We start from the raw sequence: 56,091 nt of genomic DNA on the forward strand, positions 1-56,091 counted from the left end.
GCTGTAGGTCAGCTCCTTGTCATGCAGAACCGCTCTGCCTCCTGTTGGGCGGCGTACGAAACCAATCCCTTCATTGGCCACGGCCTCCTGATCGACCTCGGCTGCTTTTTGGAAATAACCGATCGACAGGGTTGCTGGATTCCATCCATAAAAACGCACCGTAGGAGGGACGATTCCCTCGCTATGAGCGGTCAAAATCGCTTCATCTAAAGCCATATTTTCAGCAGGAGAACGATCTCCCGTATGTATAAATCGCCATGCCGTCATCGAAATATTCACCCTTTCTTTCCAACCATGCTTGTCAAAAGACAACCTCTATCATACCACATAACCGCCTTAAGTTACGATTCCTCTCCCTCTCCAAGCTCCCGCCCTGATCCCCTCATCTGTTTTACCATGGAAAAAGTTATGAAAGCGCCTCTTATGGACATACTAACACGTATTCGGCGTTTAGCGCCCGTGCTTCATACAAGCTTAGGTTCACGAAGTCAGTTTTCTTATGAAAACTCTTAGGAGGGCACAACGATGCGTCAACATGAACAGCAAGAGAACATTCGCCCCATTCATCATCGGTTGGACATGCACTTTGAGAGGGACTGGTTTACTGAGCTGGATCATCGTGTGCGCGGAGGAGGGCCGTGGGACGATTGGACTTTGTACCAGCTCGCCTACGAATCGGAAGAGTCGGGGCTTATTTCTACGTTTGATGAAATGCAGTGCCTTCCTCATCTGGGGCAGCTTGAGCCTATGGCTCATCAGATAGAGACAGCGAAGCGAGTACTTAATGAAATGCGCGGTCGAGCCATCTTGGCCGATGAGGTGGGACTCGGGAAAACGATTGAGGCTGGGTTGATTTTAAAAGAATACATGATCCGCGGGTTAGTCCGCAAAACCCTTATTCTGGTGCCGGCATCCCTTGTCCTGCAATGGGTTCGAGAATTAAACACCAAATTCGGCATACCTGCCATCGCCCATAAAAAAGCGTACATGTGGCAGCAAAGTGACATCATCGTGGCCTCCATGGATACCGCCAAACGCGATCCTCACCGGGAAATCGTGATGGGTCTGGAATACGACATGCTGATTGTCGATGAAGCTCATAAATTAAAAAATAAAAAAACGACCAACTACACCTTCGTCAATGAGCTGCGCAAAAAATATTGCCTGCTGCTCACCGCCACACCGGTTCAAAATGATTTGAAAGAGCTTTATAATCTCATCACCCTGCTCAAGCCCGGTCAACTCGGTGTTCACAGCTCCTTTAAGTCCAATTTTGTTGTCGGCAAAAGGATCCCGAAAAATGAGATTCAGCTGCAGCAGGAGCTGTCCAAGGTGATGATCCGAAATCGTCGTGGCGACGGCGGTGTTCATTACACCAAGCGGGTGGTGAAAAATATCCCGCTGACGCTTTCACCAGACGAGCAGGCGCTCTATGACGGCGTCACCAATTTCGTCCGAACGCGGTATGCAGAGAGCTCCGGCGATTTAAACAGCATGCTTTCGCTCATCACCCTCCAGCGCGAGGTCTGCTCCTCCAGGGATGCCGTCTTCATTACGCTCGTGAATTTGTTCAAAAAAACAGCGGAAGATTCGCCTGTACGCGCCAAAATATGGGAGCTTGTCGAGCTGATCCGCAGCATCAAATCGAATAGCAAAGCGGAAACCACCATGAAGCTCGTTCAAGAGATTAATGATAAAGTCATCATTTTCACGGAGTATCGCGCTTCCCAGGAGTATCTGCTCAACTACTTGAAAGAACATAAAATTACAGCGGTCCCCTATCGCGGCGGCATGAACCGTGGCAAAAAAGATTGGATGATGGATTTATTCCGCAATCGCGTACAAGTGCTTGTTGCCACGGAAGCTGGCGGCGAGGGAATTAATCTGCAATTTTGCCATAACATGATTAATTTTGACCTGCCGTGGAACCCGATGCGCGTGGAACAACGGATTGGCCGTGTGCATCGACTTGGCCAGACGCATGATGTGAACATCTATAATCTATCGACAAACAATACGATTGAAGAGCACATCCTCTCTTTGCTGCATGAGAAAATCAATATGTTTGAGATGGTTATCGGGCAGCTCGATACGATTTTGGAGAAAATCGAGAAGAAGGGATCTCTTGAAACCTCGTTATTCCGCATGGTGATGGAAGCAGGGTCACGCGAGGATATTCGCAGGAAAATCGACGAGCTGGGTCATTCTTTTACCGAAATCAAAGAAGAAATCGAACACAATCCCGTGTATGGAACTGAGTTTCAACATATCCTTGATGCCGTAGGCGGCGCGCAAAGCGGTGAGGTCAGACCATGAACAAACGAAACGTTCATACCTTTGTCATGCGGTTTCTTGAAGCTTATGATTGCACCATTCTAGAGAAAAGCCCATCTTACGTCACAGCCAAGCTGTCTCCGGAAGCAGATCGGGAAATGACGGGCCGACCTTATTATTGGAGCTTCGTCGAGCGAACCGGGACGCCTGCTGAAACCATGACCTATAAATTCGTATTCGATCCGGAACAAATGAGGCTCGATGCCAAGTCCAAGGCAGCACCGACGGCTGTGAAGAGTCCGCCTAATGCAGGCGCGCCAGCCGCACCGAACCAGGAACAAGCGCCTGACGGCTCCTCCGACAGCATTCTGGGGCGTTATTTCGGCTTCGTTCCGACGACAATCACAGCGCGTGTTCCGCAGGATGATGTCACTTTTGGCAGCAGACGATTGGAGCAAATGTTCTCTATCGTTCGGGAACGCGGGAAATTCGTGCATCTGTTTGAGGAGCCATTTCCTACGGGAGCCACCTATCACGCTGCGCTCGTGTATGATACGTGGTTTTGCATCAATTACAAGGTTGAACTCGCCTGCGACCGGAAACGAAGTGAAATCCACTCCCTTGCCATCCAATTGAACAACGGCGAGATTCGCGAGAATTTTCATAAGCATCTGTTGACCAAAGGTCTTTCTCCTAAGCTTCCGGCGAATAGTCATATTTTGCCGGATACGATATCGCTGACCAAAGCCGTGAACCTGCTGGAAACGACGCTTGAACGTAAAATAAGCGCCTATGACCATAGATGGGCGGACGAGGCGAATGAGCAGCACCGCAGCGAGATTGACCGTGTCGAATCCTACTACAACGGCCTTTTGCTAAACGCAGAGCCGGATAAAAGGGATGAAATCGAAACGCAATGCCGCAACCGCCTCAGAGAAATCGACTGGCAGCATAAGCCGCGCATCGCCGTTTCTGTCATCAATTGCGGATTGTTTCATTTAACCGCCGGGCGATCGCCTAGGAACTGACGATAGTCGCTAAAACCTCGCAAATTAACGCTGCAGGTTCTAACAATCTTTTTATAGCATAAGAATTACAATAGATTCATACAAATGAGAAGTTAGCGATAGGCAGGTGAACGCGGATGAAGCTGTGGACTGCATGGACAGCAACTTGCTTCATATGTATTGGCAGTCTCTTATTCATACCCTCCCAAAGCTCAGCGGGCGATAATCCAGATCGGACAAGCCTCGTGCAATCGGTAGGACAACCCGCAGCGATCAGCAGTCAATTAGCTGAAACTGCAAAGCCAGTGCCGGATCTGCGAAGCGAATCTACTTTAACAGCTACGGTTGATAAGTGGAGGATGGCGCTCGCTCGCGAAGAAGGATTCCACAACTGGCAATCAGCAGTTTGGAACAGTTACCCACTTGGTCCAGGGACACATGGCTGGGTCGTGATTCTCACGGATCATGGCGAGGAAGTCGGTTATATGATCGTACAGTCTGTAGAAAATGGCTCCTTCCGATTAATGGAATACGGGACAGGCAAGCATCCACTTTTCAGTTTGACCACGCTGTATCGTTCGTTGGTACAGCAAGAACTCATTCCGGCAACAATTACTTATTCAGATTTTATCGCCAATGAAACGATCGCCAAAGACCGCTTATATATGGACGGCTTAACCGCTGTTTGGAGAATCAAGCTTGACAATCAATTGTACTATGTGGATGCCAAGTCAGGCGAGGTACTCCCTATTAAAGAAGACCCGACCCCCAAGCTTGTGACCGATGATAGCACACGGATGACGACAACAGAATTAAAAGAAGCAAGCACCATCATGCATCCAGCCTTTGATCCTTATGAAAGGATGCCATGGATTGTCGGCTCACCGCTTCCTGTGGCTGGTCTGAGTGAACTCCAAAGCGCTCTTGCCTCCGATCAACATCTTACCTTTGTGACAGCGTTATACGATGGTCAGGTTACTCTGCCACTGGCCGTATTAGGCTATCAAGCATGGCAGGATGGGTTACCTTATCTGGTTCTGGATCACGAAGGACCAAGATACATTCAACTGCCTACCGCTTTGGAAATGGGGCATATTTATTAAAATGAAAAAGGACTCTCCGTCAAGTAGACGTTTCTACTTATCGGGCAGCCCTTTTTTTGTGACTTTTTATTTTTTGGGTTTAAACTGGTCAAATAACATCCGGGCTGCCAAGGGCAGCATGCCGAACCAACGTGTCTGCCAATGCTCCCGCTGTTCTTTATGCATCGCTTTTGCTTGTTGGCGAACATCTCTTGGCGTGTCTATAAACGTCACGACCTGCTGTGTTATGTACTTGACCAAGTCATCACTTTTGGCCATACGCCCACCTGCCTTTTTCTCCCTATTGTAACCAGAGAGCCCCGGACTTAAACGGTAAGGCAGGTGGAAGACATGGATTCAACTGACTCTTCCGCCGCTCTCCGAAATAATTTTATCCGCAAATGTCTTAATCGTGCTACAGCCGAGCAGCATCGGTTTGTTATCGCACTGCAGCAGCAAGGTCTGTGCGTTCATATCCCAAGCGTATTGGAAACCAACGTTCATGCCTACCACGGTAATCATGAATTTACCCGATGCAGCATTGGGAATGGTGAAGCCTTGTTTTTTGCCCACTTGTTGTAACGAACGAAACACCGAAGACGAAATCCCTCTATACGTCCAAGCATTGCAAGCCGCCATAGGTCAATCTCCTCTCTCCCCATATAGGATCACTAAATTGTATGAAGTGAGGGCTTAAATCGTGCTTGTTTCAAAAAAATCAGTCCGGCGCTGCTAGCCTTCAAACACGCTTCTAACCTCGTCCCTGCTGCATATATTAAAGTAACTAGAGAGAAAGGGGTGCATCGAATGTGGGAAGAGATGCTCCTAACTGAACAGCTCAACATCCACATGGATAAATCCAACCACATGCTGGAATTGAGGCTTCGTGACCACGAACAGGAAGATACATTCTCTACAGTTCAGCTAAGCCATGCTGAGCTCATTTTACTTCTCCATACCCTGCTGGAAGTGAATCGATGTTTTCGCGGGGATGTCCCATATTTTCAAAACTAAAAAAGCACCTTCGATTCCCGCTAGCGGGTGTCGAAAGTGCTTTTTTCCTAGCCATTTCTATCTCTTAGTCCCGGCTAACTCCAACAATGGAAGCCAAAAAGCGCAAGATGTACAAGAAGAGATTGATGAAATCCAAATAAATATTAAGTGCAGCGAGCGGAACCTCTTCGGCCGATACGCCATTGCGGTATTGAGCCACATCATACAGCACCCAACCGCTGAAAATCAGAATGCCGAGCATCGACCAAATCAAGTTCGTCATCGAACCAAAGTTAACAAACATGCCAATGACACTCATCAAGACAAGGCCAATCGTTCCAGCGAACAAAAAGCCGCCGAGGAAGCTGAAATCACGTTGTGAGCGGTGCGCATAGAAGGCTAGTCCGCCAAAAATCGCCGCTGTCGCGAAGAATGCGCCCGATACCACGTTAGCTCCGAGCATACCCCCGTAAGCCATAATAACCGGATATAGGGTTACACCGGAAATCGCCGTAAAGGCATAAAGAAAACCATATCCGATATTTTTGCCGCGAATCCGAATGACGATGGCTGCCACCAGCATGGCCACTTCTGCAATGACGAAAAGCATAATCATCGAAGGCGGAACGACCATAGCGCCAATCAGTGTCCCCAGAAAGGAAACCAAGAGGGAGATGGCAAATGTTTGAAGCACATGAGCAAAACTGCCTGAATGAGAAACCGTGACCGTTCTATCCATGAAACTGTCAACTCCTTTTGTTAGAAAACATGTACAATCTATACTATGCATTATACCTAAACTTCATGAAAACCGCTATACGCCTGGACATTAGGCACTATTTGAAGGCGGAGATCATCTTAAGGAATATACGTTTCAAATGCGCACGAAGTTTCGCAGGAAATCTCAGGATAAGTCGCGTCCCCCAGCCGTCATAAGTTCCGCCGACTTCTGCGGCCAGAACGAACAATTCTTTGGTAATCGCATTGACGGTCGGAACATCCAGCGTGTGTAATTTGCTCAGGTGAAGCACGTATGGCTCCACCTGACGTGTCGTATCAAATTCGGAGACAATGACCCTGTAGCCAAGTGCGCCCACTTTGCTTTTCATCGCATCCATCCGGGTTGAATCCGGAAAATGCAGCCAATGCTGAACTTCCCTAGCTTTCTCCAGATTGTCTCCCCGACACTTCAGCGCATAGGCGATCTTGGCATTGCGCATCCACTGCTCTTCCAAGGGTGAAGGCGCCATTTCTTCCAGGTAGAAGCTCCAGTCTGCGTCCAAATTCATCGAGAAATAATAACGGAAGTTAGGAAAATCCGCCAGTATCCGTTTCATTTCCCGCTCCCAATCCCAGTCATCCTTGGCGTAAAAGTACATTTCCATTTTATTATTTGAAGAAATGCGCCCGGCATAGAGGGCATATCCCTGATCTTTCATCCGCGAAATAAGCTTGTCTTCGAGCTCATAAAAGGCTTGCTGCGCCTTCTGCGTTGAGCTGTCCGAGAGGTCCCACAAGCTATACATATTAAATACAATTGTAATTCTTTGTCCATATCCTATGAAAGGAGCTTTCTGCTTCAAAGCAGTGTTCATAAAGACTAGAACCTGCTCCCGATCCCGGATGCGTTCGAACAAATTCCAATCTTCTTCCATAGGATGACCCCCTATTTCCTTTCAAGATAATATTTATTATATAAGTCTTAGGCCTAGCTGCCTACCCGTCTGTGCATGATTTCCTAGGAAATAAAAAACAACCCCTTCAGAATCTGAAAGGGTTGTTACGGTTGATGCGATCAAGAGGACTCGAACCTCCACGGGGGTAAGCCCACACGGACCTGAACCGTGCGCGTCTGCCAATTCCGCCATGATCGCAAATGATGTGGTGACAAAAATAAATATAACATGGGACTCGAAAGCTCGTCAACGAAACTTTTACAATCCATGCATAAATACAAACCCCGCTCCTAAACCTATTCCCAAAGGAGGGATGACGAATGGATGAGGAAGAAATCAAAGCTCTCGAACCCAAATACACAGGCAATCAGCGACATCTCACAGAAGGTGAAGCTGAAGGCATCGTACATGATCCCAATTTCAAAAATGAAGACGAAGATCCGGATGGCGTTGATGTGTATCCTGCCGGGCTCGCCTTCGGCGTTTTCCGCAAACCGTAGATAGGCGTGGCATAACAATGTTATTCATCGCTGGATGTGCCTCCGGCAAGCACCGATGTGGACATACAAAACAAACGCCCCACTGTATCCTCACGGATCAGTAGGGCGTTTTCTCATACAACTGTCCCGATGCCAAGATAGCCTCGTACACGGTTCTTCCAATCATGTTTCCCAGCGCTGTAGCCGTGCCCGCATAGCTGTACAAGCGGCCGCGGCATGTCGTGGCGATAAGCACCGCGTCCGTGGTCGTTCCAGTGGCCGGATGTCCGTCCACTTCAACGCCTAAAGCTTGAAGCGCAGCCGCCTTGGCTTCCGTCGCGGTAATCACCGCGTTGACCATCGCGGCATCCGTTAATTGCCCATCGATAACGACAATGGTATTTATCGTACCGGGATAAAGTGAGGCAGCAGGCACCTCGGCGCCAGCCCTAGCCTTGTTCCCGAGCCCTACGGTGACCCACGCACAAACGTGCAGTGGATTCGTCTCGTTCTCGGTATCCTCTGCGCCATCTTGCGTCCACGTTAGCGTGCTGTACCCAACATCCTTCACCCAAGCTGCAGTTAGCATACCAGCCGTCTCTTGAGGATTCAACCCTTCCCGTTGGATGAAATCATCCATCTCGCGAAGGGGATCAGCCTCGTTATATAGCTTGTGTACCTGCCTGTTCATCAACGATCCATGCATCCCGAATCCTCCGCCCCATGGCGAAGAATTCAACGTACGCATCGGACTATCGCTACGAATTAGCACGTAACTGCCGTATTCGGAATTCACCAAATCCATCTGGATGCCCGTGATGGGAACCTTATTCTGATTCATCCGCAGCATCATCCGGTTCAATCAATTCTTGCGGAAGCATATATTCCGGTGGCCGTTCAGCTTCATAAGGCTGATACACATAGCTGCGTGCGAGCTTGACCACTCTGCGATTTTTTTTGCGGATTAAAACACTATCATCATCCCAAGCGACAACAATGCCGCGGACATCATTCCTTGGGCTAACATCGCGAATCACGCGAAGCAATGTGCTTTCAACACGATAAAGATCCAATTGATCTTCTGTTATCATTTCTCATACCTCCAACCATGCAGTTTACACCTTAAGCATACACCAATTCCTGTCTAGTTGAAACTTTACATAAATCCATTAGATCAGGGTTAACTTAATCATGACGAAGAAATAGAACGCCATTATAACCTTGGGGGTTTTTATATTGGACAAAAAAACGTATTACGTGAATGTCGGGACAGGTGAAGTATTGGAAGACAGCACCGCGCTCAATTATGAATTTGAGATTTCCGCTACTGAGGAGGAATTTGATCAATTGCAGGAGCTCTTTGAGGAAACAGATAACACGTCCCAAGCCAGCTATGCGACCTCTTGGCTCCCTTGGTCGGTTTATTACTCCAATGAGACCAATCAAGAATATGATTATTATTTGACGGAAGTGTATCGCACCTTGCACCGATTAGGGAATGAACAAACCAAAAGGCATATTGAAAGTATGAACATACTAAAAAATGGTGTCTAACGAGATCTCTCCGGAAGACTGCCTATGGAATGAAAAAAGGCCAACGAATCCATAACGGATCCATTGGCCTCTTGAATTTACATTAGCTTACATGTTCCTTGGAATCATTCGTTTCAAACCAGAAATCAAGGACCTTGCTTGACATGACACGCTTCTGAATATATTCCACTTGCGCTGCGGAAAATTGCTGTTCCCATTCAATAGTCAGCTCTGTGCAGAGCTTGACGATCGTTAACAACTCAGACCAAGCGACATAGCGTTTGTACCAGAAAAATTGAGGATGTTCGATCATATACGGATATAGATCATCAAATTCTGTATGCTTACAATCAAGAGCACGTTCAAAATGTGTTTTGGCTTCCCCAAGCTTAGTCATGAAATATTCAATGGAACCATTTTCGATACCCATAGATGTCAGCCTCCTCTCTTACCTTGTAACCATTATAATGGATAATTGGCAATCAGGGAAGTCAAAGACTAGATGTAAAATCAGTCAAAAGTGATTTGCCCGTTCTCTAGCGAGGCAATTCTTGCTAACGATTCCACCCGAATGCCGCGTTCTCTAATCGAACTGCCGCCGGATTGGAACGATTTCTCCACCGCAATGCCGACACCGACGAGTTCAGCCTCCGCTTTCTCAATAATGCGAATTAAGCCGCGAGCCGCGTCCCCATTTGCAATAAAATCATCAATAAGCAGCACACGTTCACCCTTATGCAGCAAATGCGAGGAAACCATAATGTCGGTCACAATGCCTTTGGTAAAAGAAGGCACACGCTCGCTGTACGTATCTTGATCCATCGTTAATGTCTTCTTGCGGCGTGCGAAAATCATAGGGATCTCAAGATGCAATGCTGTTGTAAAGGCAATTGGAATACCAGAGGACTCTACGGTTAACACCTTGTCCGGCTTGGTGTCTCTGAAAAGTCTTGCAAACTCCCGTCCCATCTCCATGGTCAAAACCGGATCCACCTGATGATTAAGAATGGCATCCAGCTTAAGTACTTTATCCGATACAACGACACCGACTTCTTGGATCCGCTGCTTTAACAATTCCATGATACTGGCCCCCTTAATCCTGTCTATTATGAGTAAGTTACCATAATGATGAAGTAGGTTTCAAGTCCCAATTTGCGAATATTGCTCGTGGAAGTGAAACTTTTATTGCTGAATAGGTGTCTATAATCATATAGGGTTTAACTTTTTCAGATTTGTTTTAGAAATGCTCACATTTAGGCAGCAAGATCCATTGAGATTGACAACCCGAACGCAGTATGATTAGTAATATTATTTTAAGACAACTATTCGGCAGAAAGGAAAGATGATGATGAACAATGCGATGAGACCCGTCATGCTTGGCTTTGTGCCTGTTGCATTTTCCTTGCTTATCGTAGCTGGCTGCCAAGAGTCATCTGCTCCTTCCGCTCAGCCTACTATAGATCCATCGGTTCATGTTCAGAAGCAGAATCCAAGCACAACCCCGGCCAGCACGCCTGCCGTGCTGGCTGTAGAAACTCCAGCTGCTTCCTTGGCACCGGAGGATACGATAGCCAAGCATGAAGCGCAAGTTGCAAACACGAACAAAACGGACTTATCGGATCTACCTCAGAGCTCTGCAAGCGCCAAGCCAACGACAAAACCGCGGGTGAAGGCTGAAGATGCTTACCAGCAGGAGAAACCGACTCTAATGGGCTTAAAGCTTGGAACGAGCAAAAACCTGGTGCTGGACCGATTCGGCAAAGCCAAGAAACAATTCGTTATGGATGAAGACGATGATGCGATTCAGGTCTACGATTTCGGCGATTTCTCCGTTGGCTTTAATGTCAAGGATGCCCTTGAATTCGTGGATGTACACTCCACTGATATTGATCCAGGACTACGCGGCTTGCACCTCGGTCAGAAAGTAGAGGATGCGATTAGCATTCTCGGTAAACCGGATTCCAACACAACGTATGTGCTTTCTTACAAATCACAGGGTACGCTTCTGAAGCTCGATGTCGACCCGAATGCCAACACGATCCAATCGATCAAGCTTTTCGCAGATCGTTAATACCGCACTAAAACCGAAGACCATACCGTCATCCATAGGATGATAAGTATGGTCTTTATTTGTGTTCAGATCGCTCTTCTTTTTCGAAAGCGGAAATAAATCACCGCTCCTATCGCAGCCACAACCGCTAGAATAATGAAACTGACCCCCATATATTTATGTATCAAATTGAACAATCCATCCAAATTGCTGCCGATAAAATGGCCTAAGGTCAAGAAGGTTGTACACCACAGCAGCGCTCCTGTCCCCGCGTAAAGCATATATTTGTAGAATTTCACTCCGCTTACCCCGGACAAATAGCAGGTGAAATGGCGGACTCCCGGCACAAAATACCCGAAGAATACGGTCCACAGCCCATACTTATGAAACCAACCTTCCGCTCTTTCGATCCGGTCCGGCGTCAATTTGAACCATTTTCCATAGCGGTATAAGAAGGGCTTGCCCACCCGGTGGCCAATGAGATAACTCACAATCATCCCCGTCATCGTACCTGCATAAATCACAATTAACGTTGTCCCATACTCAAAAGGACCTCCAGGCGCGGTCAATGAGCCCACGAAAGCCATCAAAGTTTCATCGGGTATAGGTACGCCAACAATGCCGGCAGATAACAAAATGTACAGTGCAATATAGCCATAATGTCCAATAAAATCATAAAGAGCTTCTTTCACAAAAGACACACTCCCAATTTCTTACGTCTTTCTGTTCCTATCCATTTTATCAAAAACCAGGGCTTGCCCCAAGTTGCAGTCATGCTACTGTCTTCGTGAACATACCTTGTACTATACCAAACGAAAGAAAGCGGGGCAATCCATGCGAAAAGGATCACAGATCGTCCGTATTGCCTTTACCTATATTGGAACTGTCGTTGGAGCAGGTTTTGCTTCCGGACAAGAGATTTTGCAATTTTTTACGCGTTACGGATGGATAGCTTCATTGACGATCGCTTTATCCAGCATCCTGTTCATCTGGATTGGCATCAAACTTATGCTCATGGCTCATACATTGAAAGCCACATCTTATGAGGATTTAAACCGGGTCATTTTTGGGCCGAAAATAGGAAATTGGATCAGCTTGTTTACGATGATCGTGCTGTTCGGAATCACAACCGTCATGCTTGCCGGTGGCGGCACTGTATTTGAGGAGCAGCTTCATCTTTCCTATCAGACTGGACTTTTGGTCACGTTGGTTCTCTCCTATCTCGTATTATCGCGAGGAATTGGAGCCATTATGACCGTTAACTCGATTGTCGTTCCTATCATGCTGCTTTTTAGTGTGGTTATCGTCGTCTATACGTGGCATTCACCGTCTTCGGGAAACTGGCTGAGGATCACAACAGATGATTCGCTTGGTAAAATATGGTTCGCCCCATTTCTCTACACAGCTTTCAATTTGGCCATGGCACAAGCCGTTCTGGTGCCGATGGGATCTTCCATCACGAAACGCTCCGATCTTTACTGGGGCGGACTTATCGGTGGGGCGGGCATTGGACTGCTGCTCCTCTCCGCCCACTATGCGCTTTCAGCGCAAATGCCAGGCATCGCACAGTATGAGATCCCCATGGGGAATATCATTAACAGGCTGGGCTCAGCCCCTCAGATCGCCTATTTGCTCGTGATTTACGGAGAAATTTTCACGACATTTATCGCTGACGCGTATGGCTTGTCTTTGCAGCTGCAGCAACGTACCAAATTAAACCCTAAGCTACTGCTGCTAAGCATCTTAGGACTTAGTTATCTCGTCAGCCAAATTGGTTTCAAAACACTTCTTGCCGCTCTGTACCCTGTATTCGGCTTAATTAGTGTTGTCTGGCTCGTGCTCATGATCTGGCGCAACCGTAAACGTACGGTGTAGAGCTCCTGTTTGAGCGAAGCCGAGAACGACAATCAAACGAACCATCAACAAGAGCATCCCCATCGCACATAAAATAAGACCCGTGAGCAAATAGGAAAAATGGAAAGCAGCCGTCGTCGCCGTTTGATCGCGCAAGATCGCGAAAAGTTGCGCTAACAATAGCAGCAAACCACTGATAAAAAGTCCGATCACCGTATAATCCATCACCGTCCAACGTGAAAAATAGCTCACCGCAATCTCCACTTGGCTCAAAGCTTTTGGCGCTGCCGCCTGCTGACGCCAAAGCTGATGAATCATCCAAGCCGTGTAAATGGCGACGCCCGTTACAAAAAGGCCTAACAACCCGCCAATTATCGCTAATAGCATATTCATGCCTTAGTCCCCCCTTCTTAATTGTCGACTATCCATGCCGCAGACCATAAATGAGGATAAGCGTCAAACCAAAGCAAAGAACCGGGAGCGCATAAAGAAGGGGGAACAGCATCCAGCTTGGGAGGTTCATCGCTGGTTTCCATAGGAGCTGAAGCCGCCTCACTTCAGCCGCCTCCGGGCTTTCTGCAGATTTGAGTGATTTAACGGATAAGGTCTCCGCTGCCCCTTCATTCCACTCGATCTTCCCTTTTTTCCAACCAACCTGGTACGTAATTTCACGGTGTTCTTTCTTCTTCTCGCTTCCTGGCTCCACTTTGATTCCTCCAGCTTTTTTCTTCAACTTATATGAGGTTGAACCAGTTCTCATGCCATGCAGGACAACCGTTCTACAAGTTTATTAATTGATAGTTGGGTATAACGCGTGCAGCCGCATCCCGCACATGCCCGTGACACGTAAACAACAACACTTGATGCCTGCTGCTTAAGTCAGCGAGCACACGCAGACAGCTCTCCATCCGTTCCTCATCGAAATTGACTAGAATATCATCCATAACAAGCGGTAGCACCGCTTTGCCGGCGTATTCTTCCACAAGCGCAAAGCGCATGGATAGATATAGCTGCTCCGCCGTTCCGCGACTAAGTTGAGTCGTGTCCAAGGACTGTCCATTGGATCTAACCGCAACAAGACGCTGTTCTCCAAACGGAGCTTTGACATGGGTGAATGCTCCATTCGTCATCCTGGACAAGTAATCGGATGCTCGTAAAAGCACACCGGGTTGTCGTTCCTGCTCATAAACTTCGCGCGCTTTCTTCATGAGCAAGGAAGCGAAGGATGCCACGGCATACTGATCGACCTGTTCCCGAATCGAAGCCCGGTAAGCTTCAGCCTGAAGCTGGCCATCGGCTTGCTCAGCGCCTTGCTCCAGCTGTTCGATACGTGCCGTCAACTTACCAGCCGCTTCGCGAAGTTCATTCGTTAAGGCCGCCGTTTCCGCCATCTGCTGCTCAAGAGTCTCCAAGCGGTAAGCAATATCGGCTTCCCCTTGCGTCTCCAACAGCTCCGTATAACTGGCAAGTGACGCACGGCTTAGCAAAGCCTCTAGCGAAGATTCCAACAGCTTCTGTTCATCGGTCAACTTCTTGCGCTCTTCCTGCTCTCTCTCCTGCAAGCGGAGCGCTTCGCCATCTTCTGCAGAGGCTTCCTGCAGCAAGATGGCAAGCCGTTCACGCGTGCGCTGCTCGGCAGCATCCAGAAGCTGCAGCTCTTCTGCGACCTCTGCATAAAGCACTTCGTTATGCTCTCTCGCTGCAAGCAGCTTCAGCTGCTCTTGCTCCTGCTCTTTCCAGCGTTTGAGCGCAAATAAAGGCTCTTGCGCTGTGGATAGTCGAAGCCGGCATACAATAGCTTCTTCATACTGCTCTACACTTTTTAACAATGCCGCAAGCCTTGCTTCCAGTTTATGGAGCTGACGGAGACTCTCCTGCCCCTGCTCAATCGTCTGAATGGTTTCCATCGCGGCATCAGGGGACAATCGCCCGCTTAAGCCAAGGGATACAAGCCAGCTGCTCCAATCCCTTTGAAGCTGCTCAGACTCCGCTACGTGCTGCTCATACACAATCCCTCGCAGCCCTTCTTGATGTTGTAGGGAGTCGCGCATTTCCTTCGCATCCTGCAGCTTGTCCACCTTGCGCTGCTGCTGGTCCAGCTGTTGCTTGTTGTGCTGGGCTTCTCTCAACCAGGCATCCAACTGAGGCTGAAAGCTATGAAGAGCGTGCGATTCAGCACGACTTCTTTGCTGCGAAGCGTGCAAAGCGGATGCCGCCGCAGCTTCGTTAAAGCCAATTTGCGTCTGGCTGGATTTCATGAACGCACTAATTTGTTCCTGCAAGCTTCGTTCCAATTCTAGAAGTTCACGAGCGGTCGTTTCATTCGGAGAGAACTCCTGGCTGGGAGACGCCGTCATCGTTCGGGAAGCCCTACGATCCGATGCCGAGCGGTCGCCGAACTGGATGTAGAGTGCCACACCTGCAAATAGCAGAAACGCACAAACAGCTATTGCCCAACTGCTCTGCCATGCCAACAGAATGGGAACAATAATCGCCAATGCGCCGAAGAAAAGCGCCATACGTTTTCGAAGCTTTCGCGAGGCCGCCTTCCCTGCCTTGGCGGCTTCCTCCAGGCTGAGCTTGTATTGATTCTGCACAGCTTCCCGCTCTTTGTGATGCTGAACTTCCCTGACCAGAAGCTGCCACTGCGCGTAATCTCTTGCGATTCTTTGCAGCGCCGTTCCCGGGTCGATCCCTCCTGGAAATGAGGGGGCTAACCGGACATCGGCTTCCAAGAGGCGAATGGTATCTTCTACCCGCAGAAGCTGCTGTTCCAGACTTTCCAGCTCGGTTCGAACGCGCAGCTCATCCCCCCGGATCTTATGGAACTGTTCCTTGAAAGATCGAATCTGTTCGCGGAGGGAGATGGACACGGCAAAGGCGCCGAGATCCATCTGACTTTCCCCGTCTGCGCCATCTATTTGCTTCAGCAGTCTGTCGATCTGCGCGCGTGCGTGTTCTTGTTCCACACGCAGCCCGTCCAAACTGCGCTTCTGTTCTTCATACGTGGCTGCTTGTTCCAGCCAATGATTCAGCTCCGTCTGATGCTCGAGCACATCAGGATCGATGCGGATCGCGCCCAGCTGATCCGCAAGCGTCTGCTGCCGCAGGCTGAGCCTTGCGCGCTCCGCATGGAGGCGCTCCAGCTCCGCTTCTAGCGCGTCCAGCCTCGTCGAGGCGCGCTCGGGGAAGCCAGCCAGCTCCGGCAGCGCCGCGAGCTCCTGGCCGATCTGCCGCAGCCGGATCCATCCGCTGCGCGCCTTGCCGGCCAGGCTGAGCCGGAGCTGCTCCGCGCGCAGCGCCTCCTGCTGCTCCTCCAGAGCAGCAATGCGCTCCTCCGCGGAGCGGCGCTCTCCCTGCAGCCGATCATAATCGGCTGCCAAGTCACGGCTGCGGCGCAGCGACTGCTCCAGACCCTCCAGCTCCTTCAGGAGACGATTCATCTCCTGATTGCGACCGCGGGGTCTGTACAGGCCGTCGGCCTGCGCCGTCAGCTTGCGTTCGGCTTCCATAATCGTCGAACCGTTTACACCAAGCCCAGCGCTATATAGATAGCCGCTGAGCTCGTCCGTCTGCAAGGTGCGAAGCTCCTGCAGCTCGGTTAAACCAAAAGCGAACAAGCTGCGGAAGAGGTCGGCCGATAGGCCGCCCAGCAGCGTGTTCAGCAGCTCTTCTCCCCCGGTGGTGCCATCACCGAGGGTAACCTTGACGTGCCCCGCTGAGGCACGTTTGCCGCCTGCGGCGGGCGCGTCATAGCGCTCGACGCGAATGAGCTGACCCTGCTCATCCTGCAGGGTCAAAGCGCCGCCATGGGCGCCGCCGCCCAGCGGCTCGTAGCGTTCCGACCGGTTCTGCCGGGTCGGAAAGCCGAACAGCACCGCGCGGACGAAGCCCATGAGCGTGCTCTTGCCCGCTTCGTTGGCACCGTAGAACAGCGCCAGCGGGCTGTCCGTGTCGAGCTGCCGCTGCCGCAGGCTGCCGAAGCCCTCTACCTGGATGGATACGATCTTCATCCAGGCCACCCCCCTTCCGCGGACAGGAGATCCGCGGCCATTTCTTCCGCAGCGCGCAGCCATTCGCGCAGCCGGTCGGGATCCGCCGCAGCCGGATCGCCGGCTGCCTGCGGCAGGCTTTGCAGCGCGGCGAGGGCTTCGCCCGCGAACGCTTGCAGCGCGGCGTCGTCTGCACGCAGCCCAGCCGAAATCCGCAGGAGGTCGCCAAGAAAGCTCTTCTCCTGCTGCAGGGCCTCCAGATCGAGCTCACTGGCCGTTCGGTCCTCGATCGATTCGATCCAGACGAAGCGGCTCCGCTCCGCTTCGTCCGAACGCAGCTCAGCGATCAGTTCCTGAAGCATCCGCCCTTTGCGGAGCATGCCGGAGATTGCGCTTCGCCCTTCCAAAACGATACGGACGACAGCATCGCGTCCGTCTGCTTCAGCCCTGGCCCGTTCAAGTTGGTCCCCGATCTTGTCCTTCAATTCTTGCTCTGTCTGAACGCCGGCAACAGACAGCCGCATCTGGAACCAGCGCACCTGGTCCAGCGCACGAAAGGCAAGATCCGCTCGTCCATTATCCGACATATCAACGATATAACAACCTCGCGGCCCTGTTTCCCGAATATTTCGCCCCTGCAGGTTCCCCGGATACACAATTGCCGGCTGCTCCAGAAGCACATTTCTTGTATGAACGTGGCCTAAAGCCCAATAGTGCATACCCGCCTTCAGCAAATCTTGCTTGCTGCATGGTGCATAGTTATCATGAGCCGGGTCACCATCGACATTCGTATGTAAAAGCGCAATTTGAGCCGCATCTTCGAGGCCTGGCTTAAATTGTAACGCTAAGTTCTCCATCACCGCTGCGCTGCGATAAGAAATCCCATGAATCTGGGCGATGACGCCGCGATCCGGTTTCGTTACCGTCAGCGTCTCAACATGATCGCACGCAAAAAAATGGACGTCTGCCGGCCAAACCAGCTTTGCGGCGCGTCCATCCTCCGGGTCATGATTTCCATGAATGATATAAGTAGGGATTCCTTGCGCAGCCAACTGCTCCAGCGCTTTCTGAAAGCGAATTTGTGCGCGAAGGGAACGATCCGATAAATCGTAAACATCCCCGCTGATAAGTACAAAATCCACCTGCTCTTGAATAGCTGCCGCCACGAGTTCCTTGAGCGCACCGAACGTCGATTCTCGCATGCGCTCACGAACGCGATCAGGCAGCGCCGACATGCCTTTGAACGGGGAATCCAAATGCAAGTCGGCGGCATGCATAAACCGCAGTCGTTTCATGTCTCAAGCGCCTTCCTGCTTTAGTTATTTTCGTTCTGATCTTCTTGCTTTTCCGCTTTAGGATCATGTTCCGCTATTTGATAACTCTCATAGACACTTTTCAATTGGCGAAGAACACGGTTCAACGAATAAGTTTTCTTCGCTTTTTCCCAGGCGGTACGCGCCAGGTTGTAACGGAACGTTGGATCTATAACCACCTTCTCCAAAGCGTGGCTTAATGCCATGGCATCTCCGACAGGCACCAGCAAGCCGTTGTGTCCATGTTCAATTTGCTCTGCAATCCCTCCGACATCGGTCCCGATCAATGCAAGCCAGCATAACGCGGCTTCTGCAAATACAGAACCGAATGCTTCCGCGCGAGACGGCAATACGAAGACATCAAAAAACGGCATGAATTCCTCCGGATGCAGCATATAGCCATAAAAAATCGTTTCCTCATAAATATTATGCTGAATGGCCAGCTTCTCCAGCTCTTCCCGGCTAGGTCCATCCCCGATAATGTGTAAAACAAAAGGATGGCCGCGCTTTTTCAGTTCTCCGCATGCGATCAGCAGTGTATCCAGCCCCTTGGCAGGTACAAGACGGCACACCGTAATGAATTGTGTCACTGCATTTTCATGGGAAATCGGGCGGAAACGTTTCTCATCAAAACCGTTCGGGATTACGCCAATCCGTTCGCTATCCTGCACATACTCGGCGATATATTGTTTGAACGAGTTCGACACCGTAATAATCTGATCGACCTTTGTTTCAAGCTCCTCATAAATCTGAGTGAGAAACTGATGTTCCACGCCATTCTCTTTAATGCGACCGTTCAGTACAAGCTCTCTCTCAAAGCTGGAGTGAATGGTCAAAATCACAGGTGTTTCCGGATAAATCTCCTTCATCGCCATCGCCGCAATCGGGTGATGCGCATGAATAATGTCATATTTCTTGGTCACTCGCAGCTTCGTCCACCAAACATAATCCTTGTAAGTCTGAATGTATTTATCAACGATCGGGTTACCGGCATACTTCCGCCAATCGAAAGTGACGAATTCCACTTCCTCTGTGCCTTTATTGCGAATCCGCTTAGGCAGCGAAAATAGTTCCATTTCCCATCCCTTTTTATTAAATCGGTCCAAAATATAGGGAACCATGGATGACACCCCACCCGGTTGTTCCGGTGGGAAAAATAATGCTTGCAAGATGTTCATTGCATGAGCCCCTCTCCCAAAGCCTTGAGCTTTACCTTCTTATTGTAACTTGTGCGCGCCGAATATAAAAGAGAACAACTTTAAGCCGCTTGAAACGATTCTATCCCTCTCTCCCATTTTCCTTTATAATAGAATCACATCTTGTCGAAAAATAGGGATTTTGGGGGAACGCATGAAAGCTGTTGATCTCTTGTTCGGTGATTTAGCTTCATTATTATCGCATGTTATTGTATTGGTTATTGTGACACTAATGTTTGTCATTTCACTACGTTTGTTTCTCGATCGCCGTAAAAAAGGCTACATGTCGATGACCTTCTCCGTTATCTTCGTCGGCATTCATTACCTGCTTAAGATATACGTCTTGCTCACGGCACTAGATACAAGCTTAACGGCTTACGTATTGTTAATGCTGAAAATCGTATCCTTCGTACTTTTGAATTTTGGAGTTTATCAATTATACAACCGAACGCACCGTAAACAGTACATATTTTTTTATGGTTTGATTATTATGGGATTCGTTGTCTCTATTCTTCATTTTAGTGTGCCTCAAATGTACAGCGGCACGATTCAGCAGGTTCGGCTGCTGCAAGACATTGCCCTGGAGCTTTATGTTTTTGTGCTAATCTTCCTGTGCTTTTACATGATACCTCCTTACATTGGCCAACAAGCGAAGTATCAATGGGCGCTTACCATCTTTTTCCTGATCCAAACCTGTCATTTAATCAATGTATATATGTATGGGAATGAACAGATTTGGCTCACCCTGGCGGGCAATATTTTGCCCATCGTTTTTTACTTTTTATTATTTATCCTGCTGTTTGATCGTGTTGTTGAGCTGATGCAAGCCATCTATAATTCATCCATCACGGACGGACTTACTCGTCTGTATAACCGCAAATTTTTCTACAATCGTGTTTCGCAGTATGTCGGGAGACATCTTCCTATCTCTATTTTGTTCAGCGATATTGACAATTTCAAGAAACTGAATGACACGAAGGGGCACCAGATGGGCGACGATGTGTTGAAGCAAGTGGCTCAAATTATGAAGGAAGAAGCCGAGGAATGCGGCATTGCAGGCCGTTACGGCGGGGAAGAGATGGTTGTGATGGTAACGGATCCAAGTGTGAAAATGGAGGCTTTCGCAGAACGCGTACGCAGCCGGATTGAGAAAGAGACCATCGTAACCGCCAGCATCGGGTATAGCAAATACAAAAACGGCGTAAGCGCCGAAGAGCTTATCAAGCAAGCGGATGAGGCCATGTATAAGGCCAAAACAACAGGTAAAAACAAGGTCGTCAAATACGCTTAAATTAAAAAGGGCTGTCTCCAAGGTCTTTAAATGACCCCCAAGACAGCCCTTCATTCTTTTTACTCGTCGTCTGCTTCAAGCACATGCGCTTTGCAAAATGCTTCTACTGCCGCGACTTCATCATCCTCAAGATCAAAATCCAGATAGATTTGCGTCGTTTTCTCATAAAGCTCGTACTTCAATAGCCCTGATTTGTCTTCGTCAACGTTGTAGATCGCACGAATGTACAATCCGCTTTCGGAGTACAACTCATCATCTTCCTCAACTTCGATATCTATAAGAAATTCGTATCGTTGTCCGCTCAAAATACCAAACGGATCTTTGATCACTTCAACCGTATAACTCGTAATCGTAAACATCGTATCCCCCCCTTTTTCATCTGCAAGGCTTTAGTATACCTGATTATAGGAAGAATCGCACATAGGCCTCAGACCAGCTTCACGATTTGTCCCGCTGGAATTTCGACGGAGTCACCCTCCACACTGATCCAGACTGAAGTGGCTGTGGGATTATGTACAAGATGGCGATCAACCGAGTAACGCAATTGTTCCAGTGCCTGTAAGTAGGTATAAATCTCCGCATTCGTCGCGTACCAAATGTTGTTGTGCCCGCCTATCATCTCGCCAAAACGATCGATAAGGTCCCAATTGTTATCGTTTTCAAATTCATAGCTATGACCCCATACATAGAAAAGCGCCATCCGCGTGTGCCTTTGCTCAAGTTTGGCGAACTGCTCGCCATACTCTAACATCATCTTATGATGACAGGTAGGATGCCACCTTAGAAAATCGTCGGGAATATGAAATTTCCCATGGCTTGCTACGGTTCTCGCATATTCAACACCGAGAGTCGGCAGCATCGAAACAACTCGATCACTATATGTTCCAAACGGATAGCTCATTCCCTTAACGGGATAGCCAACCAGAGACTCTAAAACTCTGCGGTCGTCCATGATTTCCATGACGATTTGTTCGTTCGGAGATTGCTCCAGGAATGGATGATCAACTGTATGCGCCGATACCTCGTGTCCTGTGAAAAGAGAGACAACTTCTTCCGCTGTAATATAGTCGTCTTTGCCCAAAAAACCACTGTTCAAGTGGAAGGTTCCTTTGATCCCGTATTCATTTAATTTCCCCACGAATCTACGGTCATGCACTCTTCCATCATCAAAGCTAAGGGTCAAGGCTTTGTGAACCCCGCCAGGAAATCGGTCATTGCGAATACGCATTTGGTTTCCCCCAATAAGTACTTCATAAAGTTATTCCCATATTTTACTTTTGGTTGTCCAATTTTTGCAAGTGATTTCCGCCACATCTTTGTTTAAGGGAACAGCTGGCCTCTATTTGGAGAAAAGACGAGCAACTCCTTCCATGAGCGAAACTATGGGGTCTTATTTCGGTTCCTTGGCTCATCACTCCGCTTATTTCCAATGTTTGTCAATAAAAGCATCACGCCCCGAGGAAATCCGTTCTTCTTTATACTCCTTAGGGTTCTTGATGTGATAATTCTGGTGGTATTCTTCCGCCGGGTAAAAGGCAACAGCTGGCCTGATCTCCGTTACAATCGGCTTATCAAAACGTCCGCTTTGCGCAAGCTCCTCTTTCGATTTGGCGGCAAGCTTGCGCTGCTCTTCGTTATGATAAAAAATAGCCGTACGATACTGGCTACCACGGTCAATATACTGTCCTTCATCATCCGTAGGATCTATCTGTGGCCAGTATAACTCGAGCAGTTTTTCATATGGGAAGATAGCCGGATCAAATGTGATTTCGACAACTTCCAAATGACCGGTTTGCCCAGTTTTTACTTGTTCATAAGTAGGATTCTCTACTGTACCACCCATATAACCAGATACAATACCGTGAATCCCTGGTTGTTCTTCAAATGGACTTACCATACACCAGAAGCACCCACCGGCAAAAGTCGCTTTTTGTATCATTAAAATCCCTCTTTCATCATGTATGATAGGATTGTTTGTATAGCTATTTATTATAATTATTTGCGGTTAACAAGTCCATTTTCCCGGAGCTATTAAGCGTTGGTTTTCTTTCAATAAAAAAACAGGGAGCAACTGTCTACGACAGTCCACTCCCTGCTTCATTCACTTCGTTCCATATCTAATTACCACACAAACGTCATAGTAACAATAACCAATAGAATGAACAGAACCAAAATTGCGGCTGCACTTGTGCTACCTGCTGTATAACCCATAGATCCCATCCTCCTTTCTAAAAAAACAATCATTCGTTGGTGAGGAGGTGTACGACCTTACACACTAACTGAAGTTAGAATGATAACAAGTAAGATGAATAGAACAAGGATAATCGCTGCCGAAGTATACCCTCCACCATTGCATCCAGCTGTATAACCCATTAACAGATCCTCCTCTGATAAAGAAAAGTGTAACGACCTTATAAAGTACGAAAATTTTTGAAAAGTTGCTTGGACGAAATAACCAGTTACATGTTACCTATTTTGAGTCCCCGTTACAGCTCGAACGGTTTGCCTCCGATGATGGAACAAGTAATAAATAATAAGCGTTAAAATCATAATAAATCCACCGATCAGGAACATCGTATGATAGTTTGTCTTTGCTGCAATCACCCCGAGTAAATAGGAGCCTACTCCGTATCCAGAGTCAAAAAACACGAGAAACGTACTGATAGCAACTCCTCTGCGATGACCGGGTGAAGCTTTAACCGCAATGGTCATAAAGCTGGGAAAGATAGCCCCATATCCGACTCCAATTATTCCGGCTGTAATAAGAAACACAGGTGCCGTATAAGCTTGGCTCAACCAGATCATCCCGATAATGAATAAAATAATCCCCGGATAAGCAAGAATATGCTCTCCTTTTCGATCAAACAATCTTCCGGTAAAGGGCCGGGTAAGGAGGATCATCAAAGCAAGAATGATAAAAAAGTAGCTGGCAATACGCTCTAGCCCCAACGTTTTGGCATATACGGAGATAAATGTAGATAAAGCACCATAAGAAAACGCAAGGACGAAGCCGGCTATAGAAATCGGTATGGCAGACACCTCAATATAGCGTCGAACCCCCTTGATGACCACTTCCGACGATGGACGGTTCACATGTTTCGTGAATCTTGTAAGCATCCCGCACAATAAAGACAACAGTGAAAAAACAGCAACCATCATGAACATGACTACATAGCTAATATGTGTTGTTATCCATAAGCCTACAAAAGGCCCTATAACCATTGCAAGGCTCATAAACAAACTAAAATAGCCAACTCCCTCTCCTTTCCGATGTTCAGGAATAATATCCAGAGCAATGGCTGAAGTGGATGTCGTCACGATCCCAAAAGCAAAACCATGAATAAACCGCAAGATGAGTAGGACAGAATAGTTGTCAATCCATAGATACGACAAACTGCATATCGTAGAGATAATTAATGCAAGATTTAAAAGTTTTCTTCTGTTAATCTCTTCTAACCACTTTCCGGTTAAAGGCCTTGAAATGACCGCCGTTATGACAAAAAGCGTGATAACAAGACCAATGCCTTGTTCGCTTCCGCGCAGCTCATCGAGTACAAATTGCGGCAAAGTCACGGCCAATATATAAAAGGTCATAAAGATAAAAAAGTGACTAAAACTGATCATTAGGAAATCCCGGCTCCATAATCTCTCTTTCTCCACTTCGATCCCTTCTTTCTCTCTGTAGTATCTTTAGTATCCAGATGATTCATACAACTATGCTCCTCCGTTGCATGTAAGCATTGTAGTAAAAAAATCATTGATAGATCAATACTTATATTTCAATAATAATCATCTAAAATTTCAATGATGATCATGTTAGATCGATTGAGCCCCTTCCACAAATCAATAGAATTCTTCTATCATTTCAAAAGAAATCACGCTATTGATAAATGAACTTTCATAATCTACAATGCAGGGTAGATGCTTTGAGCACGAGCAGAGGGAGGGATTTGTTGCCCATGGAGTTAAGACAACTGGAGTGTTTCAAAATGATATGCGAGGAACTTCATTTTACCCGTGCAGCTGAAAGGTTAGGAATTACGCAACCCACGTTAAGTTATCAGATTAAACTTCTCGAAGATGAATTGGGCGTCCCCTTATTTAGTCGAATCGGTAAAAAAATCGCGGTCACCGAAGCTGGCAGCATTTTATACAACCATTGCAGTACTATTTTCAGTTCCTTGACTGGGGCGCGTGAAGAGATTTTTGAGCTGCAGCACATTGAGCGCGGTACATTGTCGATTGGTGCACTAATTGGCGAAATCAATGAGTATGTGTCCAGTTTGCTGGTGGACTTCCATAACATGCACCCGAAAATTCAAATCAAACTAAATGGCGTGGTAGATGTTCTAGAACCTCTGATTCAAAACGAACTTGACTTCGCGGTTACCATTTTGCCTGTGGAAGATGAACGATTCAAAACCGTGCCTCTTTATGTAGAAGATTTTTATTTTGTGGTGAAGTCGGATCATCCCTTTGCTGATTACAAATCAATCTCTTTTGAAGTGATTAAAAATGAACCTGTCATTATGTTCCCGAGCAATCATCGTTGCCGTAAAATGATAGATCTTGCTTGTTCGAGCCTCGGTTTTGACTTAGACCCCAAAATTGAGACTACAACCATCAGATCCTTGTTGATGCTGGTCCGATCAGGTGCAGGAGTGTCTATTTTATCGAAAACCCTGTTAGAGATGTACCCTCATCAAGATTTGAAGATGATTCCCATAACGAACCCTTCGTTGCGCAGGGAAATAGGTGTGATTTACCTGAAAGATCGCTATATGGAGAAAGCTGCGAGGGAGTTTATCGATCTAATGTTAGGACGTCCGTACCCTCTTTGAACAACGCCGACGCAAAAAAAACAAGCCATAAGGCTTGTAATTAAGCATGCTTTGCTTCCTTAAGCTGAAAATACAGACCACTGGAATCCGACCATTCCGCGAAAAGCACACGCTCATGATGCGGAATTCCGCTAAGCTGCAAAAGCCGATCCACCCAGAGCTTGTCTCGCCCTAAGCGCTGCAATGAATCTTCATTGATGCTGCCGTTTTCAATGATGTAAGCGGGAAGGCTGACGCTGCTCTGCTGGTCTTTTGCGTTGCCGCTGATGCCTTCCGGGTCATTCTGGCGCAGCACACTGATGCTGCCATTCGTCTCGAACAAGGCATAAGCGACTTCGCGCAGCGAGAAAATATTATTTTCCCGAAGCAGCATGCCCAACTGGGCGAAATCAAGATTGTTGCGCTTCATCGCCTTGAAATCGACCACACCGTTTCGGATAATCAGATCGGGCGTTCCCGCGGCATAGCGGGATAGTCTGGGGAATCGAGCGATAAACTTTTCCAACCCCAGCGCAAGAAGCGTCCAGATTATCAGCGCGAAAACCAGATGGCTAAGATGAACTTCCTCATCATAAATCGTATTGCCTACCAATTCGCTGAGCATTAAAGAGGAAACGAAATCAAAAGCGGTCAACTGAGAGATCTCTTTTTTTCCCAGCAATCTGGTCATGATTAATAGACCTATCAAAGCGACTGTAAGTTTGACACCGATACTTACATATAGATTGGCATTCACTTTCATCTTCCCCTTCGTAAAATCAAGTGACCCTATGAGTTCATTTTTTCAACTCTTTCAATAATTTCCGATATCGCATCCATGCTGATGGGCTTGCTGATGTAAGCATCCATACCTTCGGATAAATATTTCTCACTATCGCCTTTAATGGCGTGAGCTGTCACTGCCACAATGCACGGTCTTTTCTTCCCGTTTAACTGCTCATTGATAAACTTTGTGGCCGCCAAGCCATCCATCCCGGGCATTTGAATATCCATAAAGATGATGTCATACGAATATCGCTTGACAGCTTCTACAGCTTCTTTTCCGTTTTGGACCACGGTCGTTTTGTGCCCGAGTTTCTCTATCATTTTCTTTAACACAAGTTGATTTACTTCGTTGTCTTCGGCAATTAATATTTTCAAAGACCAATCTTTTGAATTTTCGGCAATGTCTTCCCCCTCGCGCCAATCATCAGATGGAGATGCGTCTGAATGATTCAATTGGACCCGAAAGTTCGCTGTGAACAGGAACGTTGATCCGATTTGATCTTTGGAAGCCTCATGCCAGATCTCACCGTCCATGAGCCCAACAAGCTTTTTACAGATAGCTAATCCTAAACCCGTCCCCTCTGTTTTCCGAGTCATAAAATGATCAACTTGATAAAAAGGTTCAAATAAATGACCCACCTGATCTTTCGGTACTCCAATCCCTGTATCCTTGACGGCAAATTGAAGCCGCACCTGATCCAATTCTTGCGACACCGTTTCAACGCTGATAGAAATCGCCCCTTTAGGGGTGAACTTGATGGCATTGCTGAGTAAATTCAGTAGAACTTGTCTTAACTTCGTCGTATCTCCATAAACCAAGTTAGGAACTTTAGGACAGACCGATGTTGCTATCTCCAGATTTTTCTCAAGAGCTCTAGACATGACCATATACAATGTTTCTGATAAAACAGTTCTCACACTCAACGGTTCTTCCACTAATTCCGTCCTGCCGGATTCAATTTTGGAGAAGTCCAGAATATCATTGATGATCGCGAGCAACGTGGCGCCACTTTTTTTAATAATTTCTACATATTCAATCTGCTCTTCATCCAAATCCGTCTCCAAGAGCACTTCCGTCATACCAATAACCCCGTTCATCGGCGTACGGATTTCATGACTCATCATAGCTAAAAACTCACTTTTGGCTTTATTCGTCTTTTCAGCGGCTTCTTTTTCAATGATCAACTTCTTTTGTTCCGTCATGTCTTTCGCTATGATGTAAAAGCCCATAATTTGCGTCTGTATAATGATTGGAACCAGCGTTACCAATACTTCAACTGAATGACCATTCTTATGTTGAAAGAAAGCGATATCCTTTTCGACATTTTCGATAGCATGATGATTGTTTATATGATTTTTTAAAGCCAAGAGCAACTCGGTTGAATTTTTTTCGCCAATTAATTTGGACATTCCACTGCCAATCAACTCTTCAATCAGATATCCGGTCATTTGCTGCACCATAATATTGCCATTCATAATAATGCCGTCCAAACCAAAAGAAATAATCGCATCGTGGTTGTATTTCTTTAACGACGTATACCGTTCAATACTTTCCTGCAGCTTTAGTTCAGCTAGCTTATTCTTGGTTACATCATTAAACTGAGCTATAAAATATAAGGGCTTCCCCCCCTGATCATCACGAACTAACGAAACATGGACAGAGGCCCAAACGATGTGGCCGTTTTTATTAAAATACCGATTCTCCAATTCAAATGATGGAATGTCCCCATCCAATAGCTCAGTAAGCATACCTCTGCTGTTATTACGATCATCGGGATGCCGGATATCATCTAATGTAAAGTTCCTGAACTCATCTTCCGAATAGCCGAAAATTCGGCAAACCGCCTTGTTAACATTCAGCCATTTTCGTTCCAGAGAGATTACAGCGATCCCAATCGGTGCATTTGTATATATGTGGCCAAATATAGCTTCAGAGTCAAAAAACTTCAAATCCTGCATCCATACATTCCTCCTTTTGCATTAACGCAATATGAACTTCTTATTCATATTTTACCATAAAAGAGGGACCTGTCCGTCAGCCTGATAAAAATCGAAATCATTCTCTCCTCTGACCCTGCAACATTTCCTGTTAGCCTGTCGTTTGAGATACTGAATGCAAAAACTCAACGAGGTGATAGAACTTGAAATCCCGCAAAAAACTACTAAGCTTATCCGCAGCTGCCGTTTTGTCTTTATCTTTAGCAGGTCAAAGTTTTGCAGCAACCTCAACGTTCACCGATTTGGAGCAGGTTGCGGCCAAAGATAAAATTATTTCCCTGCAATCGCAAGGTCTCGTATCAGGAGTCAGCAGCGATCTGTTTCAGCCCGATGCAGCGCTAACGGCCTCCCAAGGCGTTCAAATGATTGTCAAAGCGCTTGGGTTGAACCTCAACGCAATTAATTTCTTCAAAGCACCTCAGGCAACCGACTATTTTGCGAAAGCCAACAATGATGCCTGGTATGCGCAGAGCTTAATTATTGCAGCGAATAATGACCTGAAGCTTGATACTGAACTTGATCCGAACCAGAAATGGACGAAGGAAATGTTTACAAAAGAATTGCTCATTGCCTTGGACGGTCATAATATCATGCACATGATGAAGCTCCCGCCGATCGCCATTAAAGACAAGGACAACATTACCCTTGACGCTCTCGGAGCGATCCAAGCCGCCATTTACAAAGGGATTACAACGCTTGACGCCGACGGTAATTTCCATCCGCAAGCGGATATTACACGCGCACAAGCTGCAGAAATGATCTATAACTCACTTAAATACATCCATCCTGCTACAGGTCAGATTTCAACACCGGATTCAACGGGTGATGTTCCAAGAAATGGACAAAGCCAACCGATGATCCCTGCAGATGGTCAAACGGGTCAAGTGAAAGCCGATTCCAACGTGTATGAGAATACCCAATACGGTTTTCGTTTCACGCTGCCAAACAGTTGGAAAGGTTACACCATTGTAACGGACAAGTGGGAGGGTCTTTCCGTATCGGATTCGCAAGCCGCGAACGTAGTTGAAAGCGGCGCGAAGATTAGCATCCGCCATCCCGAATGGACATCCGAACAGCCAAGACAGGATATCCCCATTCTCGTCTTTACCGTTGATCAATGGAATGAGCTTCAACAGGACAAATTCCATATCGGCGCAGCTCCAATCGGGCCCAGCGAGCTAGTCCGTAATGACAAGTACGTATTTGCGCTTCCGGCGCGTTATAATTTCGCCTACCCTGAAGGCTACCAAGAGGTAGAGGAGATTTTAAAAAGTAATCCGATTCAACCGATTTCTTAATTTAAAACGAAGAAAAAGACCAAGAATTAGTTATCTTCTTGGTCTTTCATATGCTTTAAATTATTAGCTGTAGTCTCATTTTATCATGCCTTCGGGATCACGGATGTAGGCGGGGCGATTGGTGTCCCTGTATTGAACCACTTCGCCAACCAGTTCTGCGCCATGTGCAAGCAGGCGCGCTATTACGCCATTGATATTATCGACGGCAAACATGATGCGGCGGATGCCGAGTTCGTTCACTGTAGTTTTCTCAATCCCAGTTCTGATAGCATCCGGCGTATGGAACTTGTCCAGCTCGATCCGACCTTGACCGTCCGGTGTGCGCATAAACACGAGGGTATCACGGACATTCTGAAGTGCAATGAGACGATCTACGGAGGTACCTTCGACGGTCGTTTTGCCCTCCAACTCGAATCCTAGTTGGAGAAAAAAACTTTAACGGCTTTATCTACAATATAGCCTATAATAACAAATGAATATTTACTCACCCATCGTGATGGGTCTGTTAATTTTATATTAATATTTGAAGCATAGCTGTAACTACACCCGTATGAATGGCTAGGTGTTGAGAAGTTGCAAAGAGTAATTCTCTATAATTATTAGCTTTCAGAATATTATTTCTTACGGGTGTATCCAGCTTCGTCTTTAATGATGTGTGAATCAGATTACGTAGTTCTTCCAGCTGAGCGATCAATCGCTCCCATGATGGTGGTTCTTTAGTCCAATTTGCTGGCTTTGTACTATATGTGAACATCTCTTGATATAACTTTGGAAGATTAAGTGGTTGATCTATAGAACCAAACACATGGTACTCAGTCACAGTAAGAACATGTCCTAAGTGCCAATGAAGATTAGTTTCAAAACCATTAGGAACTAACTTACGTTGATTTTCTGGGACCTTATTCATCAATTCAATAAAAGCGTCAAGTTGTTTGTCAAACAAGTAGAACACGAAATCTTCTTTCATATTTCCGAACCTTCTTTCACAAAACCATCTACTATAATACCTCGATATGTGCCACCCTTCATTCGATGCTTAACAGCATCTTGGTAAGCAGGGCTATAGTACCAAGACTTCGCTTCCTCGATACCTGGAAATTCCAACACAGCTGCTCCTTCTACTTCCGGTCCTTCAATGACTTCATGCATACCGTACATGACTAGAGGCTTCAATAAATGACCTTGAAGGGCTGACGGAGCTTTAGACGCGTAGATTTTTAATTCTTCTATATTAGTTGTCTTTTCTCTGATAAAAATAACGTAAGCTGGCATTGGAACATCAAATCCTTTCCATAATGAATATTAAAAGGCCCCGTAATAACTTAATTGGAGACATACGTTTTCCTAAACCAACTATACACACATGAATTCATATTGTATAATTTATAATTTTCATAATATTAATTAATATAAGTAATGTATGAGGGCCACAGCGCCTGTTTGAGCTAAAGAGAAGAATTAATTAAACTTTTCTTGCATATAACTAACGAATTTTTGAGCAGCCGGAGATAGGAATCTGTTTTTTTTGTAGTGTAGACCAACTTCCCAAACCCAGCCTTTTTCCTCAATCTTGATCCATCTTAAGCCATTCAGTTCCAGTCCAGCTGTTTTTGGCAATACAGATACCCCTAGACCTGCCGATACGAAGCCTGCCACTGTTGGTAGATCTTCAGCATCGTAAGTGGAAACTAAAGTGAAATTCATGTGGTGAACACGGGCCAAGAGTGAATCCTTTAGCGAACAGTTTTTCTTTAAACCTACAAACGGCTCTCCGGTTATCTCCTTCAAGCTAATGGATTCTTGATTAGCAAGAGGGTGCTGGGATGAGACGATAAGAAACAGCGGTAGCGAGAGAATGGACAACCATTCATACGTATCGTCTACAGGTCTTTCAGAAGTTATCATCAAATCCGAATCACCGGTCTCAATCCGATCAAGAATCAAGCCTTTGTCTCCTTGCGTTAACTTAAAAGTTATTTTGGGATTAGCTTGTTGATATTCACGAATGAGATGTGGAATGAAATCAACTCCCAAAATATTTAAATACGAAAGATGTATGACGCCCGAATCAGGGTTTGAGTATTCTTCAATTTCCTGTTTTCCACGCTCCACTTCTTTCAATATGGTCTCCACACGCTTCGCAAACATTGTTCCATATCGATTAATCTGCAGATTTCTGCCCTTACGTTCAAATAAAGGTACACCGAGCTCAACTTCTAGCTTTGATATTGAATGACTTAGAGCGGGTTGTGTAACTGATAATGATTCTGCCGCTCTTGTTAAATGCTCCATTCGGGCAACTTCTAAGAAATATTCTAATTGTGTAAGTTCCATAAATTCCTCCTAAACTTATTCTCGTTCTAATTTCAGTTATCATCATACATACCGTATTTGATTGAAGCAATAGCAGCCATGACAGTGCAATACAAGCAAAGACGCAATTGGTGCGTCCTTTTTCTATTCTCTAAAATCGTTGATTACATGAAAATAATTAATGTAAAACATAGATATCATGCATTAGACTGATTGAATGTACATTGTTATGATAATTCAGGTGTTGCGCATAAGAGTGTTAACATCATAAACAAATCTGCTTAGAAAGGACGATCATGCATGCAATTCTATCTAGTTTATTGTTTGTTAACTCATTAGCCAAACAGGTGTGTTCCCTGCTGCCAATTAATCAGAATTTAATGCAGTTGCAATGAACTAACACTTTATATAAAAGGGGTATAAACATGTCAAACTCATTGAAAATTTTACTTCTTGCGATAGTTACCTTTTTCGTTGGAACATCTGAATATGTTATTGCTGGCTTCTTAGATATCATTGCTAAAGATACAGGAATATCTGTTGCTTCCGCGGGTCAGCTGATTTCTATCTTTTCACTCAGTTATGCAATCGGCACACCGATTCTCGTAGCATTAACAGCTAGAATGGATAGAAGAACGCTACTTATTGCGTCACTTGTTACATTTGTAATCGGTAATGCCATGGTTATTTTCTTGCCAGGATACTTACCTTTGCTTTTATCAAGAGTAGTGCTTGCTCTCAGCGCGGGTATTTTCCTGACTGTAGCAATTACAATGGCTACAAAGTTAGCTAAGCCTGAAAAAATCGGAAGTGCTATTTCTACAGTGGTAATGGGCTTTAGTACATCCTTTGTTATCGGTATTCCGCTTGGAAGACTGGTTGCCGCGAATATGAACTGGAAATTAAACTTTGCTGCATTGGGCATTCTTGGCTTTGTTGCTGTTTTCATTTTGATGGCTGCTATTCCACGTACGGAGGGTGAAACACCTATACCGTTAGTTAAACAACTCGCATTCCTTAAAAACCCAAAAATATTGATGGCACTCGTTGTAATTTTCTTCTGGATTTTAGGTTACTCGATTGCTTTTACTTACATCACACCATTCCTCCTAAACGTGGCCAATATGAGCACAAGCACGATCAGTGTGGCTTTATTCATATTTGGTTTTGCAAGTATGATTGGAGCCAAAATTGGTGGATCTGCAACGGATAAATGGGGTGTAAGAAAAACATTGCTTTCTGGACTCATCATTCACGCCATTTCTCTTGCTCTTCTTGCGCTAAGCGCCCACTCCATTGTTGCTGTACTCTTAGTTCTTGTTCTCTGGTCCTTGTCACTTTGGTCTTCTGGTCCAACCCAGCAGGTTAACCTTGTGAGTCAGGCTCCAGAAGCATCCAGTATTATGATCAGTTTGTATTCTTCCACTCAGCAGCTATCCATGGCAATTGGCGCGGGTCTTGGTGGTATTGTGCTTAAGAACATGCCAATAAGCTCTGTTGTATGGTTTGGTGCACTTGGAGTAGCTATTGCTGCTGTTCTTGCAATCCGCGTGATTCGCCCAGTCGTCAAAGTATCAAATTAAAGTATCGAATTGTATAAATCACGAGGTATTTCAGGCAATCATCTATATTTTCTTCAACAAACGTTAAATATATTATTTGACCTGAATTGGCAAGAGAGTACTTATCACTTTTAAATATTGCCCATTCATGAAAATAAATAATAAAATTAATTATTATTATCAATTAGAATTATCGTTATTGTAGGGGTATGCTAATACTTGTGATCGAAAATAATTAATTTTTATAAAGGGGATACAACAAATGAATCTTTCATCTTACGAACATGAATTTCAAGGCAAACGGGCATTAATAACGGGAGGAACAAAAGGGATGGGCTATGCGATTGTAAAGCGTTTGGCCCAAGCTGGAGCCACAGTGCTTACAACGGCTCGTACAATTCCGACGGATTATGACATTCCAGGCGTTCACTTTATTCAAACTGATATCACGAAGCCTGAAGGCACGGCGCTTCTGGTTGAGGCTGTGAAAGAAAAGTTAGGCGGTATCGACATTCTTATCAATACAGTCGGAGGTGCTTCAACGCCTCCTGGTGGTGCATTGGCATTAACTGAGGATGATTGGCTAGAAACTTTGAACATGAATTTACTTGGATCTGTCCGATTGGACAGAAGTTTACTACCAATGATGGTAGAGCAAGGAAAGGGTGTTATCATCCATGTAAGCTCTATCCAAAGAAAGTTGCCACTGTATGAAACTACCCTAGCATATGCTGCATCAAAAGCAGCGTTGACCAATTATAGCAAAGGATTATCTAAGGAGTTTTCTCCAAAGGGGATTCGAATCAACACGATTGCGCCAGGCTTCATTCAGACGGAAGCAGCAGATCGGATGATTGACCGCATCGCGACAGTTGCTGGTAGTCGCGAAGCTGCGTTAGAGGAACTTATGGACTCGCTTGGAGGCATTCCAATCGGTCGTCCGGGACTACCTGAAGAAGTAGCGGAACTTGCAGCTTTCTTGGCATCCGATCGCTCAGCTTCCATTACGGGAAGCGAGTATGTAATCGACGGTGGTACGATTCCGACGGTTTAATTATTTTTCTGTTTCTTTTACAAAAAAGGAGGAGTTATTTATGATTCAATTACCAGATTCCGTAAAAGCATATTTCGATGCATCAAACATAGAACATTTAGATTCATTTCTTGCTGCATTCAACGACGATGCCTACGTCTTTGACGATAACCGGGAGTTTAGAGGGTTAGAAGCCATTCGAAATTGGAGTAAAACAGATATCTTTGGTGCTCATGTTCGCTTTGAAATAACTGAGGCCACGGAACATGATGGCGTATACGCCGTTATCGCGTCGCTTGACGGCGATTTTGATAAAACCAATCTCCCCAGCCCATTCTTTTTAAAACATACATTTAAGCTGTCTGGCGGTAAAATTAATGAGTTACAAGTATCCTTACCTTAATATGGAGGAAAGCAAATTCAAATCGGCGCATATCGATGCGCCGATTATTTCTTTTTTAAGGAGGATTTCGACCGATTTTATCACCTTGTTAGTTCACTCACCTCACCACGCAAATCTGCCTTTTGTTGAGCGCGCTGCCGCGTGAGTCTAATAGTCTATTTTCTCAGTCTAGAACTCTATTTTTCAGTCTACTACTATATTTTCACTGACTACTATATTTTCACTGACTACTATTTTTCGAATAAAATCACACTCCATAACAATGAGATTAAATGTAAAAAAAGACGCGAAAATCGCGTCTTTAGAGAGTAAACTTTATATTCAACTTTACCAAGCGGTTGCCCCGCCGTCGACGACGTAGTTAGCTCCTGTGATGTACGACGCCCGATCAGATGCCAGAAATACCGCTAATTCAACGAGCTCTTCTGGTTTACCAAAACGTTTGAGAAGTGTCTTCTTCGTTATCGCATCTCTGGCCTCTTGGTTGTCCCCAAGATCGCGATCACTAGCCGGGGTTAGGAATGGCCCCGGGCTGATCGTCACAGCACGGATACCGTGGCGTGCGCCTTCAAGTGCCAATTGTCGCGTCATGGCAATTACGCCGGCTTTCGCTGCGCTGTGTCCGATCATCGGAGGAATTTCCCCGGCGATGACCCCTGAGATGGACGCGACATTAATAATGACGCCACCACCGCGCTCAACCAGATGCGGCCATGCGAATTTCGAGACGAAGAAAGGAATGTCGAGTTCGCCGGCGATCGTTTTCCGCCAATCTTCAACAGAGAAATCCGGCATCTGTCCGAAGTACTGGATTGCCGCATTATTATATACGACATCGAGCCCGCCATAAGCTGCCACGGCTTCTTCCACCATTTTCCGAGCTTGTTCAGGATCCGTAAGGTCAATCGGTGCAACAGCCGTCATCTCACCCCCCGCTTGACGAACAAGTTCAACAGTCTCATTGTTGGCATTAACATTGATATCAGATCCCACTACTTTGGCCCCTTCTCGAGCAAAGGCAATTGCCGCTACGCGTCCTAAGCCACCGCCGGTACCAGTAACCAATACGACTTTATTGTCAAGTATTCCCATGATTGAATCCTCCTTTGTTGTAAAAACTCAGCAGATCGTCATTTTTATCTGGAGTCTTGCTCCATTGCTTCCAATCTTGCAACCTCTTCCCGAACGCGAGGGGCTACTTCTGTCCCCAACAGTTCAATGGCTCTCATCACTTGCTCATGCGGCATGGTACCCACAGGTAAGTGCAAGAAGAAACGGGAGAAGCCTAAATGCTGGCGCATATAAATGATTTTGTTCGCCACCGTTTCGGAATCGCCGACGTATAACGCACCTTCTAGCGTGCGTGAGGCATCGAAACCTGCACGAGTATATTGAGACCAGCCGCGCTCTCTCGCAAAATAATTAAAAGATGCCTGTGTGGGAGGGAAAAACTGATCTACTGCAAGTGAAGTACTATCGGCAACGAATCCTAGCGAATGTACAGCTATTTTTAATTTGGCTGGATCGTGTCCTGCTTGAGCGGCCGCTTTTTTATAGAGTGGAATCAACGGTGCAAAATGCAAAGGACTACCACCAATAATAGCCAATACCAGAGGTAATCCAAGCATACCGGCTCTTATAGCAGAACCTGTATTTCCCCCGCTGCCCAGCCAGATCGGCAGTTGATCCTGAACTGGACGAGGGTACACGCCTAGATTCGTAAAGGCTGGACGATGTCCTCCTCGCCATGACACTTTCTCCGACTCCCTTAACTTTAATAACAGTTCCAGTTTCTCCTCGAAAAGTTCTTCATAGTCTTTCAAATCGTACCCAAACAATGGGAAGGCATCGACCATCGAGCCTCTACCCGCGATAATTTCCGCGCGGCCGTTTGAAATTCCGTCGAGTGTAGCGAATTGCTGGAACAACCGAACAGGATCAACAGCGGAAAGTACCGTTACCGAGCTCGTTAGTCGAATTTTTTTCGTCAAGGCCGCACCTGCCGCCAAAATAACAGCCGTAGCGGAATCCGCAAATTCCTTCCTATGGTGCTCACCGACGCCAAAGACATCCAGCCCAACCTGATCCGCGAGCACGATCTCTTCCACAACCTCACGCAAACGCTGTGCATGGCTTATCGTTTCTCCTGTTTGAGCATCCGGTGTGGTTTCAACAAACGTATCTACACCAATCTCCATTTTCATTTTTCATTTCCCCCTTGCGCAAAATTGTAGTTCTTTCTATTAAACAGAATCATCCTTGTTTGCCGTGGCTTCACGTTCCTTTATGCCATATCCGATCTTCTTTAGCACATGAATCAGCCCAAGCTTCTCTTCGTCTGTCGCGAAAGAGAGACTGTCGGATATTAATTGCGCATGCTTGGGAAAAATGGTATCGAAGTAGCTTCGCCCTTCCCCCGTCAAGGCTACATTCGTCTTACGCCTGTCGCCTGGGATTGGAAGCCGTTCTACGAGCCCCTTCTTCTCTAATTTATCGACGACGTACGTGATGCTTCCGCTTGGGATCGAGAAGGTTTCACTTATTTTTTGGATTGGATGCGGACCTTTGTTGTAAAGAAACTCGAGGATCTGGAAGGTTTCCCTGTCCAATCCATAGTTCTCAATATCGCGTTCCAAGCTCCCATACAGAGCATTCACCATGTTCCTTAATACGCGCGAAAGTCTTAAATCAAGAGCTTTCCCTTCAGCATCCCGTTCCGTCATTCAACTACCACCTTTTTATAGAGTATTCCAGTTCAAGCTGATGACAGCTAAGGCCAGTATCAACAGGATGAAAGGCATCATTGCTTTTGCCGCTGGATCTTTAACACGAACTAAATGGACAAGGACTGCAACAACCATCGTTACTGCAATCAATATTCCTCCTACCAGAGCATATGGATCAACCCAAATGCCAATAATAATAATAACGGCGGAAATGATTTCGACTAAGCCTGTAAAAATCCTTGTCGCTGATGACAGCCTGTATCGCTTAAATTCTTCAACCATCTGCTTGCCAAATTTCATGAGGCCAAATAACACAAACCCGATACCCAAAACGCTCTGTAGAATAATAGATAAAATATGCATCTTACACCCACTCCTCCGTATTAATTTTAGTTAGAATTATATATCCTATAATTATTTATTCTAACAATATGAAATATAATACGATTCTTTGAAGCTGTCAACATGTAAATAGTCATTGGACCGAGACATAAAAAAACCAGATCGATGATTACAGCGACCTGGTCTTCTATTTCGTTATCTTTTAACTACTCAGCTTTCGTAATATTTTTTGAGTTTCAATAATGCAATATAAGAATGATAAATTCATCATACAGTCAATGATAGCGCCCAGCAGTACTACCCATTAGGCGAATAAAAAAAGAGACCCTCAGCAACGGGCCGCGAGTCTAAATTACAAAAAGGTACCCACATACCTGAACACCTTTTTTCAAGTGCCAGCCTAGGGTACCTATTCACCTTTTTTGGGCTTGTCATTAAACCATCCCTTCTCTTTGAAACGCATAATAGCCTCAATTCGATTAGTGACATTGAGCTTATCAAGAATAACGGAAATGTAGTTGCGAACGGTTCCGCTTGTAATGTACATATGACTAGCAATTTCCTTCGTATTTTTACCGTCGGCGATCAGGGTCAGCACTTCTTTTTCCCTCTCCGTCAAAGGATTTTCTTCCTTATAGGTCTCATCTACTAACTCTGAGGCATAGATTCTCCTGCCAGCCATCACACTCCGAATCGAGGTAGCCAATTCCTCGCTTGGGCTATCTTTCAACAAATAACCGTTGGCACCCGCCTTCACGGCCCTTTCAAAATACCCAAAGCGGGCAAACGTGGTCAATATAATGACTTTACAACCCAATCCCTTTAGCTCCGCGGCCGCGTCTAGACCGTTCATTATTGGCATTTCGATATCCATGATACAAATATCTGGCTTATGCAGTTTAACAAGTTTTACAGCATCCTCGCCATTGCTTGCTTTACCAACGACTTGCATATCCTCTTCCAAATCAAGTAAGGATGCAAGTGCCCCTAACAGCATCCGTTGGTCCTCGGCAATCACAATTCGGATCATATCCGCACCTCCCTTTCTGGTGGTATGATGGCATTCGGCACTTTAATAACAATCGTTGTTCCATGATCTGAGACAATTTCCATATAACCGTTTACAAACTCAAGTCGCTCTTTCATGCCTCGTAATCCATTTCCAAGTAACACAAGACATTCTTTCGTCATGCCAATCCCATTGTCCCCAACCTTGATAACAAGATCGCTTGGTGATGGCTCAATGGAGATTGAACACTTAGTAGCGCTGCTATGTTTGATAATATTCGTAACCGATTCCTTCAAACACATACTCAGCACATTTTCATTAATCAAGGAAGTGTTAGTTAACTTCGGATCTCCCTCCAAAATAAGCTCAATCTCGGCAGCCTTCAAAATCTGTTTTATTCGAAATATCTCTTCCACTAGTCTAGTGCCGCGCATTTGCGTTACGATTTCCCGAACTTCCTTTAATGCAATTCTAGCCGTCTGACGAACATCATTGATTTCGATTTGTGCTTGGGTTGGATTATTGCTAATTAATTTCCCAGCCAAATCACTCTTCAGACCAATTAATGATAGCTTCTGACCAAGTGTATCGTGTAAGTCGCGGGCAATTCTCTGACGCTCTTCTAGTTTTACCAATTCGGAAATCCGCTTATTTGCATCCTCTAGTTGTCCTTGGAGTTGCTCACTCCTGTTTCGATTGAACGTAGTGACTGGAATGAGAATAACAGCAATGACACTAATAATGATAAAAGGCAATTGGTCAAAATACACAGGATTTTGCGATACCAATCCATAGTTAATCGTAACAATCGTCGTTACTAGATGAATGCAGTACAATGTGATAAATCCTGCCTTACTTTTCATGGTGCCAATAAAAAATGCTAAAAACAGAGAGAAATACACATAACTGAATACGATTGCCATGATAATCGAAATAATAATTTGTATACTAGTCCAAAAGTACACAATCCATCCTTTCGATACGAAGGACAGCACATAACAACTAAAGAAAACCATAATCATGATTGTGCCTAATACAATGTGATAGAGGGTCGAAGAACGAAATATGAAATAAAAAGGGAGGATATAGAAGACAACCCACACATACGGACTAAGACCGGTGTTTTTGTGAAAAATTTGATACCACTTTTGCATAGTCCGTTTAGCCTCTTTTTCTTCAACATAGATTTAATTATATTTTAGCATAAACATGAAACGATGTATTTACTACCCTTGCAAGCTTGATTTACGCACTTTTACTTTTATTGAGTTAGCAAAAGTATCATGCTCATCTTCCTTAAGGTGCACCTGTTTACTATTTTTATAACCGACAAACATTTTATTACGCTCATCCCAAAGACGGAAATTTAACGCCTTCAAACTAGTTCCAATTGTAATGGTCGTTGCTTTATGAAGCGGAGGCGTTGCATTATGCGCCTTTTCCAGATTATAATTTGGCACTTTCGGACTCAAATGATGGACATGATGAAATCCAATATTTCCAGTAATCCATTGCAAAAGCTTCGGCAGCTTATAGTAGGAGCTTCCATCTATCGCGGCTTTCACATAACTCCACTCATCCTCATTCTCGAAGTATGAGTCTTCAAACTGATGTTGCACGTAAAATAACCAGATTCCCATCAAACCCGCTATGAACATGATTGGAGCTTGGATTAGAACAAACGACTGCCAACCAATTAACCAGATCAGTCCCCCATATAAAGCAAGGATGAAGACATTCGTCATATAAGTACTGATTCTTTCCTTGCGTCTTGCACCTTTTGTATTAAAGCGGTTCGTAAATAGGAACAAAAAGACAGGACCAAGTCCGAACATAATAAATGGATTCCGATATAACCGATACGCAATTCGGACCCATAAGGAAGATGCCGCATATTCATCGACGGTAAGTACCCACATATCACCTATTCCACGTTTCTCGAGATTACCACTCGATGCATGATGGATAGAATGACTATTCTTCCATTGCTGATAGGGAAAAAGTGTAAGAATACCCGTAATCGTGCCGATTATTTCGTTAGCTCTCCGGCTTTTGAAGAACGATTGATGACAACAATCATGGAAAATGATAAAAGTTCGTATAACGAAACCGGATGCGATAATCGTAATCGGTAGTGTGATCCAATAGGATATAGAAAGGCTAAGATAAGCAACTGCCCATAGAAGGATTAATGGTCCTAAGGTGTTAATTAGCTGTTTGATACTAGCCCTCGTATTTGTTATTTCATAAGGGGCAACCTGTTTTTTTAAGTTAGTTAGCGTTGATTGTGTCATCGTATTGTTCCTCCTCGGTATGGTGCGCAGGACATGAAAGCGAATACCAGTTGTATTGTCCTATCTTCATTATAGATATCGCTTTCAATTCGTTGCAGTCATAAACATCATGTAGATGGTATGACATATGTCATATAGGAAAGGGAGAACAATACAAATTTGCTTATCACACTTTTGTGTGTTATCATTAACTAGTAAACATTTTTGACATAAACTCACATATTGAAAAAGTGATCATTTGTGTAATGTAATGGTACCTTTTTCAATGTGTGATTTTTTTGTTTAAAAAAGCATGTTAATAACAATTTGGAGGTAATTTTATTATGGAAACAGGAACAGTGAAATGGTTTAACGCAGAGAAAGGCTTTGGATTTATTGAAATGGAGGGCGGAAATGACGTATTCGTTCATTTCTCCGCAATTCAAGGGGATGGATTCAAGTCGTTGGACGAAGGACAACGCGTTGAATTTAATGTAGCTCAAGGCAACCGCGGTCCTCAAGCCGAAAACGTTGTAAAACTGTAATTCACAGTGAACTGTCCTTAACAAGTGTTAAGGGCAGTTTTTTTATCTAAGGAGGAGAGAAAACTATGTATTTTCGAAGAAAATCGTTAGAGGTGCTCATTCATGAAAACACGAAAGTCTGGGCATGCGATAAAGAAGATTGTAATGGGTGGATTCGGGACAATTTTTCGTTTGAGTACGTCCCCACTTGCCACCTCTGCCTTTCTCCCATGATTAGTAGCTTGAAAATGCTCCCTATCATTTCTAACTCCAATAAAAATATGAAGTCTCTTCATAAAGGCAGACTAATCTTCTAGTCAGTTTATGGCATATGAACTGGCTACCGTTTTTAAGACTTTTTTCATACAAATGTTCATTTGAGTTGCTCCCACGTTAAAGATTCATATAATATAACGCAATCCCACTTACTTTTTTGTTCGAGTAGCCCAGTATATTCAGAATTATCCCAAATAAGAGTGTTAGTATGCAAAGAATACAGCTAATCGCTCTCAAAAGCACTCCCATGCATTTCCAAGGACCAATTCCAAAAGGGATTTCCGTAAATAATTATACATATTTTCCTTAGATTCTTCTCAAAATTAATATTCTATTGAGAAAAGATTCTCTTCCGTTCCGTTAGTGAAGTCCATAGACAACACAAGCGGAACAAAATGTATGTAACAAATATTTATTAAATTTAGCTGCTGTAATCTGTGGATTTAAGCCTCACCAATATTTTTGTAATCTTCTGAGATACATTTTGGGCAGCACCTAATATCATTTGAAATGAATTTTCTTAATAAGGTAGCAACTGGATTTATTGCATAGATTTATTGCATACCTACTAAACATATATTTTTTTAATTTCTCAAGTTGCGAATTATTTAAAAACGAAATAATGAGTGGTAATTAAGTATTATAAGGCATCTTTTCTTTTTCTCTTTGTAACTATCCCTTGCTTTACTAATTAACCCATTTAAATTATTTGGAACTAACCCAATTCTTGCAGAGTTTTTATTAAAAAGTTCTTTATTCGTTTTATTTAGAGTAGAGTGTGATGAATACTTGTTATATCTAGCAACTACACTTCAGTAGTCTTCCTCTGGAAAAATCGAAAAAAAATTGATTTCGTGCATTATTTTCCCCTTTCATAAACCCTTTATTTTCTTAATCACTAATCAATCCGAAACACATCCTCCAAATCCTTTCCCAATAAATCACTTAACTTCTTTGCTGTTGCAGGTCCCACTGACTTTAGTGATCTTTCCAGTAGACTGATATAGGAATGACTTAACCCCGAGTGTTTTGCCAACTCCCTCTGGGAGTATCCTTTAATAATTCTAGCCCGCATAAACGAGTCGGTTTTAGCCTTTATCCTCATATCCCTGCTCTCCTTCAACTATTAACTTGAACGCTTATTAAAAAAACTTATAATATGTCATTTAAAACTTATCTAATAAATGTTCTTATTAGGACCGTAACCTTCAGGAGACTAATTATCTGAAATAAATTTTGATAAGTTGCACACACTTCTTCATTAATTTCGCCCAAAACCACTTGTTTACAAAAGTTAACAACGACTAACAAACTTTATTTTCCAGTAACGATCTTTATTTTCCCAGATCATCAGTAGTTGATTCAGGAAAATAAAGTTCGTTAGTGCGAAATCAGTAATACCGCGGCTTATTAGTTTTCTTTATAAGTGAAATTACCTAGGGTAAGTTTGTTACTGAGGGGCTAATTGGAACGGTGGTGACCACAAATCTAGAAAATAAAGTTCGTTAGTGATTTATACTTTTGTAAACAAAGTTTCGCAGTGCTTAGAAACTTTTGTTTTATATGTTACAAGTGTTAAGAAGAGTACGATGAAACTTCTGGTATTCATTAAAGTCTCCACTTTCTTCGTGCAAGTGGAGACATCACTGGACATAAAAATAACTACCTCCTTAGAAAGTACATTAAGAATCCAAAAGTGCTTTATACTACCGGAAGACTTTCGCTGTTGTCCCTCTTGGTGCCGGTTCACTTTATGTTACGGCTTGACATGTTGCTCGCCCTGTCTCTGACAAGTACTTTTGTCGAAGCGCTTTTACGCACAGATTTCCCCATACGCAAGCATCCTAGCTAAAAGGGTGGAGTGGTCCCTCTCATGGTTGGGCTTTCACCAACTAGATAATGCGTGCTTCTGGGCATACCAAATAAAAAAGAGATTGAAGGCTCTTTAAACCTTCAACCCCAAATCATCAACCTTCTACATCTCTTCACACACTACCCACCGCTAATATATTTCCGGTAATTGTTTCAACTACATCACCTGAAGAATCTCCTTCTGTATTGAAGGTTTTCTTTCTGTTATTTTTTTGATTCTTATCAACATTATTTTTGATTTTGCTATATGTTTGAAATGCTTTGCTTTTTAACTCAGGAAGTACTATTCCTTTATTGGCCTCTACCAATGATTTTACAATCATATCTGCCTGTTGTGCAGGAACCTGTGCTTCCATTAACCATTTAGTTGCCTCATATGCAATATCTACTTCATCCTTTAGGCTGGTATCAGATTCGGATTTTGCAACTGTAAGCTGTTTCTTGGCTAATTCTGATAATGCTTTATCGAAAAACTTATCAATTTTCAGATCCTTGATATAAATATCTTTTAACGACTCAAGCTTTACATAATCATTTAGTTTAAGTGCTAAAAGTACTGGCTTAAGAGCACATAATTCATTATCAATGACATCACGGATAATTTGTGGAGTTAAACTCTCTTTTCCATTATTAATAGCTCTCCACTGAGCAACCATAAATAGTTTAATGGCGATATCCGTAACTCCTTGGGAGTACTCATACATAGCAATATTTAACAAATCATCTAACTCAATTGGATTACGAGTCCACTGGTACCTCCAAAGCGCTGATAGGAAAATTTTCCAATCCATACCCATCTCGGAATCAATTGGTGCACCAAGAGGACGAAACTCCATTCGCTCCCAAAATACAACTCCAAAATGCTCACAAGCTCTACGAAGCTGTCGAAACTCCTTTGATAACATGTCCCAAGCTTTATTAGTACCAATCAGCACGACTGGAATACCGAGCATATTTTTCAACGTCACAAAAAAATTAAGCATATGCTCTTCTACATCCGTATTTCCACTTAGATGTTGGATCTCATCAATGATTAAAGCACCAATCAAGTATGTCGCACACATTTGAGCCATGACGGGAATCATTTGTTCGACAGTACCCTTAATAATAAATTTATCGTAGTGTTCATCCCCAACAAGGTCTTTTAAAACTTGAAAGAAATTTAGGCATAACGCCTTAATTGAACCTTTCGGTGGACATTCCAACTTTAACCAAACTATCTGAGTTGAGTTGATATTTCGTTCTTTATATTGACCATGCCGAATAACTTGAGCAGGATACATTGTCATTAGTATGTTATTAATCGCTGTTGTCTTTCCCATCCCAGAAACCCCGATTATCGATAACCCTCCCCCAGAAGTCTTATAGGATTTATTATCAAATGAAACGGTTTGAGAAGTTTTCTTTGATTGTTCAAATGCCTGCATTGCCTTGGCGACATTATCAGCACCCTCGTTTCGTAATCTAACACCATTCACTGTAAGAGGATTTCGGTCAACATAACCATCTCTTATTAAGATAGACAAGCTCTGTTCTATACGTAGATGGTTTTCTAGGGGTTGAACTAACCGCGGGAGATCGTATATACAGTGAAGCCTAAGTATTGTGTTCTTTGATCTATCCCGCTCATGGAAAGAAACTTTCTTGGTCAGTTTCTTGATGACTACGGGAACATCGTGTATTGGCTGAAGAGCCTCGATTAATGGGTTGTTCCGATATTTTGCAATCTCTGCTCTTCTATAAGAAGCTTCAACATCTTCACCTCTAAGAAATGAAAGTCGTTCATCAATAACATCCATTTTATTCGCCTCGTCATTTTACTGGCTCTGCGCCGCTAATAAAGCTTGAATCCTAGAATTTCCTAAGCTTTGATTTTCCGGGGATATCGAATTTCCCTCTTCCGTCCCTTCTGAGCCTTTACTTTGAACTTCTTGCAATTTATGGTTATCGTCAACCATGAAATTTTCGACTTGGCGCATGGACTCCTTTTCTAAAGCTGTACGTTCCGCGATACCGTCAATTAGCTTAGCGCTGCTTAAACCACTTTCAAGTTTAAGTGCCTTTGCCATTTCAACAAAATTATCTCTGCGGTAATCCTTCTCAGCTTCTGCTTGCTCTTCAATTGGCCTATATAGTTCTCGTTCAAGTCCAATTACTTCTCGAATATGCTCGTATTCATCCCAAGACTTCTCAAGAGCATTAGGATCCAGATTGATCATTCTAAGCTCAAGGTAACCATCTCCATTATCTCCTTTTAGAACGACTTTATCTCTAACCCTAGGATCATATGCGATGTTTACCTTTTTCCCCATACGTGGATTACCGTCTACGAACCATCCTTCACGAATCGCTTGTTCGCAGGTAAAATGAAGTCCCTTAAATTTAATCCCCAAATTCGTAATTCTTCCTTTCTCGGTCGGCAACAGATTAATTTTTAGTGTTTCTTCATCAAAACTTCTGAAACAGTGTCCTTTACGTTTCATTCCCCACTCCAGCAACTCACGTGGAATAGGCTTTACTCCATCAGCAATCATATCGTCATCTAGAGAATAACCATCCATATAATGATAGTTGTTATGCCAAATGGCTAAATCATACATGATTTGTGAAAATTCTTTAAGTGTTAATACGGCCTTTGTTCTAGGGTCTGGATCCCCTCTACGCCGCATTTCGATTGAAACCTCTCCTGGCAATCTAGAAATAGCTTGGACATTATATACATTAAAAAAGCTTTCGACTAGCGCTTTCCAATCTGCACGATACGGGGCCATGTACTCAATATCAACACCAAGAATATTACGAAGACCAGTGATTTTTGTATTTAGCAATTCACCTCTATCTGCAGTAAATTGTCGAGGTAAACAAGCAAATGACCACTCTTCCGGCCTGATTGACATGCCACTTCGTTGACAAAGCTCTACTTTAGATGAGCCTGTGTTATAGATAGCCATAGCAGCTCCGATATAGGATCTCTCAAACCCAATGTAAATTCCTGCAATATAATGACTAAATAAATCTATTACTGAATAAATTACTGGCCTTCCTATAGGTAAGTATGCGCGATAGCTACTTGCCAGATAAATATCGGCTATTGTTGAGTCAATATGAAAGATGGAACCTGGAATCAATGCCTGTTTCGTTTGATTCCCTGTTTTTGCCCTCTTATCAAGATTGAACCTCCTTTCACCAATTAGAGTTAGTGAAGAACCAATAAAGTTTGCATTTTTAAATTTATTTGCGTGGTAATAAAACGTTTTAAACAACGGTCGTTTTTCCTCAAGTAGAAGTATCGGTTTGGTTTGGCCATTCTCCTCTTCATAATGACTTATAAAATAGGTTCTAAGCATTTTTTTAAATGCTTTCCTAAGTGACAACTTTTCTCTTAAGTGGAATTGTCTATATGCAATCAACATATGTTTATGAATGGTTGCATCTGTATTAACTCCGATTTTTTCAGGTTCAAGCTTTGTTATTTTACGTTTTCGACCTCGTTTTTTTGTTGTTTCAGTAGCCAATTTATCACTACCAGGTCCCCCACAGTTGTCGTAACGATTAAGTAGTCCTATTTTTAGCTTCCCTGATTTCCAATATCTTTTTAATAGTCGATGCAACTTAGGCATTGAATACGAAGACTTAGCTATGCATTCTGTCACCATAGGGCCGCGATATTCACTTATAAAGATGTAAGGTTCGTTTTCAAGGTACTCTTTCAAGTAGTTCCAGGTTTCCTCTATCTCTCTTTGCCTTTCAACAGGTAAGAGATCGAATGATTTCTTTTCTACTTCTGAGATATACTTGACAATTCGAGCTTCACCATTTGATAATGCTGTAGTTACCTCCACTATCGATCGTTCAAATGGAAAGTCATCTTTATTTAAATCAATCACTTGCAAACGATCAGTTTTCTGCTCTAAATATAGAATTCGCTCGAAAACTGAATCAGTTGCTTCAAATGGTGCCCATTGAACAACTTGATTAATACTCACAATTTGCATGATTAATCCTCACTTAGACTGGTAATGTAATCTTGACTTGTTTACATGGATTAAATAGTTGATCCATTTCTATCATCAGTCGCTTATTAGCAATCAAATGCATTAAAAGTGTAATACTTGTGCTTGCTAGTACATTAAAATGTTTATCCATTGCATCCGTGACATCAGCCAAGATTTTATTGTTTCCTGGCAACAACTTTATTAACTTCTCCTCCATAATTTTTAGAAGTGAATCGTCAACATTCGGAAATAATCCAAATTTGCTCCGTAACTTATGAAACATTTGTACATTTTGAACCTTGGGTATATGAATAGAGTTTTCTGTCACAACGTTCCACTCCACTCCTCTTCTTGTCCAATAAATCTTCTCGATTGTTTGCTTTTCAGCATTCCTTCGCATTTGAAGAGCATCTTCATATTTAATGGATCGCGCTTTAATAACTTGACCAAATTGAGTTTTCTGGGTAATAACATTATCGGTCGTCATAACAACATCAACTTTAGTTTTTGGGTCAGCCGGATGCTTTACTCCTAGCTCAGCTGCTATTGCCTGCGTTTCTTCTCTGGGAAGTAACGGAAACTGTTCTCTCATGTCAACGACATCGTCCTCCCACTCCAACAAATAAAAATACATTGATTCTAGCAGAGATAAGAAGTGATGGTCGCGTCCTACTGTCCAGCTGTATCGAATACTTGATTTGCCAATAGAAGGGACCTCGTGTACAAGAATCCATGGTTTATAATGTCTACCTATCCCGCTTCCTCTTCCTTCTTTCAGTCGCTTCGCGATGGTATTCTCATCTATTGCATACTTGAACTTAGCCATATTAATGACACTCCGTTCACTTCGTTTTTGCAATTGACATATTTTTCCCAAGCAAGAAAAATTTATTCTTTATTTGCAACTCTCACCGTAGTTCTGGCTAATGACTCTAAACTAACTCATCTAACTTCCACTCAAGTATTCGCATATATTCAATCATTTGCGCTAGTGTTTTTTGAGTTATAAATCCTGGAGAAACTGATTTTTCAAAGGCAATTTGATTTTCGAAATCATCACACCTTTTATAGAAGTCAAGTTTTTGATCACCGTTCTTCGTAAGTTCAATACATCTAGTATTCCTAAACTTAGAAAGTAAGGCGGAGAATTGTTCCCAGCATTCAACCTGCTTGTGCATGAGTATTAATTTATAATAATGATCACAATTATTGGTAAAAGGGTAATCAAAGTATTTTTTATTACGTGCAATATTTGCTTTAAATGACTTTAAATTAGCATCAACAACTTTTATTAACTCCTCCAACAAGGCCCCCCCTTTTAGTGATTTTTCTCAAGCTGCTGTATCAGTATGCTTAGTTTCAATGTTCATAACGTTCTTTTTATTTACTCTAATATCTAAGATAGGAACTTTAGAGTGCTCATTATCATTATTGAAATTTGACTGTTCTCTTAAGTCTTTAAGTGAACCGAACAAGAATCTTATTAAGAGGATATGCTTTAGCGGGTGGATTGCATGATCACACTTTATGCACTCTTTTAACCAATTTGAAACATCAAGGTTGCAATTAATTAGTTCGAGAAAAGGCTTATCATAAAATCTTTGGAAGAAATATTTTATTTTTTTATACCTCATTTTATTTTGTTCTGAGCAGAATTTTGAAGCAATTAATTTATTGACATAATGAGTGTGCCACTCCGTGAAAGCCCATTTTTCCCATACGGTATGATTATCAAGAAGATCATGGACGTCACTACAAATTTCCATCAGTTCGGTCCTATATTTACTGATGAGAGGACACCAGCCTTGATTTTGAAATGTTAAATCAGAACCGCAACAGGGGCAAAATTCCTTTAAAACATGAAGTTTATTTTTCCTTGGGTTAAAATGGAAACCACATTCCTCACAACCTGATGACAAGATTCTATTATGTTTCAAACAATAGAAACACCCCGGAACTTGATGTATCCTATGCCAATATGCTTCTCCGAATTTTTTTAGATCTTCTTCCACACATCTAACACAGTATTTTAAATGTGTGCTCCTGCGGAGAGTTTTTGTAAGATCCCCTAGAAAAATGTGAATATAGTTCTGATTATTATTTGACATGATCGCTTTCACTTGCTGCTTATTAGACTCGGGTAAGAAAGGGAGATAGTAAGTGAGTAACGTATTTTTATTAATAAAGCTTTGTTCATCATAATTATCTTTCCAAGGTATTTTCTTTATCAAACATTGCGAAAGACTAGGTAGATTTACAGCAAGGGCACTCTTGATTCCATAGATCTCTATCATAGTTTGATCTACACGGGAATTTGCACTAAGGTGATGATATCGTGCAATAACACTGTAAAGTATTTCTCCAGGATATGGATTTGGGAAGAAATTCATATCTATATCTCCTTTCTTATAAACCCTTTTCAAGATGTTTCCCTATCGTTGATTGGTAGAATTATATTAAAAGAAAAGGCTCTAGCTGGTAGCATATTTGCTATTAGCACTTCTCCATCGTGAATAACTTTTATTACCTCTGTAGTTTCTGTCGAATAAATTGCTGGTATTAACGAAGGTCCATACAGCTCCGCGTGATGAAACCATTGTTCTTTAATCGCTTTCGAACATGTGTACATTAGGTTATTGAGTAATATTCCTTTTGAAGTTATTAATGCGAATTTAAACACTTTTGCCATTTTACTCACCTCATTAGTTGATTTTATGAATCTATGAATCTAGTAATAGTATTCTCCTAATACAATTTTTTATACTTATAAATAGTATTTTATTAAATTATACTTATACGTTCGTGTCTCAATTTAATGCCATTGTCTACACTTTTAATTGAGGTGTAGACATTATGGGAGACATCCTAAAAATAGTTGGTGCTAGGGTTAGGGACATCCGAAAAGAGCGTGGACTAACCCAAGAACAGTTGGCTGAGGTTTCTGGCTTCCATTTCACTTATATTGGAGCGGTAGAACGTGGTGAGAAAAACATCACGTTGCTTAATCTTGAGAAGATGGCAGAAGCATTAGATATTGAAGTACAGGAACTTTTTAGGTATGCTGACTTAGACTTAGGTCAAACAAGCAAGCAAAGAGATCTCCAGGAAGTGCTTGATTTACTTTTACGTCAGTCAAATGAGGATATTAAGAGAGCAAAGTTTATTTTGTCGGAATTTTATAGAAGTAAGTGAAAATGAAAGCAAATAGAGGCTATCCGCTAAGGATAGCCTCTTGGCTTGTTGTTTGTTTTATTCCAATTAGATTCCGGACGACAATTGTACTAAGACAATGTTCTGTGAGCTTAATAGCAAATAGTTTTTCAGATTCTTTTTTAAGGACTATAAAGGGAATTTGCTAATTCAAAATAAAGTCTAAGTCTGCCTCAGGTATCATTAAACTATCGTTCATCGTTAGTTGAACGGAGGTTAATTCATTTTACTCGAAGTGTTCCTCTTCAAGATAGATAACCTCAATCTCGTTAAACTCATTTTTCAGCTTCTCTACAAGAGATTTTACACCGAATATCTCTGTAAATGTATGGCTTCCAACAATTTGATTTAGTCCAATGAATTTGGCATATTGCACCGAATAAAGCGTTTTTTCACCTGTTAAATATACATCGCATCCTGCCTCCTTAGCCTGACTGATTAAAGCAGTAGAGTTTCCAGCGCCTGTTATTACGCCGACCTTCCTAATTAACGTATTTGAATTTTTCCAAGCCTTTACATCTTCGCCTAATCTACTAGTGATTCTCTCAACCAGCTCTTCGAAGGTTATCGGTTCTGCATATTTTCCGATTCCGATGATTTCTTTATTTTCTCTAAAGTGAGTCTGTTGAATTATTTCTGATACTCCTATTTCTTTTAAAAGTGAATTGCATGTACCAAATTCAGCAAAATCCAATGGAAGGTGTATATAAAAATGAGAAATACTATTTTCTTCTAGCATCTTGGAGCATTGCTCCTTCATACCGTAAATAAAATCCCAAGCATCATGATGCGTGATAATAAGCTGAACATTTTCATCCACTGATTTTTTTATCACTTCTGGAGTAAGATTCGTTGTGTATCCTACTCGAAAAAATTCTTTCGAAGGTGGATTATTAAAGCCATACTCATCGTTTTCCCTGAACTGTTCAATCAAGTTGCCAAAGGTGTTTTTTATAAATGTATTGAAATCATTAAGGTGCATCTAGTTCCCCCCTAAATATAAATCGTTTTGATAATTTTACCATATCACAACACCGCACTTAATTCAGCTATAGTATTCTGCCCTTTAGTTTAGTAATGGCGCTATTATTCTGATCCAAACCATCATACTGAAGGGCAGAGAAAGCAGAGAAAGTCTAAAAGAACCGACGATAAAGTTCTCTACGGCGCTCGCCGCGAAGTTGGGCATATATTTGAGTGGTCGATGCCTTCTCATGTCCCAGCATGCCTTGAATGAAATCCAAAGGTGCTCCGTTGTCGAGCAGCTGGCACGCATACGTATGGCGAAAACGATGAGGGTACACGTTGGCATCGATCTCTCCCCGATCTGCAAGCCGCTTTAATGACCACCTGATCGTGGGAATGGCCATTCGGCGAGTGGGATGAGTGTCGGTTATAAACAAGACTTTGCACGAATCATTACAACTTGCCAGTTACTTTTTCAACCAGACCTTGCACTCGGTAGTGAAATAAACTTCTCTCTGTTTAGATCCCTTACCATTAAGGATTTCAGAGCAATTCTCCCAGTTCAAATCTTCAATGTTTATTTTTTGTACTTCTCCAACTCGGCAACCCGTACTGTACAGGAATTCTAGAAGAGCTCGCTCCCGCATGGAGAGACAAGAGATCTTCAAATGGATCACATCTTCCTCAACTAAAAACTTTGGAATACGTTTTTCCATCTTAGGTTCTCTTAATTTTAGAGAAGGGTTTGATGATAGGTAGGTTTCTTCGTATGCAAAGCGAAACAGAGATCTAACAAAACGGATACGATGCCCTAAACTACTTGGCTTCAATCGATCAGATTGTTTCGCTAAGTATTCCTTTAACAGCTGTAGAGTTACAGCTGAAATATCGATATCGCCAATTTCATTAACCAGCATTCTTAGCTGCAAGGCGTAGGCTTTTAATGTGTTAATACTGAATCCCTGGATGCGCTTATCGGCTTCATACAGTTTCCACAATTGACTTATATTCATAATTAAACCTCCCATTAGTCCTATTAAATCTAGGTTTTCTTCTAATGAGAGGTTTTAATCGGTTGTATTGAATTGAACTAGCGTTCCTCGTTAGTTGAACGAGAAATAGAGTTTATAATTCTTTTGCCATTACGATACTCGTTTCTTCATAGCCTAACTTTTCATATAAACCACGAGCAATTTGGTTATGGGCAAAGACATGAAGTCCTATACTCTTGATGCCAATTTCTCTTCCCAACTTTTCTATATCTTCCATCGCTTGCTTGCCAAAACCTTGCCCTCGGTAATCTTCCCTAATTTTAATATCGTAAATAAACCCTTTGTTGTTTGGTTTCACTGCAAACCAAATCATTCCAACCTCTTGGCCGTTAGAACGAATAGTAAATAGTTTGTTATCAGTGGTTTTCTCGCCATCAGGCAAAAGGTGTGCATATTGTTCTGTTGCCTTACTAATAGATTCCTGTTCGTTCCAATTACCAGATTGCACATTGCTTTTTTCATAGCTCTTAATTGCAGAATTAAGGTAGTCCTGAAATTCAGTCGAATTCATTAAATCTAATGTAATCATTATTCTCCCTCTCTGAAAATAAAATGAAAAAAGTTATTTCATATTTCCTTTTGAAAATATCAAATATGAGTTCTTAACTCAACAATCTATATTAGCATATATTGGAAGTATTCTGCCCATAGCGTAACATAGCTACCATTACGTGCCGACGTTATTATTTAGCCCCGGCTAGGTTAGGTCAACCAGAAACTTGCGTAATCTAGATTACTTAACTATCCATATCTCATCGCGATCCGTTGGAATGTCTTAATGTGCTTGTTAAAATTGGGAATGTCCCCAAAGTTCTTGTCATCTAATTTTAACAAGAACTTGAGGACAAAAAGGAAAAAGCCACATCACATGCGACTTTTACTGTAACTATTTTCTTGTCACCCGACATTACCATTAATGGGGTTCACCCATTCTTTGCACGAAAACTTTTGTTGTCAATTAACGGCAATCTAATATCATTCTTAACATACTTCAGAGATCTTACATGGTTGACATTGAGAAATATGGGTATTTCAATTAATCAGTACAGAATTTGAATATCGTTCACCTTGTTCCTTTACACCATTTGTAGTTACCCAGTGTACTGTTTTAACTCGATAGTAATAATCAGTTTGTACATTTATTGACTGTGCACCGTAAACAGTATAATCATTTTTATTAATTGCATCCCCAAATATAACAATGTCGTTCCATGTACTCCCATTCCATCTTTGTAGAACCAAACGAACACCAATTTCGTCTACATACTGCGTGGAAGAACTTTGCCCGCTTATAACGGTTGATCCATTTCCTTTATTTGTAATAGAGCCGCCGCCACTTTCAAGAAATTTAAACCCGGGATCGAAAGCAGTATAAGGTGTAATAATTTCCGGAGGGGCCGGTGGATTATCAGTCGCTGCAGATGAAATAGCCGGTAAAACTGATATTAACCCTAAAAGTGTAACTGTTGAAATGATAGTATTTTTAATTTGCATGACCCTTACTCCTAATTTATTAGTATTTTGTATCTATATACTAAAACGCTAAAAGGAGTAAAAACCTGACAATTTTTTTGAATTTAATACGCTTATTAGAAATAAAATGAGGACTAAAGCTTGCGTCATTCAATAGATTTTACAAAATCAACTAAACTTTCAAATTCGAGCTTACTATGTAATTCATAAAGTATATCATCCGACAACCATTCCATGTGAATACCGCCTTCTGTGTAATGAACGACAGTTACAGAAAAACGGTTTATTTGCAATGTTTCAATCTTCCCAGCTGCATCATTAATGGTAGTTTTCCAGCCTGAACCTTGATTTATCCTCTTTTGTGATAGGATAATGATATCCTTATCATCGGAATACTCCAATGTTCCATTCCTGTATTTTCCGTCTGGATCTTTAAAAACTCTAATTCTCCTCAACTCAAAATTTTTGGGGAGTAATTTGGGAAATAATATTGGAAAATCGAGCATTTTATTAGCTTGTTCGATGCTTACTTCTTCAGATAATATATTAGTTGATTCGCCAGTTGCAGGTATTATTGGTTTAAGATCCAAATCCGGTGGAGGAGCAGTTTTTGCATTCTTCGAGTCCTGCTTGACTTCTTTCCCATACAGTATCTGGGTTGCACCATTCTGTGCTTTCTTTACTAATTTTAATAATGTAGAAATAGGGTTTGCTTGAACACTAGAAGCTGGAATTACAGAACTAACAATTAGAATAGAACTTGCAACTGCTGACACAGTTAACATCATTCTTCGAATTTTTCTAGAACGCATTTCGGCATTCATTCTGTTTTGTATATTATTCCATGGTACTTCACCATCAGGAATTTCGATTTGAGAAACTAAGTTCTTTACAGCATTTCTATACTGTTCATCTTCGTTATTCGATTGATGGGTCACGCAATTTCACCCCATTTTTTTATAAGAATCTCATATAGTTTTTTCCGACCACGCGATAATCTCTGCATAAGTGCATCATGTGAAATATTCAATTCACTCATTATTTCTTTGTAAGTCAGTTCCTCAATGTAATACAGTAGTATCACAACGCGATATTCGTACTTTAAATCATCGATAGCAAGATATAGAACCTCATTACGAACCATAACCTCAACGACTTTATCAATTTCACTGAAACTATCTATTTCATAGTCTGAGTTATTCATAACTTCTTCTGTGTTTGAAAATAGTTTGTACTTTTTATTTTTCCTTAGTAAATCGTAGGCTGTATTTCTTGTAATTCGATAAAGCCAAGCTCTTATACGCTCTGTACTCTTCAATTTAGGTGCCATCTTAATCGCCTTAATAAATGCTTCTTGTATGACATCTTCAGTTAATGCATGGTCATTAAGTAAGAAAAAAATCTTTCGGTACATTGTATT

62 protein-coding genes, 1 tRNA gene and 2 pseudogenes (2 of these 65 running past the window's edge) are annotated in these 56,091 nt (G+C 43.2%); 17 read left to right on the forward strand and 48 right to left on the reverse strand.

Annotation, left to right across the window (positions count from 1 at the left end):
- A protein-coding gene (locus ACUN27_RS27085) for a lipoate--protein ligase family protein (RefSeq protein ID WP_445560668.1) crosses the window boundary here: on the reverse strand, positions 1-267 show its beginning. Its footprint begins 573 nt before the window's first position; 267 of the gene's 840 nt are visible here — the first part of the coding sequence; it begins with the start codon at positions 265-267; its stop codon lies off the left edge, out of view.
- Positions 268-525: 258 nt separating this feature from the next.
- On the opposite strand from ACUN27_RS27085, the gene ACUN27_RS27090 reads away from it, so the two are divergent.
- From ACUN27_RS27090 to ACUN27_RS27100, 3 genes are all read left to right on the forward strand, one after another.
- Positions 526-2,316: a DEAD/DEAH box helicase gene (locus ACUN27_RS27090; RefSeq protein ID WP_315954068.1), complete on the forward strand. Its 1,791-nt coding sequence runs from the start codon at positions 526-528 to the stop codon at positions 2,314-2,316.
- Entirely contained in the window at positions 2,313-3,302 is a 990-nt protein-coding gene (locus ACUN27_RS27095; RefSeq protein WP_445559874.1) for a YqhG family protein, read from the forward strand. Before ACUN27_RS27090 ends, ACUN27_RS27095 begins: the two co-directional genes overlap by 4 nt.
- A 116-nt stretch (positions 3,303-3,418) precedes the next feature.
- Positions 3,419-4,384 carry a hypothetical protein gene (locus tag ACUN27_RS27100; RefSeq protein ID WP_315954070.1) on the forward strand — a complete coding sequence of 322 codons (966 nt, stop codon included), beginning with the start codon at positions 3,419-3,421 and terminating at the stop codon, positions 4,382-4,384.
- A 66-nt stretch (positions 4,385-4,450) separates the two neighbouring features.
- Here the strand turns inward: ACUN27_RS27100 and ACUN27_RS27105 are convergent, their stop codons facing one another.
- Both ACUN27_RS27105 and ACUN27_RS27110 read right to left on the reverse strand, forming a co-directional pair.
- On the reverse strand, positions 4,451-4,642 hold the full coding sequence (locus ACUN27_RS27105; protein WP_315954071.1) for a YqzE family protein: 192 nt from the start codon (positions 4,640-4,642) through the stop codon (positions 4,451-4,453).
- 78 nt (positions 4,643-4,720) lie between these two features.
- Complete coding sequence (locus tag ACUN27_RS27110; protein WP_157325733.1) at positions 4,721-5,002, reverse strand: hypothetical protein; 282 nt, start codon at positions 5,000-5,002, stop codon at positions 4,721-4,723.
- A 168-nt stretch (positions 5,003-5,170) separates the two neighbouring features.
- On the opposite strand from ACUN27_RS27110, the gene ACUN27_RS27115 reads away from it, so the two are divergent.
- Positions 5,171-5,377 (forward strand): hypothetical protein, encoded by a 207-nt coding sequence (locus tag ACUN27_RS27115; RefSeq protein WP_326062033.1) that lies wholly within the window; start codon positions 5,171-5,173, stop codon positions 5,375-5,377.
- 64 nt (positions 5,378-5,441) lie between these two features.
- On the opposite strand, the gene ACUN27_RS27120 is transcribed toward ACUN27_RS27115, so the two are convergent.
- The 3 genes from ACUN27_RS27120 to ACUN27_RS27130 all read right to left on the reverse strand — a co-directional run bounded on the left by ACUN27_RS27120 (position 5,442) and on the right by ACUN27_RS27130 (position 7,230).
- Complete coding sequence (locus tag ACUN27_RS27120) at positions 5,442-6,095, reverse strand: Bax inhibitor-1/YccA family protein (protein WP_326062034.1); 654 nt, start codon at positions 6,093-6,095, stop codon at positions 5,442-5,444.
- A gap of 97 nt (positions 6,096-6,192) precedes the next feature.
- A complete protein-coding gene (locus tag ACUN27_RS27125) occupies positions 6,193-7,011 on the reverse strand; it encodes a DUF695 domain-containing protein (protein WP_445559875.1) in 819 nt (272 codons plus the stop codon).
- A 135-nt stretch (positions 7,012-7,146) separates the two neighbouring features.
- A tRNA-Leu gene (locus ACUN27_RS27130) sits at positions 7,147-7,230 on the reverse strand.
- A 122-nt stretch (positions 7,231-7,352) separates the two neighbouring features.
- On the opposite strand from ACUN27_RS27130, the gene ACUN27_RS27135 reads away from it, so the two are divergent.
- The gene (locus tag ACUN27_RS27135; protein WP_315954075.1) at positions 7,353-7,532 is read left to right on the forward strand and encodes a hypothetical protein; all 180 of its coding nucleotides are present in this window, start codon (positions 7,353-7,355) and stop codon (positions 7,530-7,532) included.
- A 97-nt stretch (positions 7,533-7,629) separates the two neighbouring features.
- Here the strand turns inward: ACUN27_RS27135 and ACUN27_RS27140 are convergent, their stop codons facing one another.
- Positions 7,630-8,352, reverse strand: coding sequence for an adenosylcobinamide amidohydrolase (locus ACUN27_RS27140; RefSeq protein ID WP_445559876.1), 723 nt, complete (start codon positions 8,350-8,352; stop codon positions 7,630-7,632).
- Complete coding sequence (locus ACUN27_RS27145; protein WP_157325741.1) at positions 8,339-8,602, reverse strand: hypothetical protein; 264 nt, start codon at positions 8,600-8,602, stop codon at positions 8,339-8,341. Before ACUN27_RS27145 ends, ACUN27_RS27140 begins: the two co-directional genes overlap by 14 nt.
- 145 nt (positions 8,603-8,747) lie before the next feature.
- Here ACUN27_RS27145 and ACUN27_RS27150 point away from each other — a divergent pair, with 145 nt between their 5' ends.
- Positions 8,748-9,065, forward strand: a complete 318-nt coding sequence (locus ACUN27_RS27150) for a hypothetical protein (protein WP_315954077.1) — start codon at positions 8,748-8,750, stop codon at positions 9,063-9,065.
- Between the two features lie 82 nt (positions 9,066-9,147).
- Here the strand turns inward: ACUN27_RS27150 and ACUN27_RS27155 are convergent, their stop codons facing one another.
- Positions 9,148-9,474 (reverse strand): hypothetical protein, encoded by a 327-nt coding sequence (locus ACUN27_RS27155; RefSeq protein WP_079413697.1) that lies wholly within the window; start codon positions 9,472-9,474, stop codon positions 9,148-9,150.
- Between the two features lie 80 nt (positions 9,475-9,554).
- Positions 9,555-10,124, reverse strand: a complete 570-nt coding sequence (locus ACUN27_RS27160) for a xanthine phosphoribosyltransferase (protein WP_161409454.1) — start codon at positions 10,122-10,124, stop codon at positions 9,555-9,557.
- A 262-nt stretch (positions 10,125-10,386) separates the two neighbouring features.
- Here ACUN27_RS27160 and ACUN27_RS27165 point away from each other — a divergent pair, with 262 nt between their 5' ends.
- Positions 10,387-11,115, forward strand: coding sequence for a hypothetical protein (locus ACUN27_RS27165; RefSeq protein WP_315954078.1), 729 nt, complete (start codon positions 10,387-10,389; stop codon positions 11,113-11,115).
- Positions 11,116-11,180: 65 nt separating this feature from the next.
- Here the strand turns inward: ACUN27_RS27165 and ACUN27_RS27170 are convergent, their stop codons facing one another.
- Positions 11,181-11,786 (reverse strand): DedA family protein, encoded by a 606-nt coding sequence (locus tag ACUN27_RS27170; protein WP_315954079.1) that lies wholly within the window; start codon positions 11,784-11,786, stop codon positions 11,181-11,183.
- Between the two features lie 142 nt (positions 11,787-11,928).
- On the opposite strand from ACUN27_RS27170, the gene ACUN27_RS27175 reads away from it, so the two are divergent.
- Positions 11,929-12,969: a YkvI family membrane protein gene (locus ACUN27_RS27175; RefSeq protein ID WP_315954080.1), complete on the forward strand. Its 1,041-nt coding sequence runs from the start codon at positions 11,929-11,931 to the stop codon at positions 12,967-12,969.
- Here the strand turns inward: ACUN27_RS27175 and ACUN27_RS27180 are convergent.
- From ACUN27_RS27180 to ACUN27_RS27200, 5 genes are read right to left on the reverse strand one after another with little or no spacing between them, the layout of a single operon-like run.
- On the reverse strand, positions 12,910-13,341 hold the full coding sequence (locus ACUN27_RS27180) for a hypothetical protein (RefSeq protein WP_315954081.1): 432 nt from the start codon (positions 13,339-13,341) through the stop codon (positions 12,910-12,912). The two genes, ACUN27_RS27175 and ACUN27_RS27180, sit on opposite strands and share 60 nt — an antisense overlap.
- A gap of 28 nt (positions 13,342-13,369) precedes the next feature.
- A complete protein-coding gene (locus tag ACUN27_RS27185) occupies positions 13,370-13,681 on the reverse strand; it encodes a hypothetical protein (protein ID WP_445559877.1) in 312 nt (103 codons plus the stop codon).
- Positions 13,682-13,727: 46 nt separating this feature from the next.
- Entirely contained in the window at positions 13,728-16,961 is a 3,234-nt protein-coding gene (locus ACUN27_RS27190) for an AAA family ATPase (RefSeq protein WP_445559878.1), read from the reverse strand.
- Positions 16,958-18,235 carry a metallophosphoesterase family protein gene (locus tag ACUN27_RS27195; RefSeq protein WP_315954084.1) on the reverse strand — a complete coding sequence of 426 codons (1,278 nt, stop codon included), beginning with the start codon at positions 18,233-18,235 and terminating at the stop codon, positions 16,958-16,960. Before ACUN27_RS27195 ends, ACUN27_RS27190 begins: the two co-directional genes overlap by 4 nt.
- A 20-nt stretch (positions 18,236-18,255) precedes the next feature.
- Positions 18,256-19,431: a glycosyltransferase family 4 protein gene (locus tag ACUN27_RS27200; protein WP_326062039.1), complete on the reverse strand. Its 1,176-nt coding sequence runs from the start codon at positions 19,429-19,431 to the stop codon at positions 18,256-18,258.
- 172 nt (positions 19,432-19,603) lie between these two features.
- On the opposite strand from ACUN27_RS27200, the gene ACUN27_RS27205 reads away from it, so the two are divergent.
- Positions 19,604-20,740: a GGDEF domain-containing protein gene (locus tag ACUN27_RS27205; protein ID WP_326062040.1), complete on the forward strand. Its 1,137-nt coding sequence runs from the start codon at positions 19,604-19,606 to the stop codon at positions 20,738-20,740.
- Between the two features lie 59 nt (positions 20,741-20,799).
- Here the strand turns inward: ACUN27_RS27205 and ACUN27_RS27210 are convergent, their stop codons facing one another.
- The 6 genes from ACUN27_RS27210 to ACUN27_RS27235 all read right to left on the reverse strand — a co-directional run bounded on the left by ACUN27_RS27210 (position 20,800) and on the right by ACUN27_RS27235 (position 24,400).
- Positions 20,800-21,099: a DUF6509 family protein gene (locus ACUN27_RS27210; protein WP_127454422.1), complete on the reverse strand. Its 300-nt coding sequence runs from the start codon at positions 21,097-21,099 to the stop codon at positions 20,800-20,802.
- A gap of 68 nt (positions 21,100-21,167) precedes the next feature.
- Entirely contained in the window at positions 21,168-21,968 is an 801-nt protein-coding gene (locus ACUN27_RS27215; protein ID WP_326062041.1) for a polysaccharide deacetylase family protein, read from the reverse strand.
- Between the two features lie 192 nt (positions 21,969-22,160).
- Complete coding sequence (gene msrA, locus ACUN27_RS27220; protein WP_326062042.1) at positions 22,161-22,679, reverse strand: peptide-methionine (S)-S-oxide reductase MsrA; 519 nt, start codon at positions 22,677-22,679, stop codon at positions 22,161-22,163.
- A gap of 182 nt (positions 22,680-22,861) precedes the next feature.
- Positions 22,862-22,960, reverse strand: a complete 99-nt coding sequence (locus ACUN27_RS27225) for a sporulation protein YjcZ (protein WP_157325763.1) — start codon at positions 22,958-22,960, stop codon at positions 22,862-22,864.
- 48 nt (positions 22,961-23,008) lie between these two features.
- A complete protein-coding gene (locus tag ACUN27_RS27230; RefSeq protein WP_127454428.1) occupies positions 23,009-23,113 on the reverse strand; it encodes a YjcZ family sporulation protein in 105 nt (34 codons plus the stop codon).
- Positions 23,114-23,206: 93 nt separating this feature from the next.
- Complete coding sequence (locus ACUN27_RS27235) at positions 23,207-24,400, reverse strand: MFS transporter (protein WP_315954089.1); 1,194 nt, start codon at positions 24,398-24,400, stop codon at positions 23,207-23,209.
- A gap of 299 nt (positions 24,401-24,699) precedes the next feature.
- On the opposite strand from ACUN27_RS27235, the gene ACUN27_RS27240 reads away from it, so the two are divergent.
- A complete protein-coding gene (locus ACUN27_RS27240) occupies positions 24,700-25,581 on the forward strand; it encodes a LysR family transcriptional regulator (protein WP_445559879.1) in 882 nt (293 codons plus the stop codon).
- A 40-nt stretch (positions 25,582-25,621) separates the two neighbouring features.
- On the opposite strand, the gene ACUN27_RS27245 is transcribed toward ACUN27_RS27240, so the two are convergent.
- Positions 25,622-26,317, reverse strand: coding sequence for a DUF421 domain-containing protein (locus ACUN27_RS27245; protein ID WP_315954091.1), 696 nt, complete (start codon positions 26,315-26,317; stop codon positions 25,622-25,624).
- Positions 26,318-26,349: 32 nt separating this feature from the next.
- Positions 26,350-28,305 (reverse strand): PAS domain S-box protein, encoded by a 1,956-nt coding sequence (locus ACUN27_RS27250; protein ID WP_445559880.1) that lies wholly within the window; start codon positions 28,303-28,305, stop codon positions 26,350-26,352.
- Between the two features lie 182 nt (positions 28,306-28,487).
- Here ACUN27_RS27250 and ACUN27_RS27255 point away from each other — a divergent pair, with 182 nt between their 5' ends.
- Positions 28,488-29,642 (forward strand): S-layer homology domain-containing protein, encoded by a 1,155-nt coding sequence (locus ACUN27_RS27255; protein WP_445559881.1) that lies wholly within the window; start codon positions 28,488-28,490, stop codon positions 29,640-29,642.
- A gap of 75 nt (positions 29,643-29,717) precedes the next feature.
- Here ACUN27_RS27255 and ACUN27_RS27260 read toward each other — a convergent pair.
- The 4 genes and pseudogenes from ACUN27_RS27260 to ACUN27_RS27275 all read right to left on the reverse strand — a co-directional run.
- A pseudogene (locus ACUN27_RS27260) lies at positions 29,718-30,062 on the reverse strand (VOC family protein); the annotation flags it as partial.
- 91 nt (positions 30,063-30,153) lie between these two features.
- Positions 30,154-30,609 carry a DinB family protein gene (locus ACUN27_RS27265; RefSeq protein WP_445559882.1) on the reverse strand — a complete coding sequence of 152 codons (456 nt, stop codon included), beginning with the start codon at positions 30,607-30,609 and terminating at the stop codon, positions 30,154-30,156.
- Entirely contained in the window at positions 30,606-30,914 is a 309-nt protein-coding gene (locus tag ACUN27_RS27270) for a DUF1330 domain-containing protein (RefSeq protein ID WP_315954096.1), read from the reverse strand. Before ACUN27_RS27270 ends, ACUN27_RS27265 begins: the two co-directional genes overlap by 4 nt.
- A 186-nt stretch (positions 30,915-31,100) precedes the next feature.
- Entirely contained in the window at positions 31,101-31,976 is an 876-nt protein-coding gene (locus ACUN27_RS27275; protein ID WP_445559883.1) for a LysR family transcriptional regulator, read from the reverse strand.
- A gap of 404 nt (positions 31,977-32,380) precedes the next feature.
- Here ACUN27_RS27275 and ACUN27_RS27280 point away from each other — a divergent pair, with 404 nt between their 5' ends.
- From ACUN27_RS27280 to ACUN27_RS27290, 3 genes are all read left to right on the forward strand, one after another.
- Positions 32,381-33,538, forward strand: coding sequence for an MFS transporter (locus ACUN27_RS27280; RefSeq protein ID WP_315954098.1), 1,158 nt, complete (start codon positions 32,381-32,383; stop codon positions 33,536-33,538).
- 241 nt (positions 33,539-33,779) lie between these two features.
- Positions 33,780-34,571: an SDR family oxidoreductase gene (locus ACUN27_RS27285; RefSeq protein ID WP_315954099.1), complete on the forward strand. Its 792-nt coding sequence runs from the start codon at positions 33,780-33,782 to the stop codon at positions 34,569-34,571.
- A gap of 40 nt (positions 34,572-34,611) precedes the next feature.
- Positions 34,612-34,953: a nuclear transport factor 2 family protein gene (locus ACUN27_RS27290; RefSeq protein WP_315954100.1), complete on the forward strand. Its 342-nt coding sequence runs from the start codon at positions 34,612-34,614 to the stop codon at positions 34,951-34,953.
- A 327-nt stretch (positions 34,954-35,280) separates the two neighbouring features.
- Here ACUN27_RS27290 and ACUN27_RS27295 read toward each other — a convergent pair whose 3' ends face one another.
- The 7 genes from ACUN27_RS27295 to ACUN27_RS27325 all read right to left on the reverse strand — a co-directional run bounded on the left by ACUN27_RS27295 (position 35,281) and on the right by ACUN27_RS27325 (position 41,324).
- Positions 35,281-36,045 (reverse strand): SDR family NAD(P)-dependent oxidoreductase, encoded by a 765-nt coding sequence (locus tag ACUN27_RS27295; RefSeq protein WP_445559884.1) that lies wholly within the window; start codon positions 36,043-36,045, stop codon positions 35,281-35,283.
- Positions 36,046-36,089: 44 nt separating this feature from the next.
- Entirely contained in the window at positions 36,090-37,151 is a 1,062-nt protein-coding gene (locus ACUN27_RS27300) for an LLM class flavin-dependent oxidoreductase (RefSeq protein WP_315954316.1), read from the reverse strand.
- A gap of 45 nt (positions 37,152-37,196) precedes the next feature.
- Positions 37,197-37,676 carry a MarR family winged helix-turn-helix transcriptional regulator gene (locus tag ACUN27_RS27305; RefSeq protein WP_315954102.1) on the reverse strand — a complete coding sequence of 160 codons (480 nt, stop codon included), beginning with the start codon at positions 37,674-37,676 and terminating at the stop codon, positions 37,197-37,199.
- A gap of 15 nt (positions 37,677-37,691) precedes the next feature.
- The gene (locus tag ACUN27_RS27310) at positions 37,692-38,042 is read right to left on the reverse strand and encodes a DoxX family protein (protein ID WP_315954103.1); all 351 of its coding nucleotides are present in this window, start codon (positions 38,040-38,042) and stop codon (positions 37,692-37,694) included.
- 388 nt (positions 38,043-38,430) lie between these two features.
- A complete protein-coding gene (locus ACUN27_RS27315; RefSeq protein WP_315954104.1) occupies positions 38,431-39,051 on the reverse strand; it encodes a response regulator transcription factor in 621 nt (206 codons plus the stop codon).
- Positions 39,048-40,184 carry a sensor histidine kinase gene (locus ACUN27_RS27320; protein WP_315954105.1) on the reverse strand — a complete coding sequence of 379 codons (1,137 nt, stop codon included), beginning with the start codon at positions 40,182-40,184 and terminating at the stop codon, positions 39,048-39,050. Before ACUN27_RS27320 ends, ACUN27_RS27315 begins: the two co-directional genes overlap by 4 nt.
- Before the next feature lie 72 nt (positions 40,185-40,256).
- Positions 40,257-41,324 (reverse strand): fatty acid desaturase, encoded by a 1,068-nt coding sequence (locus tag ACUN27_RS27325; RefSeq protein ID WP_445559885.1) that lies wholly within the window; start codon positions 41,322-41,324, stop codon positions 40,257-40,259.
- Between the two features lie 323 nt (positions 41,325-41,647).
- On the opposite strand from ACUN27_RS27325, the gene ACUN27_RS27330 reads away from it, so the two are divergent.
- A complete protein-coding gene (locus ACUN27_RS27330; RefSeq protein ID WP_056625586.1) occupies positions 41,648-41,848 on the forward strand; it encodes a cold-shock protein in 201 nt (66 codons plus the stop codon).
- A 65-nt stretch (positions 41,849-41,913) separates the two neighbouring features.
- Positions 41,914-42,144, forward strand: a complete 231-nt coding sequence (locus tag ACUN27_RS27335; protein WP_315954107.1) for a cold-shock protein — start codon at positions 41,914-41,916, stop codon at positions 42,142-42,144.
- Between the two features lie 857 nt (positions 42,145-43,001).
- Here ACUN27_RS27335 and ACUN27_RS27340 read toward each other — a convergent pair.
- The 7 genes from ACUN27_RS27340 to ACUN27_RS27370 form a co-directional block, all read right to left on the reverse strand.
- On the reverse strand, positions 43,002-43,208 hold the full coding sequence (locus ACUN27_RS27340) for a helix-turn-helix domain-containing protein (RefSeq protein ID WP_315954108.1): 207 nt from the start codon (positions 43,206-43,208) through the stop codon (positions 43,002-43,004).
- An 880-nt stretch (positions 43,209-44,088) separates the two neighbouring features.
- The gene (locus tag ACUN27_RS27345) at positions 44,089-45,774 is read right to left on the reverse strand and encodes an ATP-binding protein (RefSeq protein ID WP_445559886.1); all 1,686 of its coding nucleotides are present in this window, start codon (positions 45,772-45,774) and stop codon (positions 44,089-44,091) included.
- Positions 45,775-45,792: 18 nt separating this feature from the next.
- Positions 45,793-47,970, reverse strand: a complete 2,178-nt coding sequence (locus ACUN27_RS27350; RefSeq protein WP_445559887.1) for a hypothetical protein — start codon at positions 47,968-47,970, stop codon at positions 45,793-45,795.
- A gap of 13 nt (positions 47,971-47,983) precedes the next feature.
- A complete protein-coding gene (locus ACUN27_RS27355; protein ID WP_445559888.1) occupies positions 47,984-48,796 on the reverse strand; it encodes a TnsA endonuclease N-terminal domain-containing protein in 813 nt (270 codons plus the stop codon).
- A 106-nt stretch (positions 48,797-48,902) separates the two neighbouring features.
- Positions 48,903-49,274, reverse strand: a complete 372-nt coding sequence (locus tag ACUN27_RS27360; RefSeq protein WP_445559889.1) for a hypothetical protein — start codon at positions 49,272-49,274, stop codon at positions 48,903-48,905.
- Between the two features lie 27 nt (positions 49,275-49,301).
- Entirely contained in the window at positions 49,302-50,360 is a 1,059-nt protein-coding gene (locus ACUN27_RS27365; protein ID WP_445559890.1) for a TnsD family Tn7-like transposition protein, read from the reverse strand.
- A 29-nt stretch (positions 50,361-50,389) separates the two neighbouring features.
- Entirely contained in the window at positions 50,390-50,659 is a 270-nt protein-coding gene (locus tag ACUN27_RS27370) for a hypothetical protein (RefSeq protein WP_445559891.1), read from the reverse strand.
- A 164-nt stretch (positions 50,660-50,823) separates the two neighbouring features.
- Here ACUN27_RS27370 and ACUN27_RS27375 point away from each other — a divergent pair, with 164 nt between their 5' ends.
- Entirely contained in the window at positions 50,824-51,162 is a 339-nt protein-coding gene (locus tag ACUN27_RS27375) for a helix-turn-helix domain-containing protein (protein WP_145662867.1), read from the forward strand.
- 244 nt (positions 51,163-51,406) lie between these two features.
- Here the strand turns inward: ACUN27_RS27375 and ACUN27_RS27380 are convergent, their stop codons facing one another.
- The 6 genes and pseudogenes from ACUN27_RS27380 to ACUN27_RS27405 all read right to left on the reverse strand — a co-directional run.
- The gene (locus tag ACUN27_RS27380; RefSeq protein WP_445559892.1) at positions 51,407-52,162 is read right to left on the reverse strand and encodes a Nif3-like dinuclear metal center hexameric protein; all 756 of its coding nucleotides are present in this window, start codon (positions 52,160-52,162) and stop codon (positions 51,407-51,409) included.
- A gap of 154 nt (positions 52,163-52,316) precedes the next feature.
- A pseudogene (locus ACUN27_RS27385) lies at positions 52,317-53,174 on the reverse strand (tyrosine-type recombinase/integrase).
- A gap of 97 nt (positions 53,175-53,271) precedes the next feature.
- Positions 53,272-53,727: a GNAT family N-acetyltransferase gene (locus tag ACUN27_RS27390; RefSeq protein WP_445559893.1), complete on the reverse strand. Its 456-nt coding sequence runs from the start codon at positions 53,725-53,727 to the stop codon at positions 53,272-53,274.
- 503 nt (positions 53,728-54,230) lie between these two features.
- Positions 54,231-54,692, reverse strand: a complete 462-nt coding sequence (locus tag ACUN27_RS27395) for a DUF6147 family protein (RefSeq protein WP_445559894.1) — start codon at positions 54,690-54,692, stop codon at positions 54,231-54,233.
- 125 nt (positions 54,693-54,817) lie between these two features.
- The gene (locus ACUN27_RS27400; protein WP_445559895.1) at positions 54,818-55,609 is read right to left on the reverse strand and encodes a DUF4367 domain-containing protein; all 792 of its coding nucleotides are present in this window, start codon (positions 55,607-55,609) and stop codon (positions 54,818-54,820) included.
- Positions 55,606-56,091: the 3' portion of a sigma-70 family RNA polymerase sigma factor gene (locus ACUN27_RS27405; protein ID WP_445559896.1), read on the reverse strand. It continues 117 nt past the right edge of the window; 486 of the gene's 603 nt are visible here — the last part of the coding sequence; its start codon lies off the right edge, out of view; the stop codon is at positions 55,606-55,608. Before ACUN27_RS27405 ends, ACUN27_RS27400 begins: the two co-directional genes overlap by 4 nt.

The organism is Paenibacillus sp. WC2504 (assembly GCF_052682475.1).

Excerpts from the sequence above, each read along its gene's own strand:
- ACUN27_RS27090 (WP_315954068.1), top strand. The coding sequence starts at position 526 with ATGCGTCAACATGAACAGCAAGAGAACATTCGCCCCATTCATCATCGG.
- ACUN27_RS27095 (WP_445559874.1), top strand. The coding sequence starts at position 2,313 with ATGAACAAACGAAACGTTCATACCTTTGTCATGCGGTTTCTTGAAGCT.
- ACUN27_RS27100 (WP_315954070.1), top strand. The coding sequence starts at position 3,419 with ATGAAGCTGTGGACTGCATGGACAGCAACTTGCTTCATATGTATTGGC.
- ACUN27_RS27105 (WP_315954071.1), bottom strand. The coding sequence starts at position 4,642 with ATGGCCAAAAGTGATGACTTGGTCAAGTACATAACACAGCAGGTCGTG.
- ACUN27_RS27110 (WP_157325733.1), bottom strand. The coding sequence starts at position 5,002 with ATGGCGGCTTGCAATGCTTGGACGTATAGAGGGATTTCGTCTTCGGTG.
- ACUN27_RS27115 (WP_326062033.1), top strand. The coding sequence starts at position 5,171 with ATGTGGGAAGAGATGCTCCTAACTGAACAGCTCAACATCCACATGGAT.
- ACUN27_RS27120 (WP_326062034.1), bottom strand. The coding sequence starts at position 6,095 with ATGGATAGAACGGTCACGGTTTCTCATTCAGGCAGTTTTGCTCATGTG.
- ACUN27_RS27125 (WP_445559875.1), bottom strand. The coding sequence starts at position 7,011 with ATGGAAGAAGATTGGAATTTGTTCGAACGCATCCGGGATCGGGAGCAG.
- ACUN27_RS27135 (WP_315954075.1), top strand. The coding sequence starts at position 7,353 with ATGGATGAGGAAGAAATCAAAGCTCTCGAACCCAAATACACAGGCAAT.
- ACUN27_RS27140 (WP_445559876.1), bottom strand. The coding sequence starts at position 8,352 with ATGAATCAGAATAAGGTTCCCATCACGGGCATCCAGATGGATTTGGTG.
- ACUN27_RS27145 (WP_157325741.1), bottom strand. The coding sequence starts at position 8,602 with ATGATAACAGAAGATCAATTGGATCTTTATCGTGTTGAAAGCACATTG.
- ACUN27_RS27155 (WP_079413697.1), bottom strand. The coding sequence starts at position 9,474 with ATGGGTATCGAAAATGGTTCCATTGAATATTTCATGACTAAGCTTGGG.
- ACUN27_RS27160 (WP_161409454.1), bottom strand. The coding sequence starts at position 10,124 with ATGGAATTGTTAAAGCAGCGGATCCAAGAAGTCGGTGTCGTTGTATCG.
- ACUN27_RS27165 (WP_315954078.1), top strand. The coding sequence starts at position 10,387 with ATGATGATGAACAATGCGATGAGACCCGTCATGCTTGGCTTTGTGCCT.
- ACUN27_RS27175 (WP_315954080.1), top strand. The coding sequence starts at position 11,929 with ATGCGAAAAGGATCACAGATCGTCCGTATTGCCTTTACCTATATTGGA.
- ACUN27_RS27180 (WP_315954081.1), bottom strand. The coding sequence starts at position 13,341 with ATGAATATGCTATTAGCGATAATTGGCGGGTTGTTAGGCCTTTTTGTA.
- ACUN27_RS27190 (WP_445559878.1), bottom strand. The coding sequence starts at position 16,961 with ATGAAGATCGTATCCATCCAGGTAGAGGGCTTCGGCAGCCTGCGGCAG.
- ACUN27_RS27195 (WP_315954084.1), bottom strand. The coding sequence starts at position 18,235 with ATGAAACGACTGCGGTTTATGCATGCCGCCGACTTGCATTTGGATTCC.
- ACUN27_RS27200 (WP_326062039.1), bottom strand. The coding sequence starts at position 19,431 with ATGAACATCTTGCAAGCATTATTTTTCCCACCGGAACAACCGGGTGGG.
- ACUN27_RS27205 (WP_326062040.1), top strand. The coding sequence starts at position 19,604 with ATGAAAGCTGTTGATCTCTTGTTCGGTGATTTAGCTTCATTATTATCG.
- ACUN27_RS27210 (WP_127454422.1), bottom strand. The coding sequence starts at position 21,099 with ATGTTTACGATTACGAGTTATACGGTTGAAGTGATCAAAGATCCGTTT.
- ACUN27_RS27215 (WP_326062041.1), bottom strand. The coding sequence starts at position 21,968 with ATGCGTATTCGCAATGACCGATTTCCTGGCGGGGTTCACAAAGCCTTG.
- msrA (WP_326062042.1), bottom strand. The coding sequence starts at position 22,679 with ATGATACAAAAAGCGACTTTTGCCGGTGGGTGCTTCTGGTGTATGGTA.
- ACUN27_RS27225 (WP_157325763.1), bottom strand. The coding sequence starts at position 22,960 with ATGGGATCTATGGGTTATACAGCAGGTAGCACAAGTGCAGCCGCAATT.
- ACUN27_RS27230 (WP_127454428.1), bottom strand. The coding sequence starts at position 23,113 with ATGGGTTATACAGCTGGATGCAATGGTGGAGGGTATACTTCGGCAGCG.
- ACUN27_RS27240 (WP_445559879.1), top strand. The coding sequence starts at position 24,700 with ATGGAGTTAAGACAACTGGAGTGTTTCAAAATGATATGCGAGGAACTT.
- ACUN27_RS27250 (WP_445559880.1), bottom strand. The coding sequence starts at position 28,305 with ATGCAGGATTTGAAGTTTTTTGACTCTGAAGCTATATTTGGCCACATA.
- ACUN27_RS27265 (WP_445559882.1), bottom strand. The coding sequence starts at position 30,609 with ATGAAAGAAGATTTCGTGTTCTACTTGTTTGACAAACAACTTGACGCT.
- ACUN27_RS27270 (WP_315954096.1), bottom strand. The coding sequence starts at position 30,914 with ATGCCAGCTTACGTTATTTTTATCAGAGAAAAGACAACTAATATAGAA.
- ACUN27_RS27275 (WP_445559883.1), bottom strand. The coding sequence starts at position 31,976 with ATGGAACTTACACAATTAGAATATTTCTTAGAAGTTGCCCGAATGGAG.
- ACUN27_RS27280 (WP_315954098.1), top strand. The coding sequence starts at position 32,381 with ATGTCAAACTCATTGAAAATTTTACTTCTTGCGATAGTTACCTTTTTC.
- ACUN27_RS27285 (WP_315954099.1), top strand. The coding sequence starts at position 33,780 with ATGAATCTTTCATCTTACGAACATGAATTTCAAGGCAAACGGGCATTA.
- ACUN27_RS27290 (WP_315954100.1), top strand. The coding sequence starts at position 34,612 with ATGATTCAATTACCAGATTCCGTAAAAGCATATTTCGATGCATCAAAC.
- ACUN27_RS27295 (WP_445559884.1), bottom strand. The coding sequence starts at position 36,045 with ATGGGAATACTTGACAATAAAGTCGTATTGGTTACTGGTACCGGCGGT.
- ACUN27_RS27300 (WP_315954316.1), bottom strand. The coding sequence starts at position 37,151 with ATGGAGATTGGTGTAGATACGTTTGTTGAAACCACACCGGATGCTCAA.
- ACUN27_RS27305 (WP_315954102.1), bottom strand. The coding sequence starts at position 37,676 with ATGACGGAACGGGATGCTGAAGGGAAAGCTCTTGATTTAAGACTTTCG.
- ACUN27_RS27310 (WP_315954103.1), bottom strand. The coding sequence starts at position 38,042 with ATGCATATTTTATCTATTATTCTACAGAGCGTTTTGGGTATCGGGTTT.
- ACUN27_RS27315 (WP_315954104.1), bottom strand. The coding sequence starts at position 39,051 with ATGATCCGAATTGTGATTGCCGAGGACCAACGGATGCTGTTAGGGGCA.
- ACUN27_RS27320 (WP_315954105.1), bottom strand. The coding sequence starts at position 40,184 with ATGCAAAAGTGGTATCAAATTTTTCACAAAAACACCGGTCTTAGTCCG.
- ACUN27_RS27325 (WP_445559885.1), bottom strand. The coding sequence starts at position 41,324 with ATGACACAATCAACGCTAACTAACTTAAAAAAACAGGTTGCCCCTTAT.
- ACUN27_RS27330 (WP_056625586.1), top strand. The coding sequence starts at position 41,648 with ATGGAAACAGGAACAGTGAAATGGTTTAACGCAGAGAAAGGCTTTGGA.
- ACUN27_RS27335 (WP_315954107.1), top strand. The coding sequence starts at position 41,914 with ATGTATTTTCGAAGAAAATCGTTAGAGGTGCTCATTCATGAAAACACG.
- ACUN27_RS27340 (WP_315954108.1), bottom strand. The coding sequence starts at position 43,208 with ATGAGGATAAAGGCTAAAACCGACTCGTTTATGCGGGCTAGAATTATT.
- ACUN27_RS27345 (WP_445559886.1), bottom strand. The coding sequence starts at position 45,774 with ATGGATGTTATTGATGAACGACTTTCATTTCTTAGAGGTGAAGATGTT.
- ACUN27_RS27350 (WP_445559887.1), bottom strand. The coding sequence starts at position 47,970 with ATGCAAATTGTGAGTATTAATCAAGTTGTTCAATGGGCACCATTTGAA.
- ACUN27_RS27355 (WP_445559888.1), bottom strand. The coding sequence starts at position 48,796 with ATGGCTAAGTTCAAGTATGCAATAGATGAGAATACCATCGCGAAGCGA.
- ACUN27_RS27365 (WP_445559890.1), bottom strand. The coding sequence starts at position 50,360 with ATGAATTTCTTCCCAAATCCATATCCTGGAGAAATACTTTACAGTGTT.
- ACUN27_RS27370 (WP_445559891.1), bottom strand. The coding sequence starts at position 50,659 with ATGGCAAAAGTGTTTAAATTCGCATTAATAACTTCAAAAGGAATATTA.
- ACUN27_RS27375 (WP_145662867.1), top strand. The coding sequence starts at position 50,824 with ATGGGAGACATCCTAAAAATAGTTGGTGCTAGGGTTAGGGACATCCGA.
- ACUN27_RS27380 (WP_445559892.1), bottom strand. The coding sequence starts at position 52,162 with ATGCACCTTAATGATTTCAATACATTTATAAAAAACACCTTTGGCAAC.
- ACUN27_RS27390 (WP_445559893.1), bottom strand. The coding sequence starts at position 53,727 with ATGATTACATTAGATTTAATGAATTCGACTGAATTTCAGGACTACCTT.
- ACUN27_RS27395 (WP_445559894.1), bottom strand. The coding sequence starts at position 54,692 with ATGCAAATTAAAAATACTATCATTTCAACAGTTACACTTTTAGGGTTA.